Below are 54,366 nucleotides of genomic sequence, written 5' to 3'. Positions count from 1 at the left end.
TCCGCCAGCAGCCGCCGCCCCATCCCCGCCCACTGCGAACCCTGACCCGGGAAGACGAACACCGAACGCCCGCTCACCTCCGCCCGGCCCGTCACCAGCCCGGGCACCGCCTCACCGGCGGCCAGCGCCGCCAGCCCGCCCAGCGCCTGCGCCCGGTCGGCGGCGACCACGACGGCCCGCTCCGGGAACCGGGTGCGCGCGGTGACCAGGGCGCGGGCGGTCGCGGCGCGGTCCAGCGCCGGGTGCCCGTCCGCGTGCGCCGCCAGCCGCGCGGCCTGCTCGCGCAGGGCCGGCTCCGAGGCGCCCGAGAGCACCCACGGGACCGCGCCCGGCACGTCGTGCGCGTTCTCGTCCGCCGCGACCGGCTCCGCCTGCTCCAGGATCACGTGGGCGTTGGTGCCGCTGACCCCGAAGGCCGAGACGCCGGCCCGGCGCGGCCGGTCGGCCTCGGGCCAGGCCCGCTGCTCGGTGAGCAGGGCGATGCCGCCCGACGACCAGTCGATGTGCGAGGAGGGCGCGTCGATGTGCAGCGTCCTCGGCAGGACGCCGTGCCGCAGCGCCTCCACCATCTTGATCACCCCGGCCGCACCCGCGGCCGCCTGGGTGTGCCCGATGTTGGACTTCACCGACCCCAGCCAGAGCGGCTGTTCGGCCGCGCGGCCCCTGCCGTAGGTGGCGAGCAGGGCGTGCGCCTCGATGGGGTCGCCGAGCGGGGTGCCGGTGCCGTGGGCCTCGACGGCGTCGACCTCGCCGGCGGTCAGTCCGGCGTTGGCGAGCGCGGCCCGGATCACCCGCTCCTGGGACGGGCCGTTGGGCGCCGTCAGACCGTTCGAGGCACCGTCCTGGTTGACGGCCGAACCGCGGACCACGGCCAGCACCTCGTGCCCCAGCCGCCGCGCGTCCGACAGCCGCTCCAGCAGCAGCAGGCCCACCCCTTCGGACATCCCGAAGCCGTCGGCGGCGTCGGCGAAGGCCTTGCTCCGGCCGTCGGCGGCCAGGCCGCGCTGCCGGGAGAAGCCGACCAGGCCCTCCAGCGTGGACATCACCGAGGCGCCGCCGGCGAGGGCCAGCGTGCACTCGCCGCTGCGCAGCGCCTGGGCCGCCAGGTGGACGGCGACCAGCGAGGAGGAGCAGGCGGTGTCGACGGTGATCGCGGGCCCCTCCAGGCCGAGGGTGTAGGAGAGCCGGCCGGAGAGCACGCTGCCCGCGTTGCCGGTGACCAGGTAGCCCTCGTCGGCCCGGCCGCCGGTGCCCTGGGTGCCGTAGTCCTGGCCGTGGGTGCCGATGAAGACGCCGGTGGGGGTGGAGCGCAGGGCGGTGGGGTCGAGGCCGGCCCGCTCCAGGGTCTCCCAGGCGACCTCCAGCAGCAGCCGCTGCTGCGGGTCCATCGCCAGCGCCTCACGGGGGTTGATCCCGAAGAAGGCGGCGTCGAAGTCGGCGATGCCGGGCAGGAACCCGCCGCCGCGCACATAGGTGCGCCCGGGTGCGTCGGGGTCGGGGTCGTAGCTGCCGTCGAGGTCCCAGCCCCGGTCGGTGGGCAGCGCGGAGACGGCGTCGCCGCCGGAGGCGACGAAGCGCCAGAGGTCCTCGGCGGAGTCCAGGCCGCCGGGGAAGCGGCAGCCCATGGCGACGATCGCGACGGCCTCGTCATCGGCGGCCGAACGCACCACGGCAGCGGGGCCGGCGGGCTCGGGGGCGGGCTCCTCGCCAGCGAGGTCGCCGACGAGTTCGCCGGCGAGGTGGGCCGCGAGGGCCTTCGGGGTCGGGTAGTTGAACACCAGCGTGGCGGGCAGCCGCAGGCCGGTGGCGGTGCCGAGCGCGTTGCGCAGTTCGACGGCGGTCAGCGAGTCGATGCCCAGGTCCTTGAACGCCTTGTCGACGTCCAGCGTCCCGGCCGTGCCGTGGCCGAGCACGGCGGCGGCGGTGTCGCGGACCAGGGCGAGCAGCAGCTCGTCGCGGTCGGCGGCGGTGAGCCCGGCCAGTCGGCGGGCGAGAGCGCCGGCGCCGTCCGCGGCGGACCGGGCGGCGGCCCGCCGCAGGGCGCGCGGGGCGCGGGCGGCGGGTGCGAGGTCGCGCAGGAGCGGCGGGAGGTCCTCGGCGCGGACGCCGGTGACGTCCAGCCGGATCGGCACCACGGCCGCCCGCTCACCGCTCAGGGCGGCGTCGAACAGGGCCAGGCCCTGGTCCGCGGAGAGCGGCCGGGTGCCGACCCGGGCCATCCGGGCGAGGTCGGTGTCGCTGAGCCGGCCGCCCATGCCGGCGGCCTCGGCCCACAGGCCCCAGGCGAGCGACACGGCGGGCAGGCCGAGGGCGCGGCGGTGGGCGGCCAGGCCGTCCAGGAAGGCGTTGCCCGCCGCGTAGTTGCCCTGGCCCGAGCCGCCGAGGACGCCGGAGGCGGAGGAGTAGAGGGCGAAGGCGGCGAGGCCGAGGCCGGCGGTGAGCTCGTGCAGGTGCCAGGCGGCGTCGACCTTCGGGCGCAGCACGGTGTGCCACTTGGTGTCGTCCAGCGCCTCGATCACGCCGTCGTCGACGATCCCGGCGACGTGCACGACGCCGGTCAGGCGGTCCGCGACCGCCTCGACGACGGCCGCCAGCGCCGTCCGGTCGGCGGCGTCCACCGCCTCGGCCCGGACGCGGGTGCCGTGGGCCGCGAGGTCGGCGAGCAGGTCGGCGGGCACGGCGGAGCGGGAGACCAGGACGAGTTCGGCGACGCGGTGGACGGCGGCGAGGTGACGGGCCACCAGGCCGCCGAGGCCGCCGGTGGCGCCGGTGACCAGGACGGTGCCGCCCGCGAGCGGGGACGGCGCGTCTGCGGCGGGGGCGGCCGGCGCGCCGGCCGGGGTGCGCCGCAGGCGGGCGACCAGGCGGCGGCCGTCGCGCACGGCGAGCTGGGGCTCGTCGACGGGTGCGGCGGCGACCGCCTCGGCGGCGGTGGCCGGGTCCTCGGCCTCGACCAGGACGAAGCGGCCGGGGTTCTCGGACTGCGCGGTCCGCACCAGGCCGCGGACGGGTTCCTGGACGAGGTCGCCCTCGCGGACGACGACGGCGAGCCGGGAGTCGGCGGTCCGTTCGTCGGCCAGCCAGGCCTGCAGGGCGCGCAGGACCTCGTGCCCGACGGCGTGGGCGCGCTCGGGGACGGCCTCGTCCGGCGCGCCGGAGCCGGCGGGCAGGACGACGAGGGGTGGCAGCGGTCCGTCCTCGGGCAGTTCGGCGTGCGGGGCCCAGGCGGTGGTGTCGGCGCCGGCCGGCTCGGGTGCGGGGACCCAGGCGACCTCGAACAGGGCCGCGTCCTCGGACCCGGTGGCGCCGGCCAGGCTGCGCGGGTCCACCGGCCGCACGGTGAGGGCCTCGACGTCCAGGACGGGGGCGCCGGTCTCGTCGGCGGCCCGGATGGTCAGGGTGTCGGGCCCGGTGACGCCGACGACCACGCGCAGCGTCTCGGCCCCGGTGGCGTGCAGGCGCACCCCGGACCAGGAGAAGGCGAGCCGGGGCACGTCGGCGCCCGGGAGGAGCCCGGCCTCGCCGAGCGGGTGCAGGGCGGCGTCGAGCAGTGCCGGGTGCAGCCCGTACGCGCCGGCGTCGGTGGTGCCCTCGGGCAGGCGGAGCCGGGCGAACAGGCGGCCGTCGGCGAGCCAGGCGGCCTCGACGGCGTGGAACGCGGGGCCGTAGTCGACGGTGAGCCGGTCGTAGAGGCCGTCGAGGTCGAGCGGGCGGGCGCCGGCGGGCGGCCAGGCCGTCGGCCCGTCAGGGGCGGGGGCGGGCTCGGGGCCCTCGGGGGCGAGGGTTCCGGTGGCGTGCGCGCTCCACGGCCGGCCGGGGCCGGTGCGGGTGAGCACCCGGACGGCGCGGCGGCCGTCCTCGGCCTCGCCGACGTGGACCTGGAGGTCGACGCCGCCGCCGTCGGGCACGACGACCGGGGCGGAGACGGTCAGTTCCTCGACCGTGGGCGCGCCGAGCCGGTGCCCGACGTGCGCCAGGGCGTCCAGCAGGGCGGTGCCGGGCAGCAGGATCGTGCCGCCGACCCGGTGGTCGGCCAGCCAGGGCAGGGTGCGCTCGCCGATCCGGCCGGTGAAGACGGCGCCCTCCTCGGAGCCGAGCAGCAGCCCGGCCTCCAGCAGCGGGTGGCCGGCCTCGTCCAGGCCGAGGGCGGCGAGGTCACCGGCGGCGCGGCCGGGGTGCAGCCAGTACCGCTCGCGCTGGAAGGGGTAGGTGGGGAGGTCGGCGGGGCGGACGCGGCCGGCGCCGGTGTGGGCCGTCGACCAGTCCACGGGGACGCCGTGGACGTGGAGTTCGGCGGCGGAGAGCAGGACGCGGTCCCAGCCGCCGTCGTCGCGGCGCAGGGTGCCGGTGGCCACGACCGGGGCGTCGACGGCCTCCTCCAGCGCCTCGGCGGCGGCGTGGGTGAGCACGGGGTGGGCGCTGACCTCGACGAGCGCCCGGAAGCCCTCGGCGGCCAAGGTCCCGACGGCGTCGGCGAATCGGACGGTCCGGCGCAGGTTGCGGTACCAGTAGCCGGCGTCCAGCTCGGGGCCCTCCAGCCAGCGGCCCTCGACCGTGGACAGGAACGGGATCGCGGCCTGCTGGGGCTTCACCGCCCCGAGCAGCTCGGCGAGTTCGCGCTCGATCGACTCCACGTGCGCGGTGTGGGAGGCGTAGTCGACCGGGATCCGGCGCACCCGTGCTCCGCGCTGCTCGAACGCGGCGACCACGGTGTCCAGTCCGGCCGGGTCCCCGGCCACCACGACGGAGGAAGGACCGTTGACGGCCGCCAGTTCCACGCCGTCCGGCAGCGCGCCGGTGACCTCGGCGGCGGGCAGGGCGATCGAGACCATGCCGCCGCGCCCGGCCAGGCCGCGCGCGATCGCCTGCGAGCGCAGGGCGACCACGGCGGCGGCGTCGTCCAGCGACAGGATCCCGGCGACGTGGGCCGCCGCGATCTCGCCCTGCGAGTGGCCCACCACCGCGTCCGGGACCACGCCCAGGGAACGCCACACGGCGGCCAGGGCCACGTTGACGGCGAAGGAGACCGGCTGCACCACGTCCACCCGCTCCAGCGAGGCGGCGCCCTGGTTCACCACGTCCAGCAACGACCAGTCGACATAGGGCTTCAGCGCCTCCTCGACCTCGGCCAGCGCCTCGGCGAAGACCGGGGACTCGGCGAGCAGCCGCCGCCCCATCCCCGCCCACTGCGACCCCTGACCCGGGAAGACGAACACCGAACGCCCGCTCACCTCCGCCCGGCCCGTCACCAGCCCGGGCACCGCCTCACCGGCGGCCAGCGCCCGCAGCCCGCCCAGCGCCTGCGCCCGGTCGGCGGCGACCACGACGGCCCGCCGTTCGAGCACGGCGCGCGAGGCGGCGAGCGTGCGGGCGACGGCCGGTGCCTCGGCGGCCGGGCGGGAGTCGGTGAACTCCGCGATCCGGGCGGCGTGTTCGCCCAGCGCCTCGACGGTGCGGGCGGAGAGCAGCCAGGGCACCGGCGCTCCGGGGCCGGCGTCGAGTTCGGCGGTCACCTCCTGCACGGGGGTCTGCTGCGCGGGGGCCTGCTCCAGCACGACGTGGGCGTTGGTGCCGCTGACGCCGAAGGAGGAGACGGCGGCCCGGCGCGGCCGGTCCACCTCGGGCCAGGGGCGTTCCTCGGCGAGCAGGGCGACCGCCCCCGACTCCCAGTCCACCTGGGAGCTGGGCGCGTCGATGTGCAGCGACCTGGGCAGGACGCCGTGCCGCAGCGCCTCCACCATCTTGATCACCCCGGCCACGCCGGCGGCGGCCTGCGCGTGGCCGAGATTGGACTTCAACGAGCCCAGCCAGAGCGGCTGTTCGGCCGACCGCCCCTGCCCGTAGGTGGCCAGCACCGCCTGCGCCTCGATCGGGTCGCCGAGCGACGTCCCCGTCCCGTGGCCCTCGACGGCGTCGACGTCCGCGGTGGTCAGTCCGGCGTCGGCGAGCGCCGCGAGGATGACCCGCTCCTGGGAGGGGCCGTTGGGCGCCGTCAGGCCGTTCGAGGCGCCGTCCTGGTTGACGGCCGAGCCGCGGACCACGGCCAGCACCTCGTGCCCCAGCCGCCGCGCGTCCGACAGCCGCTCCAGCAGGACCAGGCCGACGCCCTCGGCCCAGGCGGTGCCGTCGGCGGCGTCGGCGTAGGCCTTGGCCCGGCCGTCGGCGGACAGGGCGCGCTGGCGGGAGAACTCGACGAAGGAGGTGGGCCGGGCCATGATCGCGGCGCCGCCGGCCAGGGCGAGCGTGCACTCGCCGTCGCGCAGCGCCTGCGCGGCCAGGTGGAGCGCGACCAGCGAGGACGAGCACGCCGTGTCCACCGTCACCGACGGGCCCTCCAGACCCAGGGTGTAGGAGATCCGGCCGGAGGCCACCGAACCGGCGTTGCCGGTGCCGAGGTAGCCCTCCAGGCCGTCGGGGACCTCGGCGAGGCCGGTGGCGTAGTCGTGGTACATCAGGCCCGCGTAGACGCCGATCGGCTGCCCCTTGAGCGAGGTCGGGTCGATGCCGGCCCGCTCCAGCAGCTCCCAGGAGGTCTCCAGCAGCAGCCGCTGCTGCGGGTCCGTCGCCAGCGCCTCGCGCGGCGAGATCCCGAAGAAGGCGGCGTCGAACTCGCCCGCGTCGTGCAGGAATCCGCCGTGGCGCGCGTAGGAGGTGCCGGGGACGGCCGGGTCCGGGTCGTAGAGGGCGTCGAGGTCCCAGCCCCGGTCGCGCGGGAACGGGGTGATGGCGTCGGTGCCCTCGCTGACCAGCCGCCACAGGTCCGCCGGGGAGGCGACGCCGCCGGGCAGCCGGCAGGCGGCGCCGACGATGACCACGGGGTCGTCGGCGGGCGGCGCGCTGCGCGGCGCCGGGGCCGGCCTGGCGGGGGCGGGCCGGCCGGTCAGCCGGGTGAGCAGGTGGGCCGCGACGGCGGCCGGGGTGGGGTGGTCGAAGGCGAGGGTGGCGGGCAGCCGCAGGCCGGTGGCGGCGGTGAGGCGACCGCGCAGGTCGACGGCGGTGGCGGAGGTGAAGCCGAGGTCCTTGAACGGGCCGTCGGGGCGGATCGCCTCGGGGCGGTCGGCGGCGAGCCGGGCGGTCTCGGTGAGCACCAGGTCGAGCAGCTCGCGCTGCCGGTCGGCGGCGGGGCGCCCGGCCAGGCGGCGGCGCAGCGCGGCGGCGGTCGCGCTGTCGGGGATGCGCGGGCCGGCGGGGGCGTCGATGAGGTCGCGCAGCAGGGCCGGGACGTCCTGCGGGTCGAGCGCGTCGAGTCCCTCGGGGTCCAGCCGGAGCAGCAGCAGGGAGGTGTGCTCGGCGAGGTGGGCGGCGTCGAAGGCGGCGGCGTGCTCCTGGGCGGTGAGCCGGCCGAGGCCGGGCGGGGCGGTGCGGCCGTCGCCGTCGGCGGGGCCGGTGGCGAGGGCGAGTCCGGGCAGGCCGCGCCGGACGCGGTGCTGGACGAGCGCTTCGAGGAACGCCGTGGCCGCCGCCTCGCCCGGGCCCGGCGCACCGGACAGCCCGCCGGCGGGGGTGTGCACGACGAAGGCGGACAGCTCGCTGCCGGCGGTGAGTTCGTGCAGGTGGACGGCGGCGGCGAGGGCGGCGCCCAGGCCGGGGAAGGCGGCGCCGGGGGTGTGCACGACGGCGTTGAACCGGGTGTCGGGGGCGGCCAGGTAGGCGGCGAGGGCGTCGCGGTCGGCGAGGTCGCAGGCGGTGAGGGCGACCTCGGCGCCGGCCTCGGTGAGCCGGGCGGCGAGCTCGGCGGCGGCCCGGTCGGCGGGGCCGTGGGTGCTGGTCAGCAGGATGCGGCGGACGCCCCGCCCGGCGACCAGGTGGCGGGCCACGGCGGCGGCGGCCGGCCCGTCGGCGCCGGTGACCAGCACGGCGCGGCGCGGGTCGAAGCGGGCCGGCGGCTCGCCGTGGGCGAGGGCGGCCGACACCCGGGCGGCGCGCGGGCGCAGCGGGACGCCGGAGCGGACGATCAGCCGGGGCTCGCCGGAGGCGACGGCGTCGGCCAGCGCGGCGGCGGCGCCCTCCTCGCCGTCGAGGTCGACCAGCACGAACCGGCCGGGGTGCCGCTCCTGGGCGGCGCCGACCACGCCCCAGAGCGCGGCCTGGACGAGGTCGGTGGCACCGCCGCCGGCGACGGCGCCGCGGGTGGTGACGACGAGCCGGGTGTCGGCCAGCCGCTCCTCGGCGAGCCAGGCCGCCAGCTGCCGTTCGAGGCCGTGCGCGGCCTGCTCGGCGTCGGCGGCGAGCGGGCCGGGGGTGCGCAGGCCCGCGCCGCAGCCGAGCAGGGCGAGGTCGGGCAGCGGGTCGGCGGCGGCCAGCGCGGCCGGGTCCGGATGGGCGGGGCCGGCGCCGAGGGCCTCGCCGAGGCCGAAGCCGTCGGCGCCGAGCAGCGCCCAGGCGGGGGCGGCCGGGCGGGCGCCGGGCACGGAGGACAGCGGCAGCCAGTCGACCCGGAACAGGTGCTCGTAGTGGCTGCCGCCGGCGGCCCGCAGCCGGGCGGGCGCGTCGAGCAGGACGTGCCGGGTGATCTTGCCGGAGGCGGTGCGCGGGATGCGGTCGGTCTCGTACAGCTCCTCGGGCACCTTGAAGTAGGAGAGCTGCTCCCGGCAGGCGGCCAGCAGGGCCTCCGGGTCGAGGCCGCCGGGGCCGGGCACCAGGAAGGCCACCGGCACCTCGCCGAGCACCTCGTGCGGCTTGCCGACGACGGCGACGTCCGCGACGCCGGGCACGGCGCGCAGCACCTCCTCGACCTCGGCCGGGTGGATGTTCTCCCCGCCGCGGATGATGAGTTCCTTGATCCGGCCGGTGATGGTGAAGTAGCCGGCGCCGTCGCGCCGGGCGAGGTCGCCGGTGTGGTACCAACCGCCGCGCAGCGCCTGCTCGGTGGCCTCGGGCTGGTTGTGGTAGCCGAGCATCACGCTCGGGCCGCGCACCCAGACCTCGCCCTCCTCGCCGTCGGCGGCGTCCAGGCCGGTCTCGACGTCGACGAGCCGCACGCCGAGGCCGGGCACGGGCAGACCGCAGGAGCCCTCGACGCGGGCGCCGGTGGGCCAGTTGACGGTGATCGAGCCGCAGGTCTCGGTGGAGCCGTAGGCGTCGATGAGCGGCGCTCCGAAGGCCTCCTCGAAGGAGCGGCGCAGCGCGGCGGTGGTCATCGCGCCGCCGACCAGGCACATCCGCAGGGCCGGGGCGGTGAAGCCGTCCTCGCGGGCGGCGCGCACCAGCTGCTGGTAGAGGGTGGGCACGCCGGCGAGGAAGGTCGCGGACTCCTCGCGGACCGCCTCCAGGACGTCCTGCGCGGCGAACCCGTCGAGGATGCGGGCGGTGGCGCCGACGGCGGTGACGGCGAGGACGCACGCGATGTGGGAGAGGCTGTGGAACAGCGGCAGCGGCCAGACCACCCGGTCCTCGGCGCTGAGGCCGGGCACCGGCACGTAGCAGGCGGCCACCGACCAGAGGCCGTTGCGCTGGGTGGACAGCACGCCCTTGGGGCGGCCGGTGGTGCCGGAGGTGTAGAGCATCCAGGCGGGGTCGTCCAGGCCGAGGTCGTCACGCGCGGGGGTGGCGGGCTCGGTGGTGGCGAGGGTCTCGAAGGAGAGGGCACCGGGCGGGGCGGGGCCGTCGCCGGTGACGATCACCCGCAGGTCGGCCCGGCCGCGCGCGAGGGCGTCGAGGCCGGCCGCCCGGGCGGCGTCGGTGATCACCACGCGGGCGCCGCTGTCGTCGAGGAGGTGCGCGAGTTCGGGCCCGGAGGCGTGCGGGTTGAGCGGGACGGCGATGGCGCCGGCGCGCAGGATGCCGAAGTAGCTCTCCAGCACCTCGACGCTGTTGCCGAGCAGGATCGCCGCCCGGTCGCCCGGCTGCAGGCGCAGGTCGGCGAGGTGGCCGGCGATCCGGCCGGTGCGGGTGTACAGCTCGCCGTAGGTCACGGCGCGGACGGCGTCGCGGAACGCGGTGCGCTCGGCGCTGTCGCGGGCGTGCTCGGCCAGCAGTTCGGGCAGCGGCCGGATCAGCTCGGTGCGCAACATGCCGTCACTTCCTTCTGCGTCGGGTCGGTGGGGTTCGGGTGCGGGTGCGTTCCCTTTTCCGCCGGGCGGGGCGGAGGGGATCGGGGAGGAATGCGCGGTCCTTTTCCGGGAGGGTTTCACCGGGAAAGGGGCCGGTGGATTTCCGGGCGGCCGTTCCGGAACAACCGTGTGCGCATTCCGGCCGGTCCCAGTCTCCTGCGGCGGGGGCTGCGGGCCGCCCCTATCCGACCCCCTAGACGGGCCCTATTCGCGGCGGCCGCGGGCCGGGGCCCTGTGGGAGGTGGGGGCGGGAACGGCGGCGCCCCGCCGGGCGGGAGGGCTCGGCGGGGCGGTGAGGCGGTGGGGCGGCGGGATGGGGCGGGTCAGTGGGCCGGGGCGGGTTCGGGCAGCAGGGCGAGGAGTTCGTCGGGCCGGCGCAGCACCGCGTCGGGCCGTTCCGCGAGCAGGGCCGGCTCGTCCGTCTCCCCCCACAGCGCGGCGATCGCGCCGACGCCGGCGCCCCGGGCGCTGGCCAGGTCGGTGACGGCGTCGCCGACCATCACGGTCCGCCCGGCCGGCACGCCCAGCAGCTCCAGGGCGCGCAGCACGATGTCGGGGGCGGGCTTGGCCCGGGCGACCTCGTCGGAGCCGAGCACGTGGTCGAAGTGGTGGAGCAGGCCGAGCTGGTCGAGCAGCGAGCGGGCCCGGGGGCCGCTCTTGCCGGTGGCCACGGCCAGCCGGACGCCGCGCGCGGTGAGCTCGGCGAGCAGCTCGCGCACCCCGTCGTGCACGGTGACCTGATGGGCGAGGCGATAGCTCTCCCGGACGAAGGGCTCCTCCAGGGCGAGCGGCAGCCCCATGATCCGCATGATGTCCGGGAAGTACCGGCCCAGGTGGCGGCAGTACTCCTCGAACGGCGGCCGGCCGTCGCCGACCACCTCCTCGTAGGCGGTCAGGAAGGCCCGGCGCATCACGTCGAAGCTGTCGACGATGACGCCGTCCAGGTCGAAGACCACGGCGCGGACCGGGGAGAACGCGGCGAGCGCGCGGCCGTCGGGTACGGCGGGAACGGGCGGGTCGAGCGGCATGGGATCTCCATGGGACGAGGGGCGGCCCGGACGGGTGACCGGGTCTGGTGCGGCCTGCGGGCCGGGGCTGTGGGGCGCGCAGGGTCAGACGGCGAGGGCGGTGGCCTCGTCGGCGAGCCGGGGCCGCGGGGCGCGGGCGGCCGCGTAGAGGCGTTCGATGACCGAGATGGTGTGGTGGGCGCCGCGCACGGCGACGCCGCGCGAGGCCGGGTCGGCGAGCAGGGCGGGCAGCGCGTCGAGCTGGCGCACGTACTCGGCGCCGACCGGCTCGCCGCGCAGCGGGACCTCGGTGGTGACGCCGTCGCGGGTGCGGGTCAGCCGGGGTGCGCGGCGGTTGGGGCTGAAGCCGAAGGTGCAGGTCAGGGTCGCCGAGCCGGTGGCGCCCTCGACGGTGATCCGGGTGGTGTCGACGGGGTCGTGCGAGGCCCAGCTCGCCCGGACCGCGACCGAGACGCCGGTGTCGGTGACCAGGAAGCCGCGGGCGGTGTCCTCGACGTCGCCCGCGCCGGCCGGGCGCTCGGTGCCGCGCCAGCCGGCGCCGCGTCCGCCGTCGTTGACGAAGTCGGCGGAGAGCGAGCCGAGCACGGCCGGGAAGCGGACCGGGCCGCCGAGCACGCTCTGGGCGGTGTCGAGCAGGTGCCAGCCGAGGTCGACCAGCGCGCCGCCCCCGGAGAGCCGGCGGCTGGTGAACCAGCCGCCGGCGTCGGGGACGCCGCTGGCGCGCACCCAGGCGAGGTCGACATGGCGGATCGGGCCGAGTTCCGCCGCCAGCCCGGTGAGGGCGGCGACGTCCTCGCGGTAGCGGGCGGCGCTGCCGGCCAGCAGCACGGCCCCGCCCGCGCGTTCGGCGGCGGCCAGCCGGTCGGCCTCGGCGGCGCTGAGGCAGACCGGCTTCTCCAGGAACACCGGGACGCCGCGGGCGAGCAGCCGTTCGGCGACCGGGGTGTGCAGGTGGTTGGGCACCGCGACGACGGCGAGGTCGGTGTCGGGGCCGAGCCGGTCGGCGTCGGTGAGCAGGGCCGCGCCCGGCGGGAGGTGCCCGGCCGCGCCGGGGCCGGGTTCGACGACGGCGGTGACCCGGTAGCCGGGGTGCGCCGTCAGGCGGGGCAGCCAGATGGTGCGCCCCGCCCAGCCGAGGCCGACGACCGCGACCCGCACCGGCGCGTCCGGCTCCCGCGGTGCCGCGTTCACACCGCGGCCAGGGCGTCGGCGATGATCTGGGCGGTGTCCTCGATCGCCGACTCGTCGGCGAGCAGGGTGCGGTGGTGCAGCCAGATGCCGTCGGCGGTGAGCGCCTCGCTGTTGGGGCAGGCCCTGGCCAGCTCGTCGACGGTGGTGTCGGGCGCGGCGGACTCCCAGAAGCCGTCCGAGCGGTAGATGGCGCGGAAGACCACGAAGGCGGGCAGGCCGCGGGCGATCAGGTCGTCGACCAGGGCGTTGCGCCGCTCCTCGCCGAGGCCGGGCACCCGGAACATCGCCATGTAGTGCGGGACGCGGTCGGCGCGCTCGTCGCGGCCCTGCGGGACCAGGCGGGGGATCTCGGCCAGCAGGCGGTCCAGCAGCGCGGCGCGCTGCTCCCGGACGGCGATCTGGCCGTCCAGGCGGGCGAGCTGGGCGCGCAGGACGCTCGCCGAGAACTCGTTGAGCCGGAAGTTGGAGCCGGAGGTCCGGTGGTAGTACTTGCGGTCCGTCGGCGGGCGGCCGCAGCTGTGCCGCAGGAACGCCTCCTCGTACTGGGCGGCCTCGGGGAAGGTGATGGCGCCGCCCTCGCCGGCGGTCATCAGCTTGCCGTTCTGGAAGCTGAACGCGGCGACCGAGCCGAGTTCGCCGACCCGGCGGCCGCGCCACTGGGCGCCGTGGGCGTGCGCGGCGTCCTGGACGATCGGTACGCCGGTCTCGGCGGAGAGCGCGCCGAGGGCGTCCAGGTCGGCGATCTGGCCGGCGATGTGGACGGGCATGATCGCCCGGGTGCGCGGGGTGATCGCGGCGGCCGCCGCGGCGGGGCTCAGGTTGTAGGTGTGGAGGTCGACGTCGACCGGCACCGCGGTGGCGCCGAGCCGCTGGGCGGCCTGGGAGGAGGAGATGAAGGTGAAGGCGGGCACGATCACCTCGGTGCCGGGGCCGACGCCGAGGATCTGGAGGGCGACCTCCAGGGCGTGGGTGCCGTTGGTGACGGCGAGGGCCTTGGGCGCGCCGTGGTAGTCGGCGAACTCCTGCTCGAAGGTGTCGACCTCCTTGCCGCCCATCCGCCACCACTGGCCCTGTTCCAGGGCCCTGATGAGTCCTTCGCGCTCGGCCTCGTCGTACTGCGGCCAGACCGGGAACACCGGGGCCGGACGTCCTTGGGCGCTCATGATTACGCGCAGCCTTTCCATTTCGGGGGGTGGTGGAACGGCACGCTAACCCAGGAAAAGCGGCCCGTCACCTCCCCTAGGCACCCCCCTATCCCTCCCTTGTCCTGGTGCACCGACGCCCGCTTCCGGGAATTCCCGGCGGGCTCGCTGCTATAACCGGAATATGAGCGAACTGCTATTGCTGAACGGTCCCAATCTCGGGATTCTCGGCCGCCGCGAGCCGGAGGTCTACGGCACCGAAACGCTGGCCGACATCGAGGCGGCCGTGGCGGCCGAGGTGGCCGGCCGGGGCTGGAAGGTCGTCTCCGTCCAGCGCGAGTCCGAGGGGCAGCTGATCGAGGCGGTGCAGGACGCCTGGGACGGCAGCGTCGGGGCGATCGTCAACCCCGGCGCGCTGATGATCGCCGGCTGGGGCCTGCGCGACGCGCTGGCCGCCTATCCGCGGCCGTTCGTCGAGGTGCACCTGTCGAACGTCTGGGCGCGGGAGTCCTTCCGGCACGAGTCGGTGCTGGCGCCGCTCGCCTCGGGTGTCATCGTCGGCCTCGGCGCGCTGGGCTACCGGCTCGCCGCCCAGGCGCTGCTGGCGAAGGTGCCGGCGTCCTGATGGGCACCGCGACGGCCGCCCGGGGCGTGCTCGGCATCGACGTCGGCGGCACCAAGGGGGCGCTGCGCGCCGAGGCGGGCCCGCCCGGCGGGCCGCAGCGCACGGCGCAGGCGGTGCTGCGCTGGCCCGCCGCGCGGGGCGCCGACGCCGACTGGGCCGCGCTGGCCGGGGCGGTCGCCCGGCTGGGCGAGCGGTGGGGCGGCACCTTCTCGGCGGTCGGGGTCGCGGTGCCCGCCACCGTCGGCCCGGACGGCCGGGTGCTGGCCTGGCCGGGGCGCCCCGGCTGGGAGGGCTTCGCGCTCGCCCCGGCCCTGCGCCGGCTGTTCCCCGCCGCCGAGGTGGCCTGGGCCGACGACGGCGACCTCGCCGCGCTCGCCGAGGCCGAGCACGCCGGGTGTGACCATCTGGTCTACCTGGGCGTCGGCACGGGCGTCGGCGGCGGCATCGTCCACCGGGGCGCGCCGCTGCCCGGGCCGGCGCGCGGCTCCTGCGAGACGGGCCACCTGGTGATCGACCGCCGGGGCCCGCGCTGCGACTGCGGACGGCGCGGCTGCCTGCAGGCGAGCGCCTCCGGTCCGGCGACGCTGCGGCGCGCGGCGCGGCTGCGCGGCGCGCCGGTCGACTTCGCCGGGCTGCGCACCGCGCTCGCCGAGGGCGCGCCCTGGGCCGAGGAGGCCGTCGAGGAGACCTGCTCCGCGCTGGCGGCGGCGGCCGTCTCGCTGGCGGAGCTGGTCCACCCCGAACTGACCGTGCTGGGCGGCGGGTTCGCCGACGGGCTGCCCGGCCTCGCGGCGCGGGTGGAGGCCCACGCCGCCGCACTGGCCCGCCCCGGCGGGCCGGTCCCGGCGATCCGCCCGGCCGCGCTCGGCGGGCTGTCCTCGCTGCACGGCGCCCTCGCCCTGGCGCGCCGGCCACCGCACCCCCAACCACCGGGAGACCCGAGTTGACCACGACAGCAACGTCCGTCCGCACGGACGGCGGACTGCGGCGCATCGACGTGGAGCTGGGCGCGCGGGGCTACCCCGTGCTGATCGGTCCCGGCGCCCGCCACCGGCTGGCCGGGGTACTGGCCGGCCTCGGCGCCCGCCGGGTCGCCGTGGTCAGCGCCCGGCCCCGCGCGTGGCTGCCCGAGACCGGGCTGGACACCCTGGTGGTCCCCGCGAAGGACGGCGAGGAGGGCAAGTCGCTCGCCTGGATCGCCGAACTGTGCAGCCGCTTCGCCCGGTTCGGCCTGGGCCGGGCGGACGCGGTGGTCTCCTGCGGCGGCGGCACCACGACCGACGCGGTCGGACTGGCCGCCGCGCTGTACCACCGCGGCGTCCCGGTGGTGCACCTGCCCACCTCGCTGCTGGCGCAGGTCGACGCGAGCGTGGGCGGCAAGACCGCCGTCAACCTCCCGGAGGGCAAGAACCTGGTGGGCGCCTACTGGCAGCCCGCCGCCGTGCTCTGCGACACCGACTACCTGGCCACCCTGCCGCCGCGCGAACGGACCAACGGCTACGGGGAGATCGCCCGCTGCCACTTCATCGGCGCCGGGGACCTGCGCCGGCTGCCGCTGGAGGAGCAGATCGCCGCGAGCGTCGCCCGCAAGGCCGCCGTGGTGGCCGCCGACGAGCGCGACGCCGGACTGCGGCACATCCTCAACTACGGCCACACGCTGGGCCATGCGCTGGAGCGCGCCACCGACTTCCGGCTGCGGCACGGCGAGGCGGTCGCCGTCGGCACGGTCTTCGCGGGAAGGCTGGCCGGCGCGCTCGGCCGGATCGGGCCCGAGCGGGTCGCCGAGCACCACGCGGTGGTCGCCCACTACGGGCTGCCGACCGCGCTGCCGCCGGAGGTCGCCACCGGCGCGCTGATCGCCCTGATGCGGCTGGACAAGAAGGCCGTCGACGGCCTCTCCTTCGTGCTGGACGGCCCGCGCGGCGCCGAACTCGTCCGCGACGTCCCGGAGGAACTCGTCGCCCGCACCCTGGACGCCATGCCGCGCGCCGCCGTGAGGGAGGCCTGAGATGCCGCCGGTCTCCGGCCGCACCCGGCTGTTCGCCGTCCTCGGCGACCCGGTCGCCCAGGTCAGGGCGCCCGCCCTGCTCAACCCGCTGTTCGCCGCGAGCGGGGTGGACGCCGTGCTCGTCCCCGTGCACGCCCCGGCGGAGCGGCTCGACGAGGTGGTACGCGGGCTGAAGGCCACCGGCAACCTGGACGGGCTGCTGGTGACCGTCCCGCACAAGCTGGCGATGTGCGCGCACGCCGACGAACTCAGCCCGACCGCCGCCCTGTTGGGCTCCACCAACGCGCTGCGCCGGGAGCCGGACGGCCGCTGGTACGGCGACAACTTCGACGGCGCCGGGTTCGTCCGCGGCCTGACCGCCCGGGGCCACCACCCCGCCGGGCTGCGGGTCGCCCTGGCCGGCGCCGGGGGTGCCGGGCTCGCCGTCGCCGCCGCCCTGCTCGACGCGGGCGTCGCCCGGCTCACCGTCAGCGACCCCGACCGGGGCCGGCTGGACGCACTGCTGGAGCGGCTCGGCGGCGGGCGGTCCGGCCGCGTGAGCGCCGCCGCGGAACCCCCGTCCGACACCGACCTCGCCGTGAACGCCACCCCGCTCGGCCTCGACCCGGCCGACCCGCTCCCCTTCGACCCGGCCCGGCTCCCGCCGGGCGCGCTGGTCGCCGACATCGTCATGACGCCCGCCGAGACCCCGCTGCTGCGCACCGCCGCCGCCCTCGGCCTCCCCACCCACCCGGGCGCCCCCATGCTGACCGAGCAACTCCCCCTCTACCGGGATTTCTTCCGCCTGCCCACCCCGGACGGCTGAGCCGAGAAACGCACGACGACCCGGCCGCGGGAGGCGGCCGGGTCGTCGTGGCAAAGCCGGTACGGGCGGGGTGCGGTCAGAGGCCGCGCGCCAGGCGGTCGGTGAGCAGCCTGGTGAAGCGCGCCGGATCGGGCAGGTCGCCGCCCTCGGCCAGCAGCGCGCCGCCGTGGACCAGTTCGGCGATCTCCGGCAGCGCCGGGTCCCCGGGGTCGGCCTCGTGCGCCGCGCGCAGCGCGGTGATCAGCGGGTGCCCGGGGTTGATCTCCAGGATCCGCTTGACCGGGGGCACCTGCTGCCCCATCGCGCGGTACATCTTCTCCAGGGTCGGCGTCATGTCCTGGGCGTCGCCGACGACGCAGGCCGCCGAGGTGGTCAGCCGCGAGGAGAGCCGGACCTGCTTCACCTGCCCGGACAGCGTCTCGGTCAGCCACGGCAGCAGGGCGGCGAACTCCTGCTCCCGGCGGGCCTTCTCGGTCCCGGCCGCCTCGTCCCCGTCGGCCGGCTCGTCGAGGTCGACCTGACCCTTGGCGATGGACTGCAGCCGGTGGCCGTCGAAGGCGGGCACCCGCTCGACCCACACCTCGTCGACCGGGTCGGTGAGGATCAGCACCTCGTACCCCTTGGCGGCGAACGCCTCCATGTGCGGGGAGTTCTCCACCGTGGCGCGGTCCTCGCCGGTCAGGTAGTAGATCGCCTCCTGGCCCTCCTTCATCCGCCCGACGTACTCGCGCAGGGTGGTGGTGCGCTCCGCGTCGTGGGTGGAGGCGGCGGACACCAGCTCCAGCAGGGCCTCGGTGCTGTCGCCGTCCTCGATCAGGCCCTCCTTGAGCACCCGGCCGAACTGGTCCCAGAGCTTGGCGTAGCGCTCGGCGTCCTTGGCCTGGACGTCCTTCAGCGCGCCGAGGACCTTCTTCACCAGGCGCCGGCGCACACCGCGGATCTGGCGGTCGTGCTGGAGGATCTCGCGGGAGATGTTCAGCGAGAGGTCGTGGGCGTCCACGACGCCCTTGACGAAGCGCAGGTAGTCGGGCATCAGCGCTTCGCAGTCGTCCATGATGAACACCCGCTTGACGTACAGCTGCACGCCGCGCTTGGCGTCCCGGGAGAACAGGTCGAACGGCGCCTGGGAGGGGATGAACAGCAGCGCCTCGTACTCGAAGGTGCCCTCGGCGCGCATGTGGACGGTCTCGGCCGGGGGCAGCCAGTCGTGGCTGATCTGCTGGTAGAACTCGGTGTACTCGGCCTCGGTCACCTCGCTGCGCGGGCGGGCCCAGAGCGCCTTCATCGAGTTGAGGGTGTCGACCTGCCGGTCGGTGGCGCCCTCGGCGTCGGTGCGCTCGCTCTCCATCCGGATCGGCCAGCGGATGAAGTCCGAGTACTGCTTGACGATCTGGCGGATCTTCCACTCCGCCAGGTAGTCGGCCAGCCCGTCCTCGCCGTCGGCCGGCTTGAGGTGCAGGGTGACCGAGGTGCCCACGGGCAGGCCGTCGACGGCCTGGATCTCGTAGGTGCCCGCGCCGTCGGACTCCCACCGGGTGCCGGCCTCGCTGCCGGCCCGGCGGGTCAGCAGGGTGACCCGGTCGGCGACCATGAACGCCGAGTAGAAGCCGACGCCGAACTGCCCGATCAGGCTCTGCGCCGCGGCGGCGTCCTCGGTCTGCTTGATCTTCTCCAGCAGACCGGCCGTGCCGGACTTGGCGATGGTGCCGATCAGCTCCACGAGGTCGTCACGGCTCATGCCGATGCCGTTGTCGCGGACGGTCAGCGTCCGGGCCTGCGGGTCGGCCTCCAGGGCGATGTGGAGGTCGGAGGTGTCGGCGTCGAGGCCGGAGTCGATCAGTGATTCCAGCCGCAGCTTGTCCAGTGCGTCGGAGGCGTTCGAGATCAGCTCGCGCAGGAAGATGTCCTTGTTCGAGTAGATCGAGTGAATCACCAACCGGAGCAACTGGCGCGTCTCGGCCTGGAATTCCAGCGTCTCGACAGTGCTACCCACTCGCGGGGCTCCTCTCTGGGGCGGTACCTGGGCAATGGACGCGGCGGACACCGGACGGCCCCGCCGCACCGGCATGATAGGCGGCCCCGGGGCCTCGGTGGGCGTTACAGCTTGACACCAGGTGTAAAAATGTCACGCGACCCTCGCACCACGGAGCCCCTATGCACCCCTTCCTCGACCATCCGGGGCCGCTCGCCTTCGCGCACCGCGGCGGCGACCTCGGCCGTCCGGAGAACTCGCTCGCCGCCTTCGAGGCCGCCGTCGCCCTCGGGTACCGGTACCTGGAGACCGACGTGCACACCACCTCCGACGGCGTGCTGGTGGCGTTCCACGACCACCGGCTCGACCGGGTCACCGACCGCGCCGGAGCGGTGGCCGAACTCCCCTGGCGCACCGTCCGGCAGGCCCGGATCGGCGGTACCGAGCCGGTCCCGCTGCTGGAGGACCTGCTCGGCGCGTTCCCCGCGGCCCGCTTCAACATCGACGTCAAGGCGGCGCCGGCCGTCGCACCCCTGGTCGAGGCGATCCGCCGCACCGGGGCCTGGGAGCGGGTCTGCGTCGGCGGCTTCTCCGACAGCCGGCTCGCCGCCGTCCGCGCCGCCGCCGGACCCCGGCTGGCCACCTCGCTGGGCCCCCGCGAGGTCGCCCGGCTGCGGCTGCGCTCGCTGGCCGGGCCGCTGCTGCGCGGCACCGGGGCGCCCTGGGCCGGCGTCTGCGCGCAGGTGCCCGAGCGGCACCGGGGCGTCCCCGTGGTCGACCGGGCCTTCGTGCGCGCCGCGCACCGCCTCGGCCTGCAGGTTCACGTCTGGACTGTGGACGACGCCACACGCATCCGCTCTCTGCTCGACCTGGGGGTCGATGGCATCATGGCCGATCGCATCGACGTCCTGCGCGACGTCCTCCGCGAGCGCGGCCGCTGGCACCCCGGCGGCACCGGCTCCAGCACGGGGATTGGAACACCATGAGCACCACGACCCACCGCCCGGAGCACCCGGCGGCCGCCACCGGCGAGGACGGCCGCGCACTGCGCCGCATACAGTTCGGCTGGTACGTCAACGACTGGGCCACCGCGGCCTTCTCCTCGACCGTCCTGACGGTCTTCCTCGGGCCGTACCTCACCTCGATCGCCAAGGAGGCCGCCGACGCGCAGGGCGACGTGCACCCGCTGGGGCTGTCGATCCGCGCCGGCTCGTTCTACCCCTACACGGTCTCCTTCTCGGTGCTGCTCTCGGTCGCGGCGATGCTGGTCGCCGGGACGGTCGCGGACCGCACCGGGCGGCACAAGGAGCTGATGGGCGGCTTCGCGTACCTCGGCGCGGCCGCCACGATGGGCATGTTCTTCCTCGACGGCGACCGCTACCTGCTCGGCGGCGGTCTGCTGGTCGTCGCCAACCTCGCCTACGCGGTGTCGGTGGCGCTCTCCTACGCCTACCTGCCGGGCCTGGCCACGCCCGACGAGCGCGACGCGGTCTCCTCCAAGGGCTGGGCGTACGGCTACGCGGGCGGCGGACTGCTGCTGATCGCCAACCTGGTGCTGTTCCAGGGGCACGACGCGTTCGGGATCTCCTCCGGCACCGCGGTGCGGATCTGCCTGGCCTCGGCGGGCCTGTGGTGGGCGCTGTTCACCATCGTGCCGATGCTGCGCCTGCCGTCCCGGGCCGGGGTGCTCCCGGGGCGCGCCGCCGGGGCCGCCGAGGACGAGCCCGCCGCCGGCAGCCTGCGGGAACTCGGCCGGACCCTGCGCGGCATGCGGCGCCACCCGCTCACCCTGCTCTACCTGGCCGCCTTCCTCTGCTACAACGACGGCATCCAGACCGTCGTCTCGCAGGCCTCGCTCTTCGGCAGCGAGGAGCTGGGCCTGGACCAGACCGCGCTGGTCACCGCCGTGCTGCTGGTGCAGGTGGTGGCGATCGGCGGCGCGCTGCTGCTCGGCCGGATCGCCCACCGCCACGGCGCCAAGCGGACCATCCTGGGCTCGCTGGCCGGCTGGGTGGTCATCCTCGCGCTGGGCTACTTCATGCCGGCTCACCAGCCGCTCTGGTTCTACGTCCTGGCGTGCATGATCGGCCTGGTGCTCGGCGGCAGCCAGGCGCTGTCGCGGTCGCTGTTCTCGCACCTGATCCCGCCCGGCAAGGAGGCGGAGTACTTCAGCTTCTACAAGATCAGCGACCGCGGCACCAGCTGGATGGGGCCGCTGGTCTTCGGCCTCGCCTACCAGGTCACCGGCAGCTACCGCTCGGCGATCGTCTCGCTGCTGGTGTTCTTCGTCATCGGCTTCGCCGTGCTCCTGAAGGTCCCGGTGCGGCGGGCGATCGAGGCCGTCGGCAACCCGGTGCCCGAGCGCCTCTGACGGCCCGGGTGCCCGGGCACCCGGGTGACGGTCCGCGCGCCGGGGCGACCGGTCGGCCGCCGGGCCGGCTCAGGCCCCGGCGGCGGGCTTCCAGCCGAGGAGCGGGGCGAGGACGGTGGCGATGTCGGTGAGGATCTGGACGTAGTCCTCGTGGCCGAAGGTGAACGGCAGCGCGAAGACCGCCGTGTCCACCTCCCGGAAGGCGGCGTGGGCGTACAGCCGCTCGGCGATCTCGGCGGAGCCGCCGACCAGGTCCCGCGCGTACATCACCCGCGCCGGGCCCTGCGGGGAGGTGGTGCGGGCCGTCCGGCCGCGGACGTACTCGTGGTAGCGGGCCCGCTGGTCGGCGGTGGCGCTGTCGGTGGGGATCACCACCAGCCCCTGGGAGACCCGGGCCCGCGCGCCCAGCGGGTGGTGGGCGCGGAAGGCGGCGATCTGCGAGCGCTGGATCTCGGCGAAGTCCTCCGCCTCCTCCGCCCGCACCACGTTGCTGGTGAGCAGGCCGAGCCCCTGCTCGCCGGCCCAGCGGGCCGAGCGCAGGCTGCCGGCGCCGTACCAGAAGCGGTCGGCCAGGCCGGGCGAGACCGGCTGGACCTTGTCCGAGTACACCTCGATGCCCTCGACCCCGCTGAAGTCGGTGGCCGGCCGCTCGCCGCGCAGGAAGTCCAGCAGCCGGCTCACCCGCCGGTAGCCGAAGTCCTCGGCCTCGGCGGTGTCCGGGTAGAGCGCGCCGGCCACCCGCTCCCAGTGACCGGGACGCCCGACGCTCACGCCCGGGTTGAGCCGGCCGCCGGAGAGCAGGTCGGTGGTGGCGAGGTCCTCGGCCAGCCGCAGCGGGTTCTCCCAGCCGACCGGGATCACCGCCGTGCCCAGCTCGATCCGGCTGGTGCGCTGGGTGGCCGCCGCGAGCACGGCGACCGGGGAGGAGATGCCGTACTGCAGGTGGCGGTGGCGCACCCAGGCGCTGTCGAAGCCCAGCCGCTCACCGAGTTCGATCAGCCGCAGCGTCGACTCGTGGCCCTGGGCCGGGTCGGCCGGATCGAACAGCCCGATGGTCAGGAATCCCAGTTTCCGCAGGGGCTGTTCACGGGTCGGCACGGTGTCCTCTTTCGTCGGCTCTGCCCGCCCGGCGGGTGTCCCGCCGGGCGTGCCGTCCACCGTCACACAGCGGCCGGGGCCGCTCAAGGGCCGCCGGAGGATCGCCACGGGGACGCAACACCCGTGTCACATCACCGCAGCGATACCGGCGCGCGGGCGGGTCAGCCCCGGGAGAGCAGCTCCAGGGTGTCGATGACCCGGTTGGAGAAGCCCCACTCGTTGTCGTACCAGGCGACCACCTTGACGTGCTTGCCGTCGACCCGGGTCAGGGCGGCGTCGAAGATCGAGGAGGCCGGCTCGCCGGTGATGTCGCTGGAGACCAGAGGCTCGTCGGCGTAGTCGAGGATGCCCTTCAGCGGGCCGTCGGCGGCGGCGCGGTAGGCGGCGAGCACCTCCTCGCGGGTGACCTCGCGCTCGACCGTGGTGTTCAGCTCGACGATGGAGCCGACCGGGACCGGCACCCGGATGGAGTCGCCGGAGAGCTTGCCGTCGAGGTTCGGCAGGACCAGGCCGATGGCCTTGGCGGCGCCGGTGGTGGTCGGCACGATGTTGACGCCGGCGGCGCGGGCACGGCGCGGGTCGCGGTGCGGGCCGTCCTGGAGGTTCTGCTCCTGGGTGTAGGCGTGCACGGTGGTCATGAAGCCGTGCTCGATGCCGGCCAGTTCGTCCAGCACGGAGGCGAGCGGGGCGAGCGCGTTGGTGGTGCAGGAGGCGTTGGAGACGATCACGTGCCCGGCCGGGTCGTAGGCGTCGGTGTTCACGCCGTAGGCCAGGGTGACGTCGGCGCCGTCGGACGGGGCGCTCACCAGGACCTTGCGCGCCCCGGCCTTGAGGTGGGCGCGGGCGGCCTCGGCGGAGGTGAAGCGGCCGGTGGCCTCCAGCACGATGTCCACGCCGAGTTCGGCCCACGGCAGGTCGGCGGGGTCGCGCTCGGCGAGCACCTTGATCCGGCGGCCGTCGACGACCAGCTCGTCCCCCTCGACCCGCACCGGGCGGCGGAAGCGGCCGAGCGAGCTGTCGAAGCGGAGCAGGTGGGCGAGCGAGTCGATCGAGGTGAGGTCGTTGACGGCGACCACCTCCAGCTCGCTGCCGCGCTCCACCAGGGCGCGCAGGCTGTTGCGGCCGATGCGGCCGAAGCCGTTGATGGCGATGCGGGTCATGAGGGCTCCCTGGGTCGTTCCGGTGCGCTCCGGACGTTCCGGATCTTCCGGTCGTTTGATGACGGTTCAATCATCGACCGGTCGGAGCGGACCGGACAGGGGCCGGATCGACATGGTGCGCAAGGATCCCGCCAGACTCCCCGCCAACGACCGCAAGGATCCCGCCACCCTCCGGCGGCCCTGCGGACGAGCACGACCCGGTGGCCGCCCCGGAACCGCCCGGACGGCCACCTGCCGGTTCCGCCTGGCTAGGCGGTGGCGAGCCCCTCCGCGCGGGCGGCGGCGACCAGGGGCGCCCAGGCCTCGATCAGGACCGCCCAGCGCCGGGCGTCCTCCTGCGCCTCGTCCAGGAGCTGCTCACGCCGCCCGGCCACCACGTCCGCGAGCTCGGCGTACTTGCCGCCCAGCTTGCGGTAGGAGCGGTCCAGGACGTCCAGGCAGTGCTCGTTCCCGGCCCGGTCCCAGTCGACGCTGCCGCGCACCAGGTCGAGGATCGCCTCGCCCTTCAGCCCGTGCCGCTCGTCCAGCAGCCCTCGGCCGAGGTCGATCATCCCGCCGTAGACCGGGTACAGGTACAGCATCGAGAGCAGGAGCTTGACGAACCCCAGCTGGTAGGGGACGAAGCCGGCGCCGGTGCGGCGCTCGGGCGTGTAGTAGTTGACGATGTGGCGGTTGTGGACGACGCCGGGCAGCTTGGCGTGGACCAGGGAGTGCAGCAGGGCGTAGTCGCAGCCGAGGGTGCGGACCGAGGGCAGCAGCGGCAGCACCTCGTAGCCCCGGTGGTCCAGGGCGACGTTGCACATGAAGACGTCCCAGATGTCGGGCACGCCGAGGACGGAATGGTCGGCGGTGAACGGCTCGGTGCCGGTGCCCTTGAAGGAGACGTCCACCATCGCGTCCCGGTCCTCGTCCGGCCACACCGGCGGGGTCCACAGGCGCACGATGTCGCGGTAGACCTCCGGGTCCAGCTCGCGGATCTCGCCGATGTCCACGTTGAGCTCGCCCATGAAGGAGCCGCTGACCAGCATCACCGGCTTGTCCGCGTCCGCCGGGTCGAGCTCGGAGCGGGTCACGCCGGCCACCGCCTCGCCGGCCGGCTTGCCGATCGAGAGCAGCTCGTGGTGGATCGGGAAGACCTTCTGCCCGTCGAGGACCTGGAAGTCGGCGTCGTCGTTGCGCAGGTGCGCCGAGGTGCAGCCCAGGGCGGCCGCGCCCAGGAAGATCCGGTTGACGCAGGAGCCGTACGCGACGTCCTGCGGGACCATCATGTCGAGCAGCACCTCGGGGTCGGCGGCGCCGGAGCGCTCGGTCACCCGGCGGAAGAACTCCCGCTGCCGCGCCTCGCCGAGGTGGTGGACGAAGACGCCCGGGGTGGGGGGCAGCGAGGCCACCGCCTCCGCGTTCTTCGCGAATCCGGCGGCGTCGGTGGTGTCGGTGGTGTCGAGGACGAGGAGGTGCACCTCGACCCCGAAGTTCGCGACGGCGTAGGCCGCCTCCTCGGCGAGGTCCACGATGGTGTCGGGACAGGTCCGCATGGTGGGCAGGGCGAGGCAGACTCTTTGCATGGCGCGGGCTTCTCCGTCGGATCGTCAGATTCGTTGCGGTGGCGTCCAGTTGAGAGCGCTGAGGGTTGGACTAGACCACTTCTGGCGCCAACGATAGTCAGCGCGGCCCCCGAAGGGGCGGAATGCGCCCCGCTTTTGCACGATCGGGCACACCCCGCACGGGCGCCCGGACCGCGACGGCGCCGGCCCGCGCCGCGTTCAGTCCTCCGAGCGGGCCGCGAAGGTGTGCCGGTACTCGGTGGGCGAGGTGCCGAGGACGCGGTGGAAGTGCAGCCGCAGGTTCGCCCCGGTGCCGAGCCCGACCCGGTCGGCGATCTGCTCGACCCCCAGGTCGGTGCGCTCCAGCAGCTCGCGCGCGAGGTCCACCCGGGCCCGCAGCACCCATTGCATGGGCGTGTAGCCGGTGTCTTCCACGAACCGCCGCGAGAAGGTGCGCGCCGAGACCCGGGCGTGCCGGGCGAGCCCCTCCAGGGTCAGCTGCTCGGCGAGGTGTTCCAGGGCCCACTCACGGGTGTCGGCGAAGAGGTCCCCCAGCGGCTCGGGCACGCTGCGCGGCACGTACTGGGCCTGGCCGCCGCTGCGGTAGGGCGCGGCGACCAGCCGCCGCGCCACGTGGTTGGACAGCCCGACGCCGTGATCGCGCCGCACCAGGTGCAGGCAGAGGTCGATGCCGGAGGCCGCGCCCGCCGAGGTGAGCACGGCGCCCTCGTCGACGAACAGCACGTTCTCGTCGACCCGGATGCGGGGGTGGCGCTCCGCCAGGGCCTTGGCGTAGTGCCAGTGGGTGGTCGCCCGCTTGCCGTCGAGCAGCCCGGTGGCCGCGAGCGCGAACGCGCCGGTGGAGATCGCGGCCAGCCGGGCGCCCCGCCGGTGCGCGGCCACCAGCGCCTCGACGACGGCCGCCGGGGGTTCGGTGGTGGCCGGGTCGCGGTAGCCGGGCACGAAGACGGTGTCGGCGTGCTCGACCGCCTCCAGCCCCTCGGCCACGTGGTAGGAGAGGCCGTCGCCGCCGGCCACCAGCCCGGGCGCCGGGCCGCAGACCCGCACGGTGTACGGCATGCTCGGCCGGCTGGAGAACACCTGGGCCGGGATGCCCACGTCCAGCGGCTTGGCGCCCTCCAGGACCAGCACGGCCACGTGGTGCTTCCTGCGGCCCATCGGCCTCTCCTCCGCTCCCCCGCGGTGCCGACGGGCGCCGCGGCACGCCCCGGCCGGTCCGACACCGGCCGCAAGCATCCTGCCATCGGCACCCGGGGGCACCGGCACCTACGGGCCCGCGGTGGCGGCCCGGGCGGGGCGCGGGGCGAGGCCGGTGAGCGCCTCGCTCTTCACCAGCCAGGCCACGCCGAAGGCGAGCACGGAGACCGCCTCGCCCAGGTAGGGCAGGGTCAGCGGCCAGTCCCGGGCCAGGTGGAGCAGCCCGGCCGCGGCGACCGTCGCCATCCCCGCCACGATCACCCAGCCGCAGACCAGGTAGACCCAGTCACGGGCCGGGCGCCGCCCTCCGCCGGCCGGCGAGTCCGCGAACAGCCGCAGGCAGAAGTACGCGAGCACGCCGAACAGCCCCGCGGCGAAGGCGAGGTGGACCATGCCGACGGCCGTCTGCGCGCCGCTGGGGTGCGCGGTGACGGAGTCCGGCGGCTCGGTGGGGAAGAGCGCCACCCCGATCGCCAGCACCCCGGCCACCGAGCTCAGCCGGTCCTCCCGGCGGTCGTGGCGGTAGCAGATCAGGAAGACGCCGATGGCGCACAGGCCGCCGACGAAGACGTTGCGCATGTGGGTGTAGTAGGAGGCGCTCATCGAGCTGAGCAGCGCGATCCGGGCGGAGGTGAGGCTGTTGCCGACGGGCAGCACGATCGGCAGCAGGAAGCCGAGGAGGCCGATCCCGAGGCGCAGGCGGCGCACCGTGCGCACGTCCTGGGCCTCGGGATCGGCGGGGGGTCGGGCACCGGTGGGGGTTCGGGTGGACATGACGGGGCCTCCTTCGACGAGCTGAGGCTGTCGCACCGCGGCAGGGGACGGCGGTCGCGGCAGGGTGATACCCGCGCCGCGCCGTCCGGGAACCCCTTCCGGTCTGCTGTCTTGACGCTCCGTCACCGGATCGCGACCCCGGTCGTGGGTCAGCCGACCGGCCGGATCAGCTCCTCGACGGGCTGGGCCCGGCGCAGCGGCTCGAAGTGCACCGCGCCCCCGGCGTCCACGGTGAAGCCGTGCACGGCCGGCTCGGGCAGGCTGTTGTACTGGAAGTGGGTGCTCGCGTAGTACGCGCCGGTGTCGAGCAGCGCGACCAGGTCGCCCGGCTCCAGCGGCGGCAGCGGCCGGGCCCTGGCCAGCAGGTCGCCGGCGAAGCAGCAGGGCCCGGCGACGTCCTGCGGCACCGGCTCGCCGCTCTCCTTGGCGGCGCCCGAGGAGTGGTGCGCGGTGATCCGCAGCGGCCAGGCGTCCGGCATGAACACCGTGCGGGTGGCGACCTGGGCGCCGGCGTGGGTGATGGCGATCGAGCGGCCCCCGGCGACCTTGGTGTACTCGACGTACGCGGCGGTGAAGCCGTTCTTGGCGAGCAGCGAGCGGCCGAACTCGGTGACCACCCGGTAGCGGCCGTCGAACAGCTCAGGAGCGTGCGCGCGCAGCCGTCCGACGTAGTCGGCGTAGGTGGGGGCGGTGGTGTCGTCGGCGAAGTTGACGGACAGTCCGCCGCCGAGGTCGATGCCCGTCACCTGGCGGCGGCCCAGCTCGGCGTTGACCCGCTCGGCGAAGGCGACGGCCCGGCCGACGCCCTCGGCCAGGAGGTCCAGAGGGCAGCCCTGCGAGCCGACGTGGACGTGGATCCAGCTGAGCCAGGGGCGGGCGCGGAACGCCTCCACCAGCCGCTTCGCGTTGCCCTCGTCCGCCAGCGGGATGCCGAACTTGGACGTGGGGGTGGCGGTGCTCATCGCGCCGATCGTCCCGCCGCCGATCTGCGGGTTGACCCGCACGCCCAGCCGGGAGGCGGAGGTGCCGGCCCGAAGCAGGTCGTCGACCCGGTCGAGCTCCTGCCAGCTGTCGATGTTGACGGCGACGCCGAGCTCCAGGGCCCGGACCAGCTCCCGGCGGGTCTTGGCGGGCGAGTCGAGGACGATCCGCGCGGGGTCGAAGCCGGCGGCGAGGGCCTGGGCGAGCTCGCCGGGGCTGGCCACCTCGCAGCCCATGCCGAGCTCGCGCAGCCGGGACAGCAGCGGCACCAGGCAGTTGGCCTTGGCCGCGAAGGCGTGCAGGACGTCGGCCTCGGCCGGGAAGGCGCCGCGCAGGGCGGCGACACTCGCGGCGACGCCGTCGAGGTCGACGAAGGCGGCGAGCAGGGCGTCCTCCGGGTCGAGCAGCCGGCGGCGGACGGCCTCGCGCAGGACGAGTTCCCGGCGGGCGGCGGCGTCCGGGCCGACCTCGGCGGGTCCGGCGGCCGGTCCGGCGGCGTCCGGTCCGGGGGCGGCGGGCTGGGGCAGGGTCATCGGGTCACGCTCCACGGGCTCGGCGGGCGGGCGGACGCCCGGAGCGGGGGACGGGATCGCCCCGGGCACGGCACCAGGCTGCCGGGCGGGCGAGGGCCGCGTCTTCGTCCCACGGCGCGGATTCCCGGCGACGGCCCCGCGTCACCCGACCGGACGGCGCCGCCCGCGGGCCGGCCGCCGGGGTTGGCGTGCGGAGGCGAAGGCGGGGCCGGATCGTCGCCGCCCACGACCACGTCAGTCGCGCTCGGCGGCGTCCAGGGCGAGCAGGCGCAGCTGCAGCTGGGCGAGCAGCCGGGCGTCCGGGTCGTCCAGGTCGATGCCGCTGAGCCGCTCGGCCTTCTGCCGGCGGTAGCGGAAGGTGCTGGCGGGCACGCCCAGCGCGGCGGCGGCCCGCGCGCCGTCCCCGGCGTGCTCCAGGTAGGCGCGCAGCGTGTCCAGCAGCACCTCCTCCCCCGGCTTCGCCGCGTGCGCCGCCAGCCGCGCCACCGAGCCGTCCGGCCCGGGCGGCGGGTGCTCGCGCAGCGCGTCCAGGAAACCCAACAGGGCGACGGTGTCGGCGACTTCGCCGATCCCGGCGGCCGGGGGAAGCCGCGGGGAGCGGCCCAGCCGCAGCGCGCGCAGCGCCTGGGCGGCCGTGCGGGCGGACTCCGCCGCCCGGTCGAGGGCGGCGCGCACCTCGCCGACGCCGATCCGCACCGGCCGGCCGAACTCCTCCGACAGGTCCCGCGCGAGCGCGCCGGCCAGCCGGGAGAGCCGGTCGGCGGCGAGCCGCGGGTCGGGGTCCAGACCGCCGAGCAGCACCCGGGCGCCGTCGTCGGCGGCCACCGCCACGGCGGGGTGGCCGCGCCGCGCGCAGGCGGCGAGCGCCGAGCGGGCCAGCCGCCCGCCGGCGACCGGGTCCGGCCCGGGCCCGGCGGCGACGGCGAGCGCCAGCACGGCGCACGGCTCGGCCGGCGGCAGTCCGGTGCGGGCGGCCGGCAGGTCCGCCGAGCCGCGACCGGCCATCAGGGCGCGGGCCGCCTCCCGCACCAGTGCGCGCTCCCCGCCGCGGCGGGCCCGGTCGTGCAGCAGGTGCGGGGCCGCGATCCGGGCCGCCGCCCGCAGCGCCTCGGCGACGGTCGGCGGCAGCGGGCGGCCGGTCGGCGCGACCCACAGCGAGCCGAGCACCTCCTCGCCGGCCCGCACCGCGACGGCCGCGCGTTCGGGGGCGGTGCCGTCGGCCCGGCGGTGCAGCGCGCCCGGGGTGCGGCGCAGCAGCGCGAGGAAGCCGTCCTCGCGCATCGCCGCCCGGCGTTCGGCCGGCACCCGGCGGGCCAGGATGGTGGAGCGGCGGATGTCGTCGACGTCCCGGTTGTCGGAGGAGTAGGCGAGCACCCGGGAGTCCGGGCTCTCGATGGTCACCGCGCCGCCCACCAGCGCGGCGAGCGCCTCGGCCAGCGCGTCCAGGTCGCCGAGCGGCACGTTGGCCACCTCGGCCTCCTCGGCCACCGCGAGCCCGGCCCGCAGGGTGCCGATCAGCTGCGCCCAGTCGGCCCACGGCCGGCGCAGCAGCACCGCGGTGCCGGCCTCGGCCGCGGCGGCCCGCAGCGCCTCGTTCGGCGCACCGGCGCCCTCCTCGCGGAACACCACCGCCGCCGCCCGGTCGCGTCCGGCCGCCCGGACCAGCGCCTCGGCCCGCTCCGAGCGCGGGTCGACTCCGACGGCGACCACCAGGGCGCCCGGTTCGGCGCCGGGCTCCGCCCGGTCGAACACGTCCAGCCCGGTGACCGGCACGTCCAGGCCCAGCGGGGCGGCGCCGACCTCCACGACCGCCTCGGCGAGTGCCGCGACCCCCCGCAACGTCCGCTCCACCGACCGCTCCTCCCCGCGTCCGGCGCCCAGTATGACCGCCGGCCGACGCCCCGTCACGGCCCGGTCGCGTCACGGCGCGGGGCCGTCACGGCGCGGCACCGTCACGGCGCGGGCGGACGGGAGCGGTCAGGAGGGCCGGCGCACGTCCAGCGCCGGGAGCAGGTGTTCCTCCTCGTAGGCGAAGTGCTCCTCCAGGCCGTCGATCACCCCGTCGACCTCCGCCCGCAGGGCGGCGACGTCGCCGCCGTCGGACGCGGGGCCGCGCTCCAGCAGCTCCTCCAGCCGGGCGAGGGCCCGCTCGACCGTCCTGTGCTCCTCGCGCAGCCGGGTGACGGCGGGCACCAGGTGCGGGAACTGCCGCTCGAAGGCGGTGAAGGCGCCGTCCTCGCGGGTGTGGTGCATCTGCAGTCCGTAGCAGAAGCCGAGGCAGCGGCGGTGCAGTTGCCGGGCGAGGTCGGCGCCCGGGCGGTCGGCGGCCCCGCCGTTCAGGGCGCTCTCGACGGCGGCCCGGACCTCGGCGATCTCGGCGCGCAACTCGTCGTGATGGGCGATCAGCTGACGGCCGATCATCCGGTTGCGCTCCTCGTCGCCGGCGAGGTCCAGCGGGTACAGGGCGACCACCGGGATGATCCGGTCGGTCTTCCGCTGGTACTCGCGGAAGGCCGGGTCGACGGCGCACTGCCGCTCGTACAGCCGGTCGCGCTCCTCGCCCTCCAGCACGACGGCGCGGGCGGCGAACGGCTTCACCCGCCCCTCGTCGGTGCCGGTCTCCACGGTGACCTGGGGCGAGGCGACCAGGTTGAGGTACCAGTCGGGGTGTTCCGGGCCGCCGGCGTTGGAGGCGAACACCAGGTAGCGGCCGTCGTCGTACAGGTGGACCGCCGGGGTGGTGTGCGGCTTGCCCGTGCGGCGGCCGGCGGTGGTGAGCACCACCATCGGGGCGCCTTCGAACATGCCGCCCACCTTCCCGTTGTTCTCCCGGAATTCCTTGATGATCCGTTCGTTCCAGCTCATGAGGGCGCTCCCATCGTTTGCTTTGAAAGCAAAGGTAAATGGAAGCGGCCCGCCGACGCAACGGTTCGCGCCCGGCGGGCCGGGCACGACCGGGACTCCAGCGGAGATGGAGGCGGCCTCCAGCGGAGGGCCGGAGGGTGGGCGCATGACAGCTGAGCCGTATCGGGAGAGTGTGCTCTGGTCGGTGGTGCTGCCGGTGCGGCCCTTCGGGGTGGCGAAGCAGCGGCTGGCCCGGCACAGTGGGCGTCACCACGCGGAGCTGGCCCACGCGTTCTACCTGGACACGCTGCGGGCGGTGCGGGCCACGCCCGGTGTCGGGCCGGTGCTGGTGGTGACCGACGATCCGCTGGCCGCCCGGCAGGCGCAGACGCTCGGGGCGGCGGTGGTGCCGGAGGGGCGGCGGGCCGGGCCGAACGCGGCCGCCCTCGCGGGGGCCGCGGCGCTCGCCCCGGACCGTCCGGTGGCCGTGCTCGCCTCCGACCTGCCCACCCTGCGGCCCCAGGAGCTGGCGGAGGCACTGACGCAGGCGCGGCGCCACCGGCGGGCCCGGGTCGCCGACCACACCGGCACCGGCGCCGCCGCGGTGACGGCCCTGCGCGCCGCCGACCTGGCCCCTTCCTTCGACCGGGCGGCCGGCGCCGGGGAGCCGCTGCTGGCCGCCGGTCCCGGTCTGCGGCTGGACGTCGACACCCCGGGCGACCTGCTCCGGGCCCGCGCCCGGGGGCTGGGCCTGTTCTCCGCCGCCGTCCTCGACGCCTGGGTCCGCCCACCGGAACCCCGCGCACGCCACCGTACGGCCGTGCCGGTCTGAGAAGGGCCGCGCGCGAGCGCGGCGGAGCGCGGCCGGGTCAGGCGGCGCGCCGGTCCTCGGCGTCGAAGCGGGCGAGGGCGAGGGCGGCCGGGGCGAGGGCCCGCCGGAGGGCGCGCCCGGTCTCGGGCGGCAGGCCGCCGAGGGCCTCGGCGAGTTCCCCGGTGAGGTCGGCGGCGATCTCCTCGGCGACGGCGGCCGCCGGGGTGCGGGGCCCGAGCTTGCTGACGGCGGCGGCCGCGCGGGCGGGGGTGAGCAGCGCGGTGGCCCGCACCAGGAGCCAGGCGGGGACGCCGGCCGCGCCGTCCGGCGGCGGCAGGTAGGGGCGGGCGCCGCCGAAGCGCTCGTCCTCGGCGAAGGCGGGCTGCTTGACCTTCAGCAGGGGCCGCGCCCCGGCCTCCGGCGGCCAGGCCCCGGCCGGCTTGAGGACGTAGCCCTCGGCCGGGTTGCCGTCCAGCGCGGGCAGGCCCAGCAGGGCCGGGACCCGGCTGGGGAACACGGCGGGCAGTTCCTGGAGCGCGGTCAGCCCGCCCCGGCCGAGGGCGGGGACGCACGGCAGCCCGGCGGCGGCCGCGGCCCCGCGCAGCGCGTCGTCGGCGAGCCAGCACGGGCCGCCGGCGGTCTCCACGGTGGCGTCGAAGGGCAGCCAGTGCAGGCCGGGCGCGTACCAGACGCCGGTCTGCACCGGCCGCACCCCGTCGACGGCGGGCACCCCGGGGTGCGGGTAGCCGCCGCCGGCGAGTTCGCCGTAGACGGTCACCACCGCGCCGGGGTCCGCGCCCGCGCCCGCCCGCGCCGCCGCCGCGAAGCGGGCCGCCGCGACCGCGAGCGCGGGCCAGATCCGGCTGACCCCGAAGAAGTCGTCGAGCGCCTCGTCGGCGAGGAGTTCGCGCCGCTTGGCGGGCCGCACGCCGCCGCGGTCGCAGACGACGGCGAAGTGCGCCCCGTGCACCTTCTCCACCGCGGCCCAGACGCGGGCGCCGGAGGCCGCGACGCCGCCGCGGGCCGGGATCTTGGGGTAGGGGCGCAGGTCCTGCGCGGTGCCGTCGGCGGTCATGCCACGGATCATCACCGGCCCGCCGCCGCCCGCGCAACGGGATTCCGGGCCGCCGGGGCCGCCGGGCCGTCAGCCGTTGCGGTGGGCGTCGATCCAGGGGCGCAGCGCGCCGATCCGGGTGTAGACGCCGGCGGTGGCGGGCCGGCCGCAGCCCGCGCCCCAGGAGATGACGCCGACCAGGACGCCGCCCTGGACGAGCGGGCCGCCGCTGTCGCCCTGGCAGGCGTCCTTGCCGCCGGCGTCCTCCCCCGCGCAGATCATCCGGTCGGTGACGACGGAGGGCCCGTACGCCCGGCGGCACGCGTCGCGCCCGATCAGGGGGACGGTGACGATCCGGGCGGCGGCGGACAGCGGGCCGCCCTCGGCGGTGGCGCCCCAGCCGGAGGCCTGGGCCCGGCCGGAGGAGGGGTCGCTGCCGGTGGCGGCGAGCGGGAGTGCGGCGATGCCGGTGGCGTCGAGCGGGGCGGCCAGGCGCACCAGGGCGAGGTCGTAGTCGAGCGTCGCGGAGCTGTAGGAGGGGTGCGCGACGACGGCGGCGGCCTTGACCCGCGCGCCGCCGGAGGCGTGCTGGAGGCTGCCGGCCCGCACGGTGAGCACGCCGGCGTCCGTGCCCGCGACGCAGTGGGCGGCGGTGACGATCGTCGTGGCGTCGAGGACGGTGCCGCCGCAGACGTGCGCGCCGCGGGCCAGCGAGACGAGATAGGGGGTCTGTCCGGCGCTCGCCGGCGTGCCGCCGACGATGGCGTTCGCCGGGGCCGCGGCGGTCAGCGCCGCCGCCCCGGCCAGCAGGGTGGTCACGAGGAGGACGAGGGTGTGCCTGAGCCGGGTTCGCATGGTCGGTGCTCCGTCCCTGTCGAGGTGGGCCTCCGTTCGCAGGCAAAGGGTAGTGACGGTGCGTCGGGCGATGAAGGGAGAATAGGGACAGTCGGATTATCGGACAGCCCTGGCGAGGTCCAGGAAGAGCGCCGCCGACCAGCCGAAGCCGGAGGTGGCGCGGGGCGCGCGGGCGCCGGTCAGGGGGTTCCAGTACTCGTAGAGGCCACCCCCGTCGCGGACCATGGCGAGCGTGCGCTCGCGCAGCTCGGCGGCGGTCTCCGGGAAGCCGGAACGATGAAGCCCCTCGGTCAGCAGGTAGTTGACGTTGAGCCAGACCGGTCCGCGCCACATCGCCTCGGGGTCGAAGGCGGGGTCGTCGAAGGCCACGGTCGGCACCGGCCGCTCGCCCCAGTAGGAGGGTGAGCGCAGGGTCCGCTCCAGGACGGCGGCGATCCCGGCGGGCAGCCGGCCGGTGAACAGGGGCATCAGGTCCAGCGCGGTGCGCACGGGCACCGGCGCGCCGGCCGCCAGGGTGGTGAAGCGGGTGCCGTCCCAGCGCCGGTCGACCAGCAGCCGGGCGTGCGCGGCGGCGCGCTCGCGCCAGCCGGCGGCCTCGGCGGGGCGGCCGAGGGCGGCCGCGATGTCGGCCAGCCGGTCGGCCTCCAGGACGAGGTAGGAGTTGAGGTCGGGCGGCTCGGCCCGCGGTCCGTAGTCCCAGACCGGGCTGTCGTCGAGCCCGGAGGAGTACGGGTGCAGGTACTCGGGCAGGCCGTCGCCGTCCGGGTCGGAGGCGGTGAACCACCACGCGTGCGCGCGCACCAGCCGCGGGTAGACCGCCTCCAGGAAGGCCGGGTCCGGGTCGCTGCGGTGGACCTTCCAGACGGCCCAGGCGGCGAGGGGCGGTTTGGTGACCGGGACCGGCGCGCGCTCGGGGCGCGCGCCGTTGGCGCTGCCGACGTGCTCGGCGAGCCGGGCGTGGTCGGCGCGCGGCAGGTCGGTGGTGTCGGCGAGCACGCCGTGCTCGTGCACCACGTCGGGCAGCCGGCCGTCGGGCAGCTGGTGGTCCAGGAAGAGCAGGATCTGGTCGCGGGCGAGCGCCGGGTCGCCGTGCCGCAGCGCGACGGCGTGGAACAGCGCGTCCCAGTTCCAGACCCCGACGTAGCCGTACTTGGACGGCACGAGGCCCTCGCGGCCCGCGATCGGCAGCAGGTTGACCGCCAGCGTCCACCAGGCCATCCGGGCCCGCTCGGCGAGGTCGGGGCGGACGGCCGGCATCCGGGCGAACCAGTCGGCCCAGCGGGCCTCGGCGGCGGCCCGCACGGCGGGGGCGGACCACCGCCCGGGCGGGCCGGCCAGCACGTGGCAGCCGTCCGGCGCGAGGGTGCGCCCGGTGCCGTCCGGCAGCCGCCAGGAGACCCGAGCGCCGTGCCCGGCGATCACCAGGGTGGCCGGGTCGGCGAACAGCAGCGAGACGCCGCCGGCGAAGGCCACCTCGACGGGCGTGGCCGAGACGACGGGCAGCGGACGCCCGTCGGCGTCGTGCACCAGGAGTCCGGTGAGTTCGGTGGTCTCGGCGAGCGGGGTCTCGTACTCGGCCCGGGCGACCCGCAGGCCGTCCGCCGGGCCGGGGCCGGCGGTGACCAGCAGACGCGCGCCGCGTTCGGTGAACGGCCGCTCCACGAGGTCGAGTTCGACGCCGAACGAAGGGGACGGGGACATCAGCGCCCTCCCAGGCCCGAGGAGGCCATGCTGTTGAGGATCTTGCGCTGCCCGACCAGGAAGGCGATCAGCATCGGCACCACGGTCATCGCGGACAGTGCCGCGGTGAGCCCGTAGTCGATGCCGCCGCGCTGGGAGTTGAAGGAGTCGAGCAGCAGCGGGACGGTGAAGAGCTCCGAGGAGTTGAGGAACACCAGCGGGAAGAAGTAGCTGTTCCAGCTGGCCAGGAAGACGATGATGCCGAGCGTCCACAGGCCGGGCCGGATGTTGGGCAGCACGATCCGCCAGAAGATCGTCCAGCGGCCGGCGCCGTCGATCCGGGCCGCCTCCTCCAGCTCCACCGGGACGGCCCGGATGAACTGGCGCAGCAGGAACACGGCGAAGGGGTTGGCGATGGCCGGCAGGATCAGCGCCAGGTGGGAGTCGATCAGCTGGAGCTTGGCCAGCATGATGTACAGCGGCACGATGGTGACCTGGGCCGGGACCATCTGGGTGGCCAGGAAGAGACCGAACAGCGGCCCGGAGCCGCGGAACGGGATCCGGGCGAAGGCGTAGGCGGCCATGGCGCCGGTGAGCAGGGTGGCGGCGACGGTGACCGCCGCGATGTACATGCTGTTCCAGTAGGCCCGCCCGATCGGCACCTCGTTCAGCACGTCCGGGTAGTTGCGCGCGCGCCAGGGCGAGGGCAGCCAGGACAGCGGCTCGTTGATCATCTGGCTGACGCCCTTGAAGGAGGTCAGCACCATCCAGACGAACGGGAACAGCATCAGCAGGCCACCGAGGACGAGCCCGGTGTGCAGCAGGAGCTGCCGGGGGGCGGTGGTGTGGCGGACGGTCATGGCGGCGCCTCAGGACTCGTAGTGGACGAGGCGCTTCTGCGCCTGGAACTGGACCGCCGTGACGATCAGGGTGAGCAGCAGCAGGAGCAGCGCGGCGGCACTGGACAGGCCGAAGTGGAACTCCCGGAAGCCCTGCTGGTAGACCTTGTAGACGATGGTCTGGGCGCCCTCGTTGTGGTCCGGGTTGACCAGCACGTAGACCAGGTCGAAGGCCTGGAAGGAGCTGATCACCGACACCACCACGGTGAAGAAGACGGTGGGCGACAGCAGCGGCAGGGTGACCGAGCGCAGGGTCTGCCAGGGCCCGGCGCCGTCGATCCGGGCGGCCTCCAGCAGGTTGACCGGGACGGTGGCCAGGCCCGCCAGGAAGATGACCACGTTGAGTCCGAGCGAGGACCAGACGGTCACCACCGCCACGGCGACCACCACCCAGTCCGGGTCGGCCAGCCAGTCGGGCAGGGTGATGCCGAACAGGTCGTGGACGGTGCCGTTGAGGATGCCGTCGGCGCCGCCGCCGAGGATCATCTGCCAGATCACCGAGACCGCGACCGAGCTGGTCACCACGGGCAGGAAGTAGACCACCCGGTAGGCGGTGCGCCCGCGCACGCCGTGCAGGGCGAGCGCGATCAGCAGCGCCAGCGCGAGGCCGCCGGGCACGGTGATCAGGCCGATCTTGAGGGTGTTCCACACCGCCCGGCCGAACTCCGGGTCGGTCAGCTGGGTGCGGAAGTTCTCCAGGCCGACCCAGGTCGCGTCGCCGAGGCCGTCCCAGCGCATGAAGGAGAGGACGACGGCGAAGCCGAGCGGCCCGACCAGGAAGACCAGCAGCCCGAGCAGCTGGGGGGCGAGGAAGACCAGGGCCCACCGGCGGTCACGGCGGCGCCAGAGCGGCTCGCGGCCGCGCGCGGCGGGGGCGGCCGGGGCCGGCCCGGCGGCGGAGCGCTTGCGCCGCCGGGCCGCCGTCTCGGTGACGGCGCTCACCCCTGCTTGCCCTTCATGCCGTCGACCAGGGTCTGCAGCTGGGCCATGCCCTCGTCGAAGCCGGTCTTGCCCTCCCAGATCTTCATCAGCTGGTCGTTGATCGCCTTGGTCAGGCCGGGGACGGCGACCTCGTCCGGGAAGTTGGCGAAGCCCCGGTCGCGCACGTCCAGGAAGGTCCTGGCGTGCGGCGGGTAGTTGGCGTCGGTCACCAGGTTCTCGGCGCCCCGCACGGACGGCACGCCGCTGCCGCCCTTGAGCCGCAGCTGCTGGCCCTCCTTGCTGACGAACTCGGTCAGGAAGGTGAAGGCCTCCTTCTGGTGCTTGCTGTCCTTGTTGATGGCCAGGTAGGAGGCGGCGACGGCGCCCGGGATCGGCTGCCCGGACTCGGACGGGAACGGCACGATGTCGTAGTTCGCGCGGTCGCCGCCCTTGTCGATGCCCTCGATCACCCAGCGGCCGCCGGCGTAGAAGCCGGCCTTGTGCTTGACGAACTGGGTGGCCGCGCCGTTGCCCTCGGGCAGCAGGTCGGCGGAGGCGAAGGTCTTGTCCCGGTAGCCGTCGGCGAGGGTCTTGAGCGCCTGGCGGGTCTTCGGGTCGGTGGTCGCGACGAACTTCCCGCCGTCCCAGACCTTGCCGCCGAAGCCGTTGACCACGCTGTAGTTGGCGCCGTACCAGTTCCAGAAGATCGAGCCGGTCAGGCCGGCGGCCTTGAGCTTGGCGTTCATCTCCAGGTACTTGGCCATGGTCCACTGGCCGGCCTCGTTGAGCGCGGCCGGGTCCTCGGTGATGCCGGCGGCGGCCAGGGCCTTCTTGTCGAACCAGAGCACCTCGGGGTTGGTGTCGTTGGGGACGCCGTAGGTGACGCCGTCCTTCTTGGCACCGCCGTAGATGCCCTCGAAGAAGTCGGCGGGCCTGCTGCGGCTGTCCGGCCCGGCGAGCCTGTCGTCGAGCGGGGAGAGCACGCCGTCGGCGACGAGCTTGCCGATGTAGTCGTCGCCGACGTAGAAGACGTCGGGGGCGGTCTTCGAAGTGAGCTGGGTGAGCAGCTTGGGCTGGTAGTCGTCGTAGGAGGCGACCTGCTCCAGCTTGAGGGTGATCTCGGGGTGGTTCTTGGCGAACTCGTCGGTGAAGGCCTTGAAGACCGCCGTGTCCTCGGCCGAGCCCCAGGTCGACCAGCGCAGGGTGACCTTGCCGCCGTCGGCCTTGTCACCGCCGCCGGCGCCGCCCGCGCCGTTGGTGCCGCTGCACGCGGAGACGGTGGTGGCCAGTGCCAGCGCGGCGGCGACCAGGGCTGTTCTTCTCCTGAAAGCGGACATCGGATGCCTCCTGGGCTTTCGTGAGGGGATGAGGTGGGTGGTACGGGTGGGGTGGGACGTGCGGGGGTGGGGTCAGACGTGCGGGGGTGGGGTCAGGCGAGGCCGCCGCCGTCGACGACGAGCGCCGAGCCGGTCATGTAGCTGCTGGCGTCCCCGGCCAGGAACAGCACGGCGGCGGCGATCTCCTCCGGCGCACCGGCCCGGCCCATCGGCCGGTCGGCGGCGTCCTTCTCGAAGGCCGCCCACTCCTCCTGGAGCTGGCGCGCCTCGTCGCGGAGCATCGGCGTCATGGTGTCGCCCGGGTTGACCGAGTTGACCCGGATCCCGGCGGCGGCGTGGTCGATCGCCAGGGCGCGCGTCATGTTGACGACCGCGGCCTTGGAGGCGCAGTAGGAGAGCGCGTTGGCGCCGCCCTTCAGCCCCCAGCCGGAGCCGGTGTTGATGATCGAGCCGCCCTGCGTCATCGCCGGCACGGCGAAGCGGCACATCAGGTAGACGGAGCGGACGTTGACCGCCATCACCCGGTCCCAGTCGTCGGCGGAGATCTCCAGCGCCGTCTGGCGGCGGATGATCCCGGCGTTGTTGAACAGCACGTGCAGGGCGCCGTAGGTCTCCACGGCGATGGTGACGACCCGCTCGCAGTCGGTCTCCGAGGAGACGTCGGCGCGCACCGCGACGGCCCGGCCGCCCGCCGCCTCGATCTCGCGGACGACCTCGCCCGCGTCCGCGAGGTCGGCGACGACCACGGCGGCGCCCTCGGCGGCGAACAGCCTGGCGGTGGCCCGGCCGATGCCGGAGGCACCGCCGGTCACGATGGCGACCTTGTTGCGCAGGGTTCCGGTGGGGTTGTTCATGGGAGCTCCTCACTCGCCGACTGGATGCGGTACAGCACGGATTCACGGTGTCCGGTGACCACCCGGACGTGGCCGGCGAGCGCGGCGTCGGCCAGCGGGTCGCCGGTGTCCACCAGCAGCGGCCGCCCGCCGAGCGCGGCGAGCTTCTGCTGGGTGGCGAGCACGACGATCCCGGCGAGCGCGTCCAGCACCCGGGGGCTGAACTGCTGGTTGCCGCGCCCGACGACGAAGCCCTGGCCGCCGATCACCGACAGCACGCCATGCGTCACCTGTGACATGGCAAGGGTGAGCAGCCGCTGCTCCGTCACGTCGCGGTCGAGCACGGCGCCGTCCCGCACGACGTCCACGCCCAGCGGCGTCAGTTCCAGGCCGAGCGCCCGCCCCACGGCGAGCGTGGTCGCGCCGGGCCCGAGCGCGTACGCGGTGCCGGGCCGCATGGCCGCCACCACCGCCCGGGCGATGGACTCCGCCGAGCCCGGCGGCGCCGCCGAGGAGCCGGTCTTGCGCCCGCTCAGCCGGGCCCGGGCGGCCGGCACCCGCACGGTCCCGTACAGCCGGGCGCCGACGCCGCCCGCCCGGTGCGCCTCCTCGTCGAGGTCGACCACCTCGGCCTCGGCGGTGCGCCCGTCGAAGGCGGCGGCGCCCGCGCCGGCCGCGGCCGGGCTGACCGCGAAGCAGCCCGAGTAGACCTTCACCCCGGCCGGCACGCCGAGCACCGGCGGGCGCGGCCCGGCGTCCAGGACGTCGCGCGCCGTCCCGTCGCCGCCCGCGAACAGCAGCAGGTCCACGTCCGCGAGCGCCGCCACCGCCGCCCGGGTGTCGGCCGCGCCGGTGGCCGGGCCCGCCGGGCGGTGGACGACCTCGTGGCGCACACCCGCCGCGAGCGCGCTGTCCTCCCCCATCGGCCCGGCCACGGTGCGCACCACCGCGTCCGGGCGCCGCAGGCGCAGGGCCCGCAGCGCGGCGGCGGCCCGGGCCCGCGCCCGGGGGACGGCGCCCAGCGCGAGCGCCCTGGCCTGGACGTCGGCCCCGTCGCTGCCCTTGAGGGCGACCTCGCCGCCGAGGCCCGCGACGGGGTTCACGATCAGGCCGACGATCATCCCGGCCGCTTCGCGCCGTGCTTGCGCAGGTAGGCGCGCCAGCTGGGCGACCACTGGGCCGGGTCGTCCAGCGTGACCGGGTCGGTCTTGTGGACGGTCTGCCGGTAGGGCGCGCCCCGGACGAACTCCGGGTCCTTGCGGGCCTCGTCGGCGACGTGCGCGAGGATCGCCGCGTACTCGTCGAGGTCCTCCCGGGAGTAGGACTCGGTCGGCTCCAGGGTGAACGGCTCGGGCACCACGTACGGGTGGTGGCTGGTCCAGTAGTGCACGCCGAAGTCCGCCGCCCGGATGCCGATCTCCTCCGAGTGCACACCGGTCTCCTCGGCGAGCTGCTGCCAGGAGTAGCGGACCTGCTCGACCCGCCGGCGCTCGGCCCAGGGCACCGAGGCACCGGGGATCCGGGCGACCCTGGCCAGCAGGTAGTTGTTGTTGAGCACGGCCGTCTCGGCGACCTCGCGCAGGCCCTCGGCCCCGAGCGCCATCACCCAGGCGTAGGCGCGCACCACGTTGGGGGTCACCCCGAGGAAGGGCCGGATCTTGCCGACCGAGCGCTCGGGGGCGGTGAGCGTGAAGGACCCGCCCGCCCGGTCGCCGGCGACCCGGTCGACCACCGGGCCGGGCAGGAACGGCACCAGTGCCTCGGAGACGCCGCACGCGCCGGCCGCCGGGCCGCCGCAGGCGTGCGGGGTGGAGAAGGTCTTGTGCAGGTTGAAGTGGCACAGGTCGAAGCCGGCGTCCCGGGCCCGGGTGATGCCGAGGATGCCGTTGGCGTTGGCCTGGTCGTAGCAGGCCAGGCCGCCGGCCGCGTGCACCAGCTCGACGAACTCGCGGATCCGCGGGTTGAAGATCCCGGTGTCCTCCGGGTTGGTGATCAGCAGGGCGGCGGTGCGCGGGCCGACGGCGGCGCGCAGCGCCTCGATGTCCGGGTTGCCGTCGGCGTCCGGCATCAGGGTGATCACCTCGTACCCGGCGACCTTGGCGCAGGCCGCGTTCGAGGGGTGCGAGAACATCGTGGTGATCACCTGGTCGCGCCGGTGCCCCTCGCCGCGGGCGGCGTGGTAGGCGCGGATCATCGCGATGTTGGCGTAGATCGCGGCGGAGCCGGCGCCGGGCTGCAGGGAGACCCGGGCCATGCCGGAGATCTCCTTGAGGATCTGCTCCAGCCGCCAGTAGATCTCCAGCACGCCCTGCACGGTGGACTCGGGCTGCAGCGGGTGCAGGGCGGCCACCCGGGGGTCGCGGGCGAAGGAGTCGTTGACCTTGGGGCTGTACTTCATGGTGCAGGTGCCCTGGCCGACGTCGATGTTGAAGTCGGCGCCGAGGGTCTCCTGGGAGAGCCGCAGGTAGTGCCGGACCACCTGGTTCTGGGAGAGCTCGGGCAGCGCGGGCGGGGTGCGGCGGGCGACCGCCTCGGGCAGTTCGACCAGGGGCGCGTCCGGGGCGGGCACGCCCACGCCGCGCCGGCCGGGCCGGGACAGCTCGAAGACGATCTCCTCGTCCCAGCGGGCCTGGTGGAAGCGGCGCAGGGCGGGCTTGGGCGCCACCGGCAGGGTGGCGAACGGCTCGGGTGCGTCGTGCGAGCTCACTTGGCGTCTCCAGGAGCGGCGGGGGCGGCGGGGGCGGAGGGGGCGGCGGCGAGGACGTCCCCGACGGCCGCGGCGAGGGTGTCGATGTCGGCGATGGAGTGCTGTTCGGTGACGCAGACCAGCACCTCCCGGGGCCCGAGCCGCACCCCGCCGAGGATGCCGCGCTCCAGCAGGGCGGCGAGCAGCGCGTCGGCGTCCGGCACCTCGACGGCGAACTCCCGGAAGTGCACGGACTCCTGGTGGCGCACCACGGCCCCGGCGGCGGCCAGCGCGCCCATCGCGTACCGGGTGCGGGCGAGGACCGTCTCCCCGAGCTCGCGCAGCCCCTGCGGGCCCATCAGCGCGAGGTAGACGCCGGCGGTGATGCCCCACAGGGCGGCCGCGGTGCCCACCCACTCCTTGCCCTCCTCGCGCACCGCGAAGGAGGTGCGGTCGTAGAAGACGTCGCCGAAGCCGTACTCGCCGGGGACGGCGGTCGGGGCGATGCCGAACAGCCGGGAGGGGAACTCGGCGACCATCCGCTCGTCGTCGTGGCTCGCGATGAAGCCGGCCTGCCCGCCGCCGTACTGCGGGTGCATGCCGAGCGACTGGATGTCCCCGCAGACCAGGTCGGCGCCCCAGGAGGCGGGCGGGGCGAGCACGCCGAGCGAGACCGGGTCGGTGCCGACCACCAGCAGGGCTCCCACGCCGTGCGCCAGTTCGGCGAGTTCGCGGCCGCGGGTCTCCACGACGCCGTGCACGGTGGGCGTCTCCAGGTAGAGGGCGGCGAAGGTGTCGTCGAGGCGGACCTCGCCCATCTCGCCGGAGTCCGCCACCGGGGCGAGCAGCACCTCGACGTCCGGGGCGAGGTAGTCGCGGATCTTGGCCAGCTTGTCGGCCGCGAGCGCGCCGCTGACCATCACCCGGGCCCGGCCGGTGCGGCGCGCGGCCATCCGCAGCGCCGTGCCGGCCGCCTGGTAGCCGTCGTAGGTGGGCACGTTGACGACGTCCATCTCCAGCAGCTCGGCCATCATCGAGACGTACTCGAAGAGGGCCTGGAAGCGGCCGTGGTCCTCGTAGGGCTCGCCGGCGTAGGCGGTGAGGAACTCGCCGCGGCCGTTGACCTCGTCGCAGACCGCCGGGACGTAGTGCGGGTAGCAGCCGTGGCCGAGGAAGCTCAGCAGCGCGGCGGGGTCGGTGTTGCGGGCCAGCAGGCCGCGCACGTGCCGGGTCAGGCCGTGCTCGTCGGCGAACGGCGCGGGCAGTTCCAGCGGGCGGTCCAGCCGCAGGTCGGCGGGGATGTCGCGGTAGAACTCCGCGACGTCGGGGGCGCCGATCTCGGCGAGCATCGCCGCCCGCGTCTCGGGCCCCGCGTTGGGGATGTAGGGGTGGGCCACGAACACTCCTCAGGGCGTCGTCGGTCGGGGTTTGAGGACCACGGCGTCGCGTGGTCCGACGGTCACGGGGCCGCCGGGCAGCGGACGGCCGGTCAGCAGGTCGGTCCCGGCTTCGGGCAGGGACACGGTGGCCGGCTCGGTCCCGTGGTTGAGCAGGAAGAGGTAGGGGCCGCGGCGGCAGGCCTCGACGCCGGCCGGCAGGTGCGGCCCGGTGACGCCCGCGGGCAGGTGCGCCCCGGTGACGCCGGCGGCGGACAGCAGCCCGTCCAGCAGCGGGGTCACGTCCTCGGGCAGGCAGGACAGGTAGGTGGCGGCGCCGCACCGGGTGACGGCCGGGCGGCCGTCCAGCGGACCGCCCCGGTAGCGGGCCAGCACGTCCGCCTCGTCCGTGGAGAGCCACTCGGTCCAGGTGCGGGCGAGCAGCCGGGTGCCGTCCGCCGTGACGATCTCCTGGGTGACGCCGTCCGGCAGCGGGCGCCACTCCTCGACGCGCACCCCGAGCAGCTCGCGCAGCGGCCCGGGCGCGCCGCCGTCGTGGACCTGGTCGTCGGGGTCGACCACCCCGCTGAACGGGCCGACCACCAACTGCCCGCCGAAGGCGGCCAGCGCGGCGGCGTGCTCGGCGGTGCACAGGTAGAGGTTGGGGGCGATCACCAGCCGGTAGCCGGACAGGTCGCGCCCCGGCGGGGCCAGGTCGACGGCGATGCCCCGGGCGTGCAGCGGCGCGTACCAGGAGAGCAGCAGCTCGTGCAGCCGCAGCCGGTCGGAGGGCATCGACTCGGGGGCCTCCAGCCCCCACCAGCTGTCCCAGTCGAGCAGCAGCGCGACCTCGGCCCGGGTGGTGGTGCCGGCCACCTCGGCCAGCCGCCGCAGGTCCGCGCCGAGCGCGAGCGTCTCGCGCCACTGGCGGGTCCCGGTGCCGCCGTGCGGGAGCATCGCCGAGTGGAACTTCTCCGGGCCGTACCTGGCCTGGCGCCACTGGAAGAACATCACGCCGTCCGAGCCGTGGGCGAGGGCCTGCAGGCCGTGCAGCCGCATCACGCCCGGGTCCTTGGGGACGTTGACCGCGCGCCAGCTGACCGCGCTCGGCGCCGACTCCAGCAGCAGCCAGGGCCCGCGCTTGAGCGAGCGCATCAGGTCGTAGCTGAGCGCGGCCTTCACCGCGGCGCGCGGGTCGGCCGGGTCCGGGTAGGCGTCGTCGCTGACGACGTCCTCGGCCGCGGCCCAGGTCCAGTAGTCGAGGTCGCGCAGGACGCTCATGAAGTTGGTGGTCACCGGGACGTCCGGGGTGAGCTCCTTGAGGACGGCGCGCTCGGCCTCGAAGCAGGCGAGCAGCGCGTCGCTGGAGAACCGCCGCCAGTCCAGCAGCTGGGCCGGGTTGACCGGCCCCGGCGCCTTGCGGGGCGGCTCCACCTGCGTCCAGTCGGTGTAGTGCTGGCCCCAGCAGGACGTCCCCCAGGCGGCGTTGAGGCCGTCCAGGGAGTGGTGGCGCTCCTGGAGCCAGCGGCGGAAGTCCCGGGCGGACTCCTCGCAGAAGCACTCGGCGGTGTGGTCGGCGTACTCGTTGCTCACGTGCCACATCGCCAGCGCCGGGTGCGCCCGGTAGCGCTCGGCCATCGCGCGGGCCAGCCGGACGGTGGCCGCGCGGAACACCGGGGAGGAGGGGCAGTAGCCCTGGCGCGAGCCGAACTCCAGCCGGGTGCCGGCGGCGTCGACCGGCCGGACCTCCGGGTGGTCGCGGACCAGCCAGGGCGGCGGGGTCGCGGTCGCGGTGGCGAGGTCGACGGCGATGCCGTGCGCGTGGAGCAGGTCCAGCACCCGGTCCAGCCAGCCGAACTCGTAGCTCCCCGGCGCCGGTTCGAGCCGGGACCAGGAGAACACCGCGACCGTGACCAGGTTGACGCCGGCCTCGGCCATCAGCCGGACGTCCTCCCGCCACACCTCCTCGGGCCACTGCTCGGGGTTGTAGTCACCGCCGAACAGCAGACCCGGCACCCGTGTCAGGCCCATGCTGCGCCTCTCCCCCGGGGTCGTGGAGACCCCGTTCCGCGTCGTCCCGCATTTTGTATTCAAAATGCATAGTGCAGTACACTGGGGCGGGTCAAGAGGTGTGCTTCGAATCCGGAGGTTGGGGGACGCGATGGCGATCGAACGCCGTCCGCTGCGCGAGCAGATCCGTGACGAGCTGATGGACCGGCTCACCCGCGGCGAGTTCGCGGCGGGAACCGATGTCAACGAGGCCGTGCTGGCCGCCGAACTCGGCGTCAGCCGCACCCCGCTGCGCGAGGCGCTGATCGCGCTTGCGGGCGAGGGCGTGCTGGAGAGCAGCCAGGGGCGCGGCTTCCGCTTCGCGCCGGTCAGCCGCAAGGAGTTCCGCGAACTGGTCGCCATCGTGGCGGCCCTGGAGGCGCTGGCGCTGGAGTCCTCCGACCCGGACCACCTGCGGACCATCGCGCCCCGGCTGCTGGACCTCGCCCAGGGCTTCCCCGACCAGGTGGCCGAGCACGCCACGGTCGACCGGCGCGACGACGAGTGGCACGGCCTGCTGCTCAGCGGCTGCGCCAACGAACGCCTGCTGGACCTGCTCACCCGGGTCAAGGCCGGGATGCGGCGCTACGAGAACCTGGTCGTCGCCGAGGACGAGCCGGTGGCCCGCGAGTCGGAGGAGCACTGCGAGATCGCCCGCCGCCTCCTGGAGGACGACCTGCCGGGCGCCATCACCGCCCTGCGGGCCAACTGGATCGGCGGCATGGAGCGCATGCTCGCCCACCTCCCGGAGGACTAGGGTCCGTACGGCGGAACGCCCGCCGCCCCGGGTGCGGGCGGCGGGCGTTCCGGCCCGAACGGGCGGTGGGAGATCAGGACTTCGGGACGTGCAGGCGCGCCCAGGAGGAGGCGCCGGGCCAGCCGTCGGCGTCGGTGCCGGCGTAGCCGAGCTTGCGCTGCCAGCGGGCGTAGCTCTGGCGGTCGGCCTCGCTCCACTGGGGGCCCGGACCCCGCTGGTAGGCGCCGCAGCCCTCCTCCACCAGGCGGCGGCCCATCGCGGTGATCAGCGGGCTGCGCGGGCCGGTGCGGAACCACTCCGCTCCCGGGAACGGCGCCCAGCCGCCCTCGCCGGGCGTGCCGGTGCCCGCACCGGGGCCCGCGCCCGGCTCCAGCGCGCCGGAGGTGACCAGGTGGTAGAGCGGCGCCCCCGGGCAGTCGGTGGCGTAGCCGTCCCGGTGGCCGCGGATCTCCCGGCCGGCGCCGTTGGCGCGCAGGTAGGCGATGGCGTCGCGCAGTCCGGCGACCTGGTCGGCGGTCGGGCCGGTGTGGCCGCTGTCGCCGACGAAGGCGAGCACCGCGAAGTGGTCGCGGTTGAGCGCGGTGTTGCCGTTGGCCGCGTTCTGCGCGTTCCGGCCGCGGCCCTCGAAGACCCAGCCGTGCTCGCAGACGGCGAGGTTGTACGCGAAGTCCGACCAGCCGTTGCCGTCCATGTGGCTGTTCTGGACCTTGCGCATGTACCCCGCGCAGGTGCCGTGCTCGTCGGCGCTGTACGGGCCGCCCAGGTAGTGGACCTTGACGCCCCGGTTGGCCGGCACCGCCGGGTGGCCGTTGCGGGCCGCCCGGGCGCCCCACTCGGCGCGACTGACGAACTTCATCGCGGTACTTCCCCCTTCGTTCCGTGCCGCGCGGCCGTCCCCCGGCCCGCGTCCGTGCTCCGCCGAGCGTGCCGCCCGGGCCGTGCAGAGCGCGTGCAGAGCGCGTGCAGCGGGCCGGGCTCAGCGCCCGGCGGCGTCCCCGCGCACCAGGGGCGTGTAGTGCGTCCGCAGCTCCTCGATCCGCCGCAGCAGCGCCGCCAGTGCCTTGTCCTCCGCCACCCGGATCTCGTCCACCTGGCGCGTGGTGTAGCCGAAACGGGCCGCCTCGTCGTAGGTGATCTCGTGCCAGCTGCGGTTGTTCTTGCTGCTGTTGGCGGAGTGGCCCATCCGGCGCAGGTTGTCCTTGTGGTCTCCGAGGGCCTGCAGCGCCCGGTACAGCTCCTCCTGGACGGCGGGCGCGGCCTCGGCGTACAGGCGCAGCAGCGGGACGAGTTCGTCCAGCTTGGTGATCCGGTCGAGGGCGACGAGGTGGTCGGTGGCCAGCCCGGGCCGTGGCTTCTTCGCCTCGACCTCCCGGTCGACCAGGCGCTTCCAGGCCTTCTCGCCCATCACCTCGTCGAACGAGGTCCGGCTCCGGTCACGGTAGTTCCGTCCCTCCTTGCGCATCACGTCGATCAGTGACCGGCTCTTCTCCCGCACCTCGTCGGCGAGGGCCTCGCTCACCGTCCGCAGGTTGACCTGTTCCGCCGCGGCGGACCGCGCCGCGCCCTCCGCCTCGTCGACCGCCTGCCGCAGCCGCCAGGAACGTCCCAGCCACTCCAGGTACGTCACCTCCCCGGCCGAACGGCCTCCCTCCGCCGACAGTGCGTCGAGTGCCTCGAAGCGGTCCTCCGGTGCGAGCCTGCCGATCTGCGTGATCCGTTCCGCCAGCGCGGCGGGGCGCGGCGGCCGGGCCGCGGCATGGGCCTCAAGGGCCCGGCGGGCCGCGTCCGCGTCCGCGAAGTGCTCCGTGCCCGCGGCCCGCGAACGGCCGAGGGCCTGGTCGACCCGCTGCTTGCGCGCCACCGCCAGCGCCTGGCCCTCGGACGAGTAGAGCCGCACCGGGCCCTCGCCGCGCTTGCGGCCGGGCCGGTCCTCGGCGGCGATCACGCCGCCCTGCCCGGTGCTCCGGGCGGCCAGGACGCTCTCGTGCCGGGCGAGTTGGCGTCGCAGGTGGGCGGCCCTGACCGGGTCCCGTTCGGCGGCGATCATCGGGGTCAGCTTCCTGATCTCCTCCCTGGCGTCCCAGGCCCGGGTGCCCGGCTCCGGCACGAACTCGCCGGTGATCAGGGCCCTGACCTGCTCGATGACGATCGCCGTCCCGCCGGACAGGCCCTGGTACTTCCGCACCTCGCGGATCGTGGCCAGGTGGGCCGCGGCGTCCTCGGGGGTGGCGTCCGGGCCGGCGGCGATCCGCACCCTAGCGCGGCCCAGGGCGTCGTACTCGTAGTGGACCCGGACGGTGCGCCCGCCGCCCTCCAACACCTCGACGCCGTCCCGCAGTTCGGCCGGCAGCGCCGCGACGAAGCGGGGGTCGGGGGTGGCCTGCCGCAGCACCACCGGGGAGCCGGTGGCGGCGCCGCCGCCGTCCAGCGCGGCGCCCTCGGCCGACGCGCCCAGCTTCAGCAGGGCGCCCGACGCGGCCGCCTCCCCCAGCACGCCGAGGACCTCCCGCTGCTCGCCGCGCGCCACCGCCGCGTCCAGCCGCAGCGCCAGGTCCACGTCGGCGACCACCAGTTGGGTGGTACCGAGGGCGCCGTCCACCCGGGCGACGAAGGCCAGCGCCCCGGCTCCCCTGGTGATCCGCAGGACCTGGGCCCCCCTGCCGACCGCCCCGGTGAGGTTGCCGCCGAGGTCCAGCGCGTCCAGCAGGGTCTGCTGGTCCGCGTGCAGCTCCCCGGAGAGCGCCCGGTCGCGCAGCCGCACGACGGCCGCCGCGGCCCCGCCGACCTGCGACAGCGCGATCAGCGGGGCGCCGGCGTACGGGGCGCCGGCGATCGACAGCACGGCGCCGCCGACGAACAGGAAGGTCGAGGCGGAGGACAGGAAGGACGCGAGCGGGATGTCCCCGGAGCAGCGCAGCGCGACGGCGCGGGCCGGGAACGCCTGCCCGGCGAGGGTGAAGCCGTCGGTCTCGGCGAGCACGGCGCCCTTCGGGTAGGGCACCCGGGCGAGGTCGGCGAGCGCCCGGTCCAGCGCCTCCTGCGGGGTGTCGCCGCCGCCCTCGTAGTACCGGCGGCGCCCGGAGGGCGAGAGGTCCCAGATCCGCAGGTGAACCCCGGCGGCCGGGGCGTCGGGGGCGGTGGTGACGTACAGCTGGAGCGGGACGGCCGTCGGCTCGCCCTCGCCCGCCACCCAGGCGGCGCGCAGCGGCACCGCCTCACCGCGGGCGAGGGTGCGGTCGACGAGGGCGAGGTCCTCGGTCAGCCGCTGCCGGGCGGCGCGCGGGCTCTCCGGCGCGGCCCCCGGGCGGCTGCCGGGCTCGACCGCGACCCGCTGCTCCAGCACCACCCGGTGCGAGCCCTGGCTCCAGGTCAGCTCGCAGCCGATCTCGTAGCGGCCGGGCAGGTCGGCCCAGCGGACCTGCCAGAAGTCGTTGAAGGCCCGGCCCGGTGCGAGCCGTCCGGTCGGGATCCCGGGCCTGAGCAGGCCCGGGGAGACGGCCGCCTCGCCCCGGCCGAGCGGGCTGCGCACCTCCCCGGGCGGCGGCGGGTCCAGGGCGCGGACCTGCCAGCGCAGCCGCACCTCCTCCCCCGGGTGGTCGGTCCAGAGCAGCTGGTAGCGCACCTCGCTGCCCGGCGTCGCCGGGCCCTGCGGTTCGGCGGCCAGGTAGGGCCCCGGGCCGTTCTTCTCCCGGGGCCCGGCGAGGACGCGCATCCGCTCGTCGTACGCGGACTGCAGCGCGGCGCGGAGCGCGGCCAGGCCGGGCGGGGCGGCGGCGCCGGAGCGCAGCACGATCCGGGCGAGGTCCCCGGGGTCCAGCACCAGCAGGGAGGTCCAGACCTCCTGCCAGAACTCGCCGTCCCGGAAGAGCCGGCAGGAGACGACGTGCACACCGGTGGTGTCGGCGGGCAGGTCCCACCGGTGGGGTTCGGTGTTCCGCGGGCCGGTGAGGTCGCCGGAGGGTCCGGTGCGGACCGCGTCGACCAGGCCGCCGCCGAGCGCCCGGTAGGCCGGGTCGGGGCGCAGCCGCCACTCGGCCCGGACGGGGTAGGCGTCCTCGGGCAGCCGCAGGCCGATCCGCACGGTGCTGCCGCGCGGGACCGGGCCGCCGCCGGACCCGCCGGAACCCTCGACCACCAGCCGGACGCCGCCGGTGTGGTCGAGTTCGCCGGCCTCGCGCAGGGCCGCGGCGGCGAGCACCCCGGCGCGCAGCGGCGCGGGCAGCAGGCCCGGCTCGACGCGCAGGCGTGCGCCGGCCGGCAGCGGGCGGTCGGCGACCTCCGGCGGGCGGCGGGAGAGGTCGTGTTCGGCGGCCCAGAGGTCGCGGTTGTACCAGTAGACGAGCAGCCGCCAGTCGTCCGGGCGGCCGTAGAGGCGGCGGGCCGCCTCGCGGACGCTCATCGACTCGGTGAGCCAGAGGGCGGGGCGGCCCTCCTCGGCGAGGTCGTACGCGGAGTTGGGGCGCAGGCTGAAGCCGCGCGGGAGGGCACCGGGCCGGTCCGCCGCCCGGTCCGCCGCCGGGTCCGCCGAGGTGCCCCCGGCGACCGGTGCGGCCGCGGCCGGCAGGGCGGCCGGCGCCGTCAACTCCTCGATCAGCGCGCTGACTTCCCGCTCCACGCGGGCGCGGACGCCGGCCGGCAGCCCGGCCGTGCCGGGTCCGGACCAGCGGAAGGAGGGCGCCGCCGCCGTCCCGACCGGCGCGGTGGCGGTGGCCCGGGCCAGCGCCCGGACGAGCGCGGCCCGCAGCCGGGGGCGGTAGGAGCCCTCGGCCGCGGCCGTCGCGTCGAGGCGCAGCCGGACCGGCACGGTGACCTGGGGGATCATGCCGGACGCCGCTCCGTCCGCAGGCGGCCGGGCGAGGCCGCGGTGAGGGTGTTGCCGTACGTGTCGGACCTGGCGTCGCCGGCCAGCAGCACCGGCCGGCCGTCGCAGCGCAGCCGGGTGTCGGCGGCGGCGAGGGCGACGGTGCTGTCCAGCGCGCCGCTGTTGGAGGTGAAGTGGAAGGCGCCGCTCGCCGCGAGCAGCGGCGCCGTGCCGTCCACCCGCAGCCTGGACGCCGCCTCGGTGGTGACCTTGACGGCGGCCCAGGTGCCGTTGGCCGGGGTGGTGCCGGGGGTGGCGGTGACGGAGCCCGCTCCGGGGGCGGCGCTCATGCCGGCTCCCCGGAGGGCGCCGCCGCGGCCTCGTGCCGGCGGTCGAACGCGGCCTTGTCGGCCTCCGGCTCCAGCCGCTCGATGTCGGCGCGCACGGCCTTGACCTCCCAGCAGAAGGCGTGCGAGGCCTTGGAGCCGTCGACCGTGCGGACGGTGAAGCGCCCGTCCCGCACCCGGGAGGCGGCCAGCGCGCAGAGCGGCTCGTCGTCGTCCTCGAAGACCGGGGTGAGCTGCACCGTGCGGCCCTCGGCCAGGGTCAACGCCTCGAAGTAGTCCGGGAGTTCGACCACGGCCCGGCCGTCGGCGAGCCGGCCCTCGCCGCGCTGGTAGACGCCGTTCTCGGGCCCCTCCAGCGCGGTGTGCAGGAGGTACTTCTCCTCGGGGGCGAGCGGGTGGTCGATGAGGAACTTCTTCTCCTTGGCGTAGACGATCCCGGTGCAGCGGATGTCGCCGTTGTTGTACATCCGGACGGCGGCGCTGCCGAGGTCGCCGATCGTGCCGCCGAGGTAGATGCCGCCCCCGAAGTTGGCGTCCCAGGCGGTGACCCGGTTGAGCGCCGGCTCGTAGTCGCCGACCGACAGGCCTCCCTGGACGTGCAGCAGGCCGCTGCTGCCGAAGTACTGGTTGCTGACGACCGTCTTGCCGGGCCCGGCGAGGTGCAGGTTGCCGCTGCCGACCAGGGTCTTGTCCCGGCCCACGTACACGTCGCCGGTGGCGCGGACGTCGTTGACGGCGAGGTTGCGGGCGGTGACGTCGTTGACGGCGAGGTTGCGGGCGTAGACGTCGGCGTAGGGCTTGCTGTCGGCGGCGTAGTCCAGGGACGGCCAGTCGGCGCTGCGGTCGACGAACTCGAAGCCGCGGCCGGCCCGGAAGGAGAACTGGGCGTGCTGGACGCCGCTGCCGTGGAAGCCGAGCGCGCCGAGGACCTCGCCCTGCACGGCGGTGTTGCCGTCCAGCTTGCCCGTGTGCAGCATGCCGCCGCCGATCCGCAGGCGGGTCCTGGCCGCCTGGAAGAAGTCGATCAGGTCGTCGGGGTCGTTGCCGTTGCCGAGCACCAGCTGGGTGTTCTCCCCGTTGTAGGGGAAGTACCGCAGGAACGCCTCGTCACCGGTGCCGCCGCCCGGGTCGCGGGGGAACATGATGCCGTTGGCGGCGGTGCCGCCGACCGAGGGGACGATCGCGCCGGTGGCCCGGACGTCCTTGCCGGCCAGGTTGGCGCCGGTGATGTCGCCCTCCGCCGTCAGCGTGCCCTTCACGGTGTACTGGCCGGGGATCACCAGGCCGGCCGCGACCCGGCCGGTGGCGCTGACCGTGCCCTTGCCGGCCGCCCGGCGGAAGGTGCCGAGCACGATCTGGTCCGCTCCGGCGGCGCCGGTCAGTTCGACCTTGGGCTCCTCCGTCCACCGGGTCTCGCCGGGCACGCCGGTCTCGTCGCTCGGGTCGGTGGCCCGCTCGCTGTAGCGGACGGTGACCAGCAGCGTGAGGTCGCCCGCGCCCGGCACCGGGACCTGCGCGGCGGCCGGCAGGACGATCAGCCGGCCCTGCCGGTCGACGGCGTGCCCGGCGGCGACGGTGACGCCGGCGTCGGTGCAGGTGACGGTGAGGCCGGTGACCACGCCCGGGCTGTAGAACAGCGCGGTGAGCAGCTCGCGGCGGGAGCGGTGGTAGCGCTGCTCGGTGTCGAAGTCGTCGGCGCGCAGGAACTGGTAGTCGAAGTAGCGGGGCCGCTGCATCGGCGGGACGGGCTGGGTCACGGCTTCTCCCCCTGGCGAGGCTTGAGGTAGGTGTCGACGCGGACGGTGGCGCGCACGCCGACCTGGAGTCCCGCGGTGATCGGTTTGAAGACCCGGTCGGCGAGGCGGCCCCGGCCGGGGCGGTAGTCCCGGTAGAGCCGGGACTGTTCGGGGCTCAGCGGGGTCGGGTCGGGGCCGCTGCCCAGCACGACCCGGCCGCGCCGGATCGGCGAGGTGTCGACCGCGATGCCGGCCGGGTGGACCCGGTCGAGCAGGTTCATCAGCGCCTCGTACTCGCGGTGGCCGAGGGTGCCGCCGGGCAGGTCGACGCTGAACTCGTAGGGGTCGGTGCGCCGTCGGCGGGCGTAGCCGAGGGCGACCACGACGCCGGCGCCGCCGTCGGCGGTGCGCACCGTGGTGCCGGGGCCGGTGGTGGCGGACAGGGTCAGCGAGCCGCGCAGCGGCACGGTCTGCCAGCGGAAGCCCACCCCGCGGCGGCGGTTGAGGTTGGTGCCGACCTGCGGCAGCGGGACGGCGCCGAGCACCAGGGCCAGGGTGCGGACCCCGCCGGCCGGGGCGAGCACCACCGGCAGGGCGGAGACCAGCCACTGGTCGCGCAGCAGGCCGACCAGCCGGCGGAGCCTGGCGACCGCCTCGGCCCGGCCCGCGAGCAGGTCGGTGCCGAGCTGCCCGGGCAGGGTGATCACGGTGTACAACTCGGCGGGCAGCGACGGCAGTTGTTCGAGGGCCGGGACCGGGTTGGCGACCGCCGGCAGCCCGGCCGCCCGGAACGCGGCGACCGCCGGGTCGGCGGCGCCCAGCTGCTGGGCCTCGGCGCGCAGCCGCTGCACGGCCGCCGCCCGGTCGGCGGGGACGGC

At 75.8% G+C, this 54,366-nt stretch carries 37 protein-coding genes; 8 read left to right on the top strand and 29 right to left on the bottom strand.

What is annotated here, in order from left to right:
* The 4 genes from ABT093_RS32760 to ABT093_RS32745 form a co-directional block, all read right to left on the bottom strand.
* On the bottom strand, window positions 1-10,013 hold a 10,013-nt coding region (locus ABT093_RS32760), incomplete at its 3' end, for an SDR family NAD(P)-dependent oxidoreductase (protein ID WP_350570559.1).
* A gap of 362 nt (window positions 10,014-10,375) precedes the next feature.
* The gene (locus tag ABT093_RS32755; protein WP_350570557.1) at window positions 10,376-11,080 is read right to left on the bottom strand and encodes an HAD-IA family hydrolase; all 705 of its coding nucleotides are present in this window, start codon (window positions 11,078-11,080) and stop codon (window positions 10,376-10,378) included.
* Between the two features lie 84 nt (window positions 11,081-11,164).
* Window positions 11,165-12,271 (bottom strand): Gfo/Idh/MocA family protein, encoded by a 1,107-nt coding sequence (locus ABT093_RS32750; RefSeq protein ID WP_350570556.1) that lies wholly within the window; start codon window positions 12,269-12,271, stop codon window positions 11,165-11,167.
* Window positions 12,268-13,434 carry a DegT/DnrJ/EryC1/StrS family aminotransferase gene (locus ABT093_RS32745; protein ID WP_350570554.1) on the bottom strand — a complete coding sequence of 389 codons (1,167 nt, stop codon included), beginning with the start codon at window positions 13,432-13,434 and terminating at the stop codon, window positions 12,268-12,270. Before ABT093_RS32745 ends, ABT093_RS32750 begins: the two co-directional genes overlap by 4 nt.
* A 163-nt stretch (window positions 13,435-13,597) precedes the next feature.
* Between ABT093_RS32745 and ABT093_RS32740 the strand changes: the two genes are divergently transcribed.
* From ABT093_RS32740 to ABT093_RS32725, 4 genes are read left to right on the top strand one after another with little or no spacing between them, the layout of a single operon-like run.
* Window positions 13,598-14,038, top strand: a complete 441-nt coding sequence (locus tag ABT093_RS32740; RefSeq protein WP_350570552.1) for a type II 3-dehydroquinate dehydratase — start codon at window positions 13,598-13,600, stop codon at window positions 14,036-14,038.
* Complete coding sequence (locus ABT093_RS32735) at window positions 14,038-14,985, top strand: ROK family protein (protein WP_350570551.1); 948 nt, start codon at window positions 14,038-14,040, stop codon at window positions 14,983-14,985. The genes ABT093_RS32740 and ABT093_RS32735 overlap by 1 nt, the downstream gene beginning before the upstream one ends.
* Window positions 14,982-16,046, top strand: a complete 1,065-nt coding sequence (locus ABT093_RS32730; RefSeq protein ID WP_350570549.1) for a 3-dehydroquinate synthase family protein — start codon at window positions 14,982-14,984, stop codon at window positions 16,044-16,046. Before ABT093_RS32735 ends, ABT093_RS32730 begins: the two co-directional genes overlap by 4 nt.
* Before the next feature lies 1 nt (window position 16,047).
* A complete protein-coding gene (locus tag ABT093_RS32725; protein ID WP_350570548.1) occupies window positions 16,048-16,851 on the top strand; it encodes a shikimate dehydrogenase family protein in 804 nt (267 codons plus the stop codon).
* A 76-nt stretch (window positions 16,852-16,927) separates the two neighbouring features.
* On the opposite strand, the gene htpG is transcribed toward ABT093_RS32725, so the two are convergent.
* Entirely contained in the window at window positions 16,928-18,844 is a 1,917-nt protein-coding gene (gene htpG, locus ABT093_RS32720) for a molecular chaperone HtpG (RefSeq protein WP_350570547.1), read from the bottom strand.
* 161 nt (window positions 18,845-19,005) lie between these two features.
* On the opposite strand from htpG, the gene ABT093_RS32715 reads away from it, so the two are divergent.
* Together ABT093_RS32715 and ABT093_RS32710 are read left to right on the top strand one after the other, a co-directional pair.
* Window positions 19,006-19,809 (top strand): glycerophosphodiester phosphodiesterase family protein, encoded by an 804-nt coding sequence (locus tag ABT093_RS32715; RefSeq protein WP_350570546.1) that lies wholly within the window; start codon window positions 19,006-19,008, stop codon window positions 19,807-19,809.
* Window positions 19,806-21,194 carry an MFS transporter gene (locus tag ABT093_RS32710; RefSeq protein WP_350570544.1) on the top strand — a complete coding sequence of 463 codons (1,389 nt, stop codon included), beginning with the start codon at window positions 19,806-19,808 and terminating at the stop codon, window positions 21,192-21,194. Before ABT093_RS32715 ends, ABT093_RS32710 begins: the two co-directional genes overlap by 4 nt.
* A gap of 69 nt (window positions 21,195-21,263) precedes the next feature.
* Here the strand turns inward: ABT093_RS32710 and ABT093_RS32705 are convergent, their stop codons facing one another.
* The 8 genes from ABT093_RS32705 to ABT093_RS32670 all read right to left on the bottom strand — a co-directional run bounded on the left by ABT093_RS32705 (window position 21,264) and on the right by ABT093_RS32670 (window position 31,367).
* Complete coding sequence (locus ABT093_RS32705; RefSeq protein ID WP_350570543.1) at window positions 21,264-22,292, bottom strand: LLM class flavin-dependent oxidoreductase; 1,029 nt, start codon at window positions 22,290-22,292, stop codon at window positions 21,264-21,266.
* 161 nt (window positions 22,293-22,453) lie between these two features.
* Window positions 22,454-23,452 (bottom strand): type I glyceraldehyde-3-phosphate dehydrogenase, encoded by a 999-nt coding sequence (gene gap / locus ABT093_RS32700; protein ID WP_350570541.1) that lies wholly within the window; start codon window positions 23,450-23,452, stop codon window positions 22,454-22,456.
* A gap of 248 nt (window positions 23,453-23,700) precedes the next feature.
* Window positions 23,701-25,017 (bottom strand): DUF6271 family protein, encoded by a 1,317-nt coding sequence (locus ABT093_RS32695; RefSeq protein ID WP_350570540.1) that lies wholly within the window; start codon window positions 25,015-25,017, stop codon window positions 23,701-23,703.
* Between the two features lie 198 nt (window positions 25,018-25,215).
* Window positions 25,216-26,175, bottom strand: coding sequence for a GlxA family transcriptional regulator (locus ABT093_RS32690; RefSeq protein ID WP_350570538.1), 960 nt, complete (start codon window positions 26,173-26,175; stop codon window positions 25,216-25,218).
* A gap of 108 nt (window positions 26,176-26,283) precedes the next feature.
* Window positions 26,284-26,988, bottom strand: a complete 705-nt coding sequence (locus tag ABT093_RS32685) for a DUF998 domain-containing protein (protein WP_350570537.1) — start codon at window positions 26,986-26,988, stop codon at window positions 26,284-26,286.
* Window positions 26,989-27,137: 149 nt separating this feature from the next.
* Window positions 27,138-28,502, bottom strand: coding sequence for a type III PLP-dependent enzyme domain-containing protein (locus tag ABT093_RS32680; RefSeq protein ID WP_350570535.1), 1,365 nt, complete (start codon window positions 28,500-28,502; stop codon window positions 27,138-27,140).
* A gap of 234 nt (window positions 28,503-28,736) precedes the next feature.
* Window positions 28,737-30,353, bottom strand: a complete 1,617-nt coding sequence (locus tag ABT093_RS32675; RefSeq protein WP_350570533.1) for a helix-turn-helix domain-containing protein — start codon at window positions 30,351-30,353, stop codon at window positions 28,737-28,739.
* 126 nt (window positions 30,354-30,479) lie between these two features.
* Window positions 30,480-31,367, bottom strand: coding sequence for a nitroreductase/quinone reductase family protein (locus ABT093_RS32670; protein ID WP_350570532.1), 888 nt, complete (start codon window positions 31,365-31,367; stop codon window positions 30,480-30,482).
* Window positions 31,368-31,512: 145 nt separating this feature from the next.
* On the opposite strand from ABT093_RS32670, the gene ABT093_RS32665 reads away from it, so the two are divergent.
* Window positions 31,513-32,178: an NTP transferase domain-containing protein gene (locus ABT093_RS32665; protein ID WP_350570531.1), complete on the top strand. Its 666-nt coding sequence runs from the start codon at window positions 31,513-31,515 to the stop codon at window positions 32,176-32,178.
* A gap of 37 nt (window positions 32,179-32,215) precedes the next feature.
* On the opposite strand, the gene ABT093_RS32660 is transcribed toward ABT093_RS32665, so the two are convergent.
* The 11 genes from ABT093_RS32660 to ABT093_RS32610 all read right to left on the bottom strand — a co-directional run bounded on the left by ABT093_RS32660 (window position 32,216) and on the right by ABT093_RS32610 (window position 45,829).
* The gene (locus ABT093_RS32660; RefSeq protein WP_350570530.1) at window positions 32,216-33,232 is read right to left on the bottom strand and encodes an RNA ligase family protein; all 1,017 of its coding nucleotides are present in this window, start codon (window positions 33,230-33,232) and stop codon (window positions 32,216-32,218) included.
* A gap of 69 nt (window positions 33,233-33,301) precedes the next feature.
* On the bottom strand, window positions 33,302-34,066 hold the full coding sequence (locus ABT093_RS32655) for a serine protease (RefSeq protein WP_350570529.1): 765 nt from the start codon (window positions 34,064-34,066) through the stop codon (window positions 33,302-33,304).
* A gap of 96 nt (window positions 34,067-34,162) precedes the next feature.
* Window positions 34,163-35,767 carry an amylo-alpha-1,6-glucosidase gene (locus ABT093_RS32650; protein WP_350570527.1) on the bottom strand — a complete coding sequence of 535 codons (1,605 nt, stop codon included), beginning with the start codon at window positions 35,765-35,767 and terminating at the stop codon, window positions 34,163-34,165.
* Window positions 35,767-36,606 carry a carbohydrate ABC transporter permease gene (locus tag ABT093_RS32645; RefSeq protein WP_350570526.1) on the bottom strand — a complete coding sequence of 280 codons (840 nt, stop codon included), beginning with the start codon at window positions 36,604-36,606 and terminating at the stop codon, window positions 35,767-35,769. Before ABT093_RS32645 ends, ABT093_RS32650 begins: the two co-directional genes overlap by 1 nt.
* Before the next feature lie 9 nt (window positions 36,607-36,615).
* Window positions 36,616-37,587, bottom strand: a complete 972-nt coding sequence (locus ABT093_RS32640; protein ID WP_350570524.1) for a carbohydrate ABC transporter permease — start codon at window positions 37,585-37,587, stop codon at window positions 36,616-36,618.
* A complete protein-coding gene (locus ABT093_RS32635) occupies window positions 37,584-38,903 on the bottom strand; it encodes an ABC transporter substrate-binding protein (RefSeq protein ID WP_350570522.1) in 1,320 nt (439 codons plus the stop codon). Before ABT093_RS32635 ends, ABT093_RS32640 begins: the two co-directional genes overlap by 4 nt.
* A gap of 92 nt (window positions 38,904-38,995) precedes the next feature.
* Window positions 38,996-39,757, bottom strand: coding sequence for an SDR family NAD(P)-dependent oxidoreductase (locus tag ABT093_RS32630; protein ID WP_350570520.1), 762 nt, complete (start codon window positions 39,755-39,757; stop codon window positions 38,996-38,998).
* Window positions 39,754-40,857: an ATP-NAD kinase family protein gene (locus ABT093_RS32625; RefSeq protein WP_350570519.1), complete on the bottom strand. Its 1,104-nt coding sequence runs from the start codon at window positions 40,855-40,857 to the stop codon at window positions 39,754-39,756. The genes ABT093_RS32630 and ABT093_RS32625 overlap by 4 nt, the downstream gene beginning before the upstream one ends.
* Window positions 40,854-42,443 (bottom strand): aminomethyl-transferring glycine dehydrogenase subunit GcvPB, encoded by a 1,590-nt coding sequence (gcvPB, locus tag ABT093_RS32620; protein WP_350570518.1) that lies wholly within the window; start codon window positions 42,441-42,443, stop codon window positions 40,854-40,856. The genes ABT093_RS32625 and gcvPB overlap by 4 nt, the downstream gene beginning before the upstream one ends.
* Entirely contained in the window at window positions 42,440-43,819 is a 1,380-nt protein-coding gene (gcvPA, locus tag ABT093_RS32615) for an aminomethyl-transferring glycine dehydrogenase subunit GcvPA (protein WP_350570516.1), read from the bottom strand. The genes gcvPB and gcvPA overlap by 4 nt, the downstream gene beginning before the upstream one ends.
* Before the next feature lie 9 nt (window positions 43,820-43,828).
* Window positions 43,829-45,829, bottom strand: a complete 2,001-nt coding sequence (locus tag ABT093_RS32610) for a beta-galactosidase (RefSeq protein ID WP_350570514.1) — start codon at window positions 45,827-45,829, stop codon at window positions 43,829-43,831.
* Window positions 45,830-45,959: 130 nt separating this feature from the next.
* Here ABT093_RS32610 and ABT093_RS32605 point away from each other — a divergent pair, with 130 nt between their 5' ends.
* Window positions 45,960-46,604 (top strand): GntR family transcriptional regulator, encoded by a 645-nt coding sequence (locus ABT093_RS32605; RefSeq protein WP_350570512.1) that lies wholly within the window; start codon window positions 45,960-45,962, stop codon window positions 46,602-46,604.
* 73 nt (window positions 46,605-46,677) lie between these two features.
* On the opposite strand, the gene ABT093_RS32600 is transcribed toward ABT093_RS32605, so the two are convergent.
* The 5 genes from ABT093_RS32600 to ABT093_RS32580 form a co-directional block, all read right to left on the bottom strand.
* Window positions 46,678-47,460: a peptidoglycan-binding protein gene (locus ABT093_RS32600; protein WP_350570511.1), complete on the bottom strand. Its 783-nt coding sequence runs from the start codon at window positions 47,458-47,460 to the stop codon at window positions 46,678-46,680.
* 120 nt (window positions 47,461-47,580) lie between these two features.
* Complete coding sequence (locus ABT093_RS32595; RefSeq protein WP_350570510.1) at window positions 47,581-51,426, bottom strand: hypothetical protein; 3,846 nt, start codon at window positions 51,424-51,426, stop codon at window positions 47,581-47,583.
* A complete protein-coding gene (locus ABT093_RS32590) occupies window positions 51,423-51,755 on the bottom strand; it encodes a hypothetical protein (protein WP_350570509.1) in 333 nt (110 codons plus the stop codon). Before ABT093_RS32590 ends, ABT093_RS32595 begins: the two co-directional genes overlap by 4 nt.
* Window positions 51,752-53,509: a hypothetical protein gene (locus ABT093_RS32585; protein ID WP_350570508.1), complete on the bottom strand. Its 1,758-nt coding sequence runs from the start codon at window positions 53,507-53,509 to the stop codon at window positions 51,752-51,754. Before ABT093_RS32585 ends, ABT093_RS32590 begins: the two co-directional genes overlap by 4 nt.
* A partial coding sequence (locus ABT093_RS32580; RefSeq protein WP_350570507.1) for a hypothetical protein occupies window positions 53,506-54,366 on the bottom strand: 861 nt, incomplete at its 5' end. The genes ABT093_RS32585 and ABT093_RS32580, both read right to left, overlap by 4 nt.

Source organism: Kitasatospora sp. NPDC002551, assembly GCF_040296005.1.
Taxonomy (GTDB): Bacteria; Actinomycetota; Actinomycetes; order Streptomycetales; family Streptomycetaceae; genus Kitasatospora.
Note: the sequence above shows the minus strand (reverse complement) of the source record. Positions and strands in the feature narration are given on the sequence as shown.

Bases quoted from the DNA above. Each gene is read 5' to 3' on its own strand.
- ABT093_RS32755 (WP_350570557.1), bottom strand. From the start codon at position 11,080: ATGCCGCTCGACCCGCCCGTTCCCGCCGTACCCGACGGCCGCGCGCTC.
- ABT093_RS32745 (WP_350570554.1), bottom strand. From the start codon at position 13,434: ATGAGCGCCCAAGGACGTCCGGCCCCGGTGTTCCCGGTCTGGCCGCAG.
- ABT093_RS32740 (WP_350570552.1), top strand. From the start codon at position 13,598: ATGAGCGAACTGCTATTGCTGAACGGTCCCAATCTCGGGATTCTCGGC.
- ABT093_RS32735 (WP_350570551.1), top strand. From the start codon at position 14,038: ATGGGCACCGCGACGGCCGCCCGGGGCGTGCTCGGCATCGACGTCGGC.
- ABT093_RS32725 (WP_350570548.1), top strand. From the start codon at position 16,048: ATGCCGCCGGTCTCCGGCCGCACCCGGCTGTTCGCCGTCCTCGGCGAC.
- ABT093_RS32715 (WP_350570546.1), top strand. From the start codon at position 19,006: ATGCACCCCTTCCTCGACCATCCGGGGCCGCTCGCCTTCGCGCACCGC.
- ABT093_RS32710 (WP_350570544.1), top strand. From the start codon at position 19,806: ATGAGCACCACGACCCACCGCCCGGAGCACCCGGCGGCCGCCACCGGC.
- gap (WP_350570541.1), bottom strand. From the start codon at position 23,452: ATGACCCGCATCGCCATCAACGGCTTCGGCCGCATCGGCCGCAACAGC.
- ABT093_RS32695 (WP_350570540.1), bottom strand. From the start codon at position 25,017: ATGCAAAGAGTCTGCCTCGCCCTGCCCACCATGCGGACCTGTCCCGAC.
- ABT093_RS32690 (WP_350570538.1), bottom strand. From the start codon at position 26,175: ATGGGCCGCAGGAAGCACCACGTGGCCGTGCTGGTCCTGGAGGGCGCC.
- ABT093_RS32685 (WP_350570537.1), bottom strand. From the start codon at position 26,988: ATGTCCACCCGAACCCCCACCGGTGCCCGACCCCCCGCCGATCCCGAG.
- ABT093_RS32680 (WP_350570535.1), bottom strand. From the start codon at position 28,502: ATGACCCTGCCCCAGCCCGCCGCCCCCGGACCGGACGCCGCCGGACCG.
- ABT093_RS32670 (WP_350570532.1), bottom strand. From the start codon at position 31,367: ATGAGCTGGAACGAACGGATCATCAAGGAATTCCGGGAGAACAACGGG.
- ABT093_RS32665 (WP_350570531.1), top strand. From the start codon at position 31,513: ATGACAGCTGAGCCGTATCGGGAGAGTGTGCTCTGGTCGGTGGTGCTG.
- ABT093_RS32660 (WP_350570530.1), bottom strand. From the start codon at position 33,232: ATGACCGCCGACGGCACCGCGCAGGACCTGCGCCCCTACCCCAAGATC.
- ABT093_RS32655 (WP_350570529.1), bottom strand. From the start codon at position 34,066: ATGCGAACCCGGCTCAGGCACACCCTCGTCCTCCTCGTGACCACCCTG.
- ABT093_RS32650 (WP_350570527.1), bottom strand. From the start codon at position 35,767: ATGTCCCCGTCCCCTTCGTTCGGCGTCGAACTCGACCTCGTGGAGCGG.
- ABT093_RS32645 (WP_350570526.1), bottom strand. From the start codon at position 36,606: ATGACCGTCCGCCACACCACCGCCCCCCGGCAGCTCCTGCTGCACACC.
- ABT093_RS32635 (WP_350570522.1), bottom strand. From the start codon at position 38,903: ATGTCCGCTTTCAGGAGAAGAACAGCCCTGGTCGCCGCCGCGCTGGCA.
- ABT093_RS32630 (WP_350570520.1), bottom strand. From the start codon at position 39,757: ATGAACAACCCCACCGGAACCCTGCGCAACAAGGTCGCCATCGTGACC.
- ABT093_RS32625 (WP_350570519.1), bottom strand. From the start codon at position 40,857: ATGATCGTCGGCCTGATCGTGAACCCCGTCGCGGGCCTCGGCGGCGAG.
- ABT093_RS32610 (WP_350570514.1), bottom strand. From the start codon at position 45,829: ATGGGCCTGACACGGGTGCCGGGTCTGCTGTTCGGCGGTGACTACAAC.
- ABT093_RS32605 (WP_350570512.1), top strand. From the start codon at position 45,960: ATGGCGATCGAACGCCGTCCGCTGCGCGAGCAGATCCGTGACGAGCTG.
- ABT093_RS32600 (WP_350570511.1), bottom strand. From the start codon at position 47,460: ATGAAGTTCGTCAGTCGCGCCGAGTGGGGCGCCCGGGCGGCCCGCAAC.
- ABT093_RS32595 (WP_350570510.1), bottom strand. From the start codon at position 51,426: ATGATCCCCCAGGTCACCGTGCCGGTCCGGCTGCGCCTCGACGCGACG.
- ABT093_RS32590 (WP_350570509.1), bottom strand. From the start codon at position 51,755: ATGAGCGCCGCCCCCGGAGCGGGCTCCGTCACCGCCACCCCCGGCACC.